Annotated in this window: 35 protein-coding genes, 1 tRNA gene and 3 pseudogenes; 18 read left to right on the top strand and 21 right to left on the bottom strand. The window is 35.6% G+C overall.

Features of this window, described 5'->3' with window-relative positions:
- The first annotated feature begins 341 nt into the window (after positions 1 to 341).
- The 4 genes and pseudogenes from HMPREF1019_RS10645 to HMPREF1019_RS04260 all read left to right on the top strand — a co-directional run bounded on the left by HMPREF1019_RS10645 (position 342) and on the right by HMPREF1019_RS04260 (position 5,186).
- Positions 342 to 2,822 (top strand): annotated as a pseudogene (locus HMPREF1019_RS10645) (AAA family ATPase).
- Between the two features lie 212 nt (positions 2,823 to 3,034).
- A complete protein-coding gene (locus tag HMPREF1019_RS04270) occupies positions 3,035 to 4,216 on the top strand; it encodes an ATP-binding protein (RefSeq protein ID WP_009294430.1) in 1,182 nt (393 codons plus the stop codon).
- A 359-nt stretch (positions 4,217 to 4,575) separates the two neighbouring features.
- On the top strand, positions 4,576 to 4,905 hold the full coding sequence (locus HMPREF1019_RS04265; protein WP_009294429.1) for a type II toxin-antitoxin system RelE/ParE family toxin: 330 nt from the start codon (positions 4,576 to 4,578) through the stop codon (positions 4,903 to 4,905).
- Positions 4,902 to 5,186 (top strand): helix-turn-helix domain-containing protein, encoded by a 285-nt coding sequence (locus tag HMPREF1019_RS04260; RefSeq protein ID WP_009294428.1) that lies wholly within the window; start codon positions 4,902 to 4,904, stop codon positions 5,184 to 5,186. Before HMPREF1019_RS04265 ends, HMPREF1019_RS04260 begins: the two co-directional genes overlap by 4 nt.
- A 192-nt stretch (positions 5,187 to 5,378) precedes the next feature.
- Here HMPREF1019_RS04260 and HMPREF1019_RS04255 read toward each other — a convergent pair whose 3' ends face one another.
- The 8 genes from HMPREF1019_RS04255 to HMPREF1019_RS04225 all read right to left on the bottom strand — a co-directional run bounded on the left by HMPREF1019_RS04255 (position 5,379) and on the right by HMPREF1019_RS04225 (position 13,062).
- Positions 5,379 to 7,397: an ATP-binding protein gene (locus tag HMPREF1019_RS04255; protein ID WP_009294427.1), complete on the bottom strand. Its 2,019-nt coding sequence runs from the start codon at positions 7,395 to 7,397 to the stop codon at positions 5,379 to 5,381.
- 131 nt (positions 7,398 to 7,528) lie between these two features.
- The gene (locus tag HMPREF1019_RS04250; RefSeq protein ID WP_009294426.1) at positions 7,529 to 8,809 is read right to left on the bottom strand and encodes a DUF2130 domain-containing protein; all 1,281 of its coding nucleotides are present in this window, start codon (positions 8,807 to 8,809) and stop codon (positions 7,529 to 7,531) included.
- Between the two features lie 42 nt (positions 8,810 to 8,851).
- Positions 8,852 to 9,748, bottom strand: a complete 897-nt coding sequence (locus HMPREF1019_RS04245) for a hypothetical protein (RefSeq protein WP_009294425.1) — start codon at positions 9,746 to 9,748, stop codon at positions 8,852 to 8,854.
- 84 nt (positions 9,749 to 9,832) lie between these two features.
- Positions 9,833 to 10,447: a hypothetical protein gene (locus tag HMPREF1019_RS04240; protein WP_009294424.1), complete on the bottom strand. Its 615-nt coding sequence runs from the start codon at positions 10,445 to 10,447 to the stop codon at positions 9,833 to 9,835.
- Between the two features lie 13 nt (positions 10,448 to 10,460).
- The gene (locus tag HMPREF1019_RS04235; protein ID WP_009294423.1) at positions 10,461 to 11,192 is read right to left on the bottom strand and encodes a hypothetical protein; all 732 of its coding nucleotides are present in this window, start codon (positions 11,190 to 11,192) and stop codon (positions 10,461 to 10,463) included.
- 15 nt (positions 11,193 to 11,207) lie between these two features.
- Positions 11,208 to 12,245 (bottom strand): hypothetical protein, encoded by a 1,038-nt coding sequence (locus HMPREF1019_RS04230; protein WP_148400975.1) that lies wholly within the window; start codon positions 12,243 to 12,245, stop codon positions 11,208 to 11,210.
- 44 nt (positions 12,246 to 12,289) lie between these two features.
- Positions 12,290 to 12,460: a hypothetical protein gene (locus HMPREF1019_RS09965; RefSeq protein WP_009294420.1), complete on the bottom strand. Its 171-nt coding sequence runs from the start codon at positions 12,458 to 12,460 to the stop codon at positions 12,290 to 12,292.
- 14 nt (positions 12,461 to 12,474) lie between these two features.
- Positions 12,475 to 13,062 (bottom strand): hypothetical protein, encoded by a 588-nt coding sequence (locus tag HMPREF1019_RS04225; RefSeq protein ID WP_009294419.1) that lies wholly within the window; start codon positions 13,060 to 13,062, stop codon positions 12,475 to 12,477.
- Between the two features lie 134 nt (positions 13,063 to 13,196).
- On the opposite strand from HMPREF1019_RS04225, the gene HMPREF1019_RS04220 reads away from it, so the two are divergent.
- A complete protein-coding gene (locus tag HMPREF1019_RS04220) occupies positions 13,197 to 13,994 on the top strand; it encodes an agmatine deiminase family protein (RefSeq protein WP_009294418.1) in 798 nt (265 codons plus the stop codon).
- 21 nt (positions 13,995 to 14,015) lie between these two features.
- Here the strand turns inward: HMPREF1019_RS04220 and HMPREF1019_RS04215 are convergent, their stop codons facing one another.
- A complete protein-coding gene (locus tag HMPREF1019_RS04215; protein WP_009294417.1) occupies positions 14,016 to 14,816 on the bottom strand; it encodes a hypothetical protein in 801 nt (266 codons plus the stop codon).
- Between the two features lie 104 nt (positions 14,817 to 14,920).
- Between HMPREF1019_RS04215 and HMPREF1019_RS04210 the strand changes: the two genes are divergently transcribed.
- From HMPREF1019_RS04210 to HMPREF1019_RS04195, 4 genes are read left to right on the top strand one after another with little or no spacing between them, the layout of a single operon-like run.
- Entirely contained in the window at positions 14,921 to 15,739 is an 819-nt protein-coding gene (locus HMPREF1019_RS04210) for an SIR2 family NAD-dependent protein deacylase (protein ID WP_009294416.1), read from the top strand.
- A gap of 53 nt (positions 15,740 to 15,792) precedes the next feature.
- The gene (locus HMPREF1019_RS04205; protein WP_009294415.1) at positions 15,793 to 16,710 is read left to right on the top strand and encodes a helix-turn-helix transcriptional regulator; all 918 of its coding nucleotides are present in this window, start codon (positions 15,793 to 15,795) and stop codon (positions 16,708 to 16,710) included.
- 12 nt (positions 16,711 to 16,722) lie between these two features.
- Positions 16,723 to 17,259, top strand: a complete 537-nt coding sequence (locus HMPREF1019_RS04200; protein ID WP_009294414.1) for a type II toxin-antitoxin system death-on-curing family toxin — start codon at positions 16,723 to 16,725, stop codon at positions 17,257 to 17,259.
- Positions 17,260 to 17,275: 16 nt separating this feature from the next.
- Entirely contained in the window at positions 17,276 to 17,851 is a 576-nt protein-coding gene (locus tag HMPREF1019_RS04195) for a metallophosphoesterase family protein (RefSeq protein WP_009294413.1), read from the top strand.
- Here HMPREF1019_RS04195 and HMPREF1019_RS04190 read toward each other — a convergent pair.
- The 3 genes from HMPREF1019_RS04190 to HMPREF1019_RS04180 all read right to left on the bottom strand — a co-directional run bounded on the left by HMPREF1019_RS04190 (position 17,833) and on the right by HMPREF1019_RS04180 (position 21,101).
- Positions 17,833 to 18,165, bottom strand: coding sequence for a hypothetical protein (locus HMPREF1019_RS04190; RefSeq protein WP_009294412.1), 333 nt, complete (start codon positions 18,163 to 18,165; stop codon positions 17,833 to 17,835). The genes HMPREF1019_RS04195 and HMPREF1019_RS04190 overlap by 19 nt on opposite strands.
- 192 nt (positions 18,166 to 18,357) lie before the next feature.
- The gene (locus HMPREF1019_RS04185) at positions 18,358 to 19,566 is read right to left on the bottom strand and encodes a PDDEXK-like family protein (RefSeq protein ID WP_009294411.1); all 1,209 of its coding nucleotides are present in this window, start codon (positions 19,564 to 19,566) and stop codon (positions 18,358 to 18,360) included.
- A gap of 56 nt (positions 19,567 to 19,622) precedes the next feature.
- A complete protein-coding gene (locus tag HMPREF1019_RS04180; RefSeq protein WP_009294410.1) occupies positions 19,623 to 21,101 on the bottom strand; it encodes a DUF2779 domain-containing protein in 1,479 nt (492 codons plus the stop codon).
- Between the two features lie 719 nt (positions 21,102 to 21,820).
- Between HMPREF1019_RS04180 and HMPREF1019_RS04170 the strand changes: the two genes are divergently transcribed.
- From HMPREF1019_RS04170 to HMPREF1019_RS10295, 3 genes and pseudogenes are all read left to right on the top strand, one after another.
- Positions 21,821 to 23,020: an ATP-binding protein gene (locus HMPREF1019_RS04170; protein WP_009294408.1), complete on the top strand. Its 1,200-nt coding sequence runs from the start codon at positions 21,821 to 21,823 to the stop codon at positions 23,018 to 23,020.
- A gap of 9 nt (positions 23,021 to 23,029) precedes the next feature.
- On the top strand, positions 23,030 to 26,824 hold the full coding sequence (locus HMPREF1019_RS04165) for an ATP-binding protein (RefSeq protein ID WP_009294407.1): 3,795 nt from the start codon (positions 23,030 to 23,032) through the stop codon (positions 26,822 to 26,824).
- A 102-nt stretch (positions 26,825 to 26,926) separates the two neighbouring features.
- Positions 26,927 to 27,093: pseudogene (locus HMPREF1019_RS10295) on the top strand (AAA family ATPase); the annotation flags it as partial.
- 208 nt (positions 27,094 to 27,301) lie between these two features.
- On the opposite strand, the gene HMPREF1019_RS04160 reads toward HMPREF1019_RS10295, so the two are convergent.
- The 7 genes from HMPREF1019_RS04160 to yedE form a co-directional block, all read right to left on the bottom strand.
- Positions 27,302 to 29,752: a hypothetical protein gene (locus HMPREF1019_RS04160; RefSeq protein WP_009294406.1), complete on the bottom strand. Its 2,451-nt coding sequence runs from the start codon at positions 29,750 to 29,752 to the stop codon at positions 27,302 to 27,304.
- Positions 29,742 to 30,104, bottom strand: a complete 363-nt coding sequence (locus HMPREF1019_RS04155; RefSeq protein WP_009294405.1) for a plasmid mobilization relaxosome protein MobC — start codon at positions 30,102 to 30,104, stop codon at positions 29,742 to 29,744. Before HMPREF1019_RS04155 ends, HMPREF1019_RS04160 begins: the two co-directional genes overlap by 11 nt.
- A 161-nt stretch (positions 30,105 to 30,265) precedes the next feature.
- Positions 30,266 to 30,811 carry a hypothetical protein gene (locus HMPREF1019_RS04150; RefSeq protein ID WP_009294404.1) on the bottom strand — a complete coding sequence of 182 codons (546 nt, stop codon included), beginning with the start codon at positions 30,809 to 30,811 and terminating at the stop codon, positions 30,266 to 30,268.
- Positions 30,789 to 31,094: a hypothetical protein gene (locus tag HMPREF1019_RS04145; RefSeq protein ID WP_009294403.1), complete on the bottom strand. Its 306-nt coding sequence runs from the start codon at positions 31,092 to 31,094 to the stop codon at positions 30,789 to 30,791. The genes HMPREF1019_RS04150 and HMPREF1019_RS04145 overlap by 23 nt, the downstream gene beginning before the upstream one ends.
- Positions 31,095 to 31,737: 643 nt before the next feature.
- The gene (locus HMPREF1019_RS04140) at positions 31,738 to 32,439 is read right to left on the bottom strand and encodes an IS1595-like element ISCamsp1 family transposase (protein WP_009294402.1); all 702 of its coding nucleotides are present in this window, start codon (positions 32,437 to 32,439) and stop codon (positions 31,738 to 31,740) included.
- A 449-nt stretch (positions 32,440 to 32,888) separates the two neighbouring features.
- A tRNA-Met gene (locus tag HMPREF1019_RS04135) sits at positions 32,889 to 32,965 on the bottom strand.
- A gap of 116 nt (positions 32,966 to 33,081) precedes the next feature.
- Entirely contained in the window at positions 33,082 to 34,140 is a 1,059-nt protein-coding gene (gene yedE, locus HMPREF1019_RS04130) for a YedE family putative selenium transporter (protein ID WP_009294401.1), read from the bottom strand.
- A gap of 136 nt (positions 34,141 to 34,276) precedes the next feature.
- Here yedE and HMPREF1019_RS04125 point away from each other — a divergent pair, with 136 nt between their 5' ends.
- On the top strand, positions 34,277 to 35,476 hold the full coding sequence (locus HMPREF1019_RS04125) for a molybdopterin molybdotransferase MoeA (protein WP_009294400.1): 1,200 nt from the start codon (positions 34,277 to 34,279) through the stop codon (positions 35,474 to 35,476).
- A 50-nt stretch (positions 35,477 to 35,526) separates the two neighbouring features.
- Here the strand turns inward: HMPREF1019_RS04125 and HMPREF1019_RS04120 are convergent.
- Positions 35,527 to 36,589 (bottom strand): annotated as a pseudogene (locus HMPREF1019_RS04120) (TRAP transporter substrate-binding protein).
- A gap of 92 nt (positions 36,590 to 36,681) precedes the next feature.
- Between HMPREF1019_RS04120 and pyk the strand changes: the two are divergent.
- From pyk to HMPREF1019_RS04105, 3 genes are read left to right on the top strand one after another with little or no spacing between them, the layout of a single operon-like run.
- Complete coding sequence (gene pyk / locus HMPREF1019_RS04115) at positions 36,682 to 38,145, top strand: pyruvate kinase (protein WP_009294398.1); 1,464 nt, start codon at positions 36,682 to 36,684, stop codon at positions 38,143 to 38,145.
- Positions 38,146 to 38,159: 14 nt separating this feature from the next.
- On the top strand, positions 38,160 to 38,408 hold the full coding sequence (locus tag HMPREF1019_RS10100) for a hypothetical protein (RefSeq protein WP_009294397.1): 249 nt from the start codon (positions 38,160 to 38,162) through the stop codon (positions 38,406 to 38,408).
- Between the two features lie 2 nt (positions 38,409 to 38,410).
- A complete protein-coding gene (locus tag HMPREF1019_RS04105; protein WP_316244679.1) occupies positions 38,411 to 39,010 on the top strand; it encodes an arginase family protein in 600 nt (199 codons plus the stop codon).
- Between the two features lie 418 nt (positions 39,011 to 39,428).
- On the opposite strand, the gene dnaJ is transcribed toward HMPREF1019_RS04105, so the two are convergent.
- The gene (gene dnaJ / locus HMPREF1019_RS04100; protein ID WP_009294395.1) at positions 39,429 to 40,571 is read right to left on the bottom strand and encodes a molecular chaperone DnaJ; all 1,143 of its coding nucleotides are present in this window, start codon (positions 40,569 to 40,571) and stop codon (positions 39,429 to 39,431) included.
- 122 nt (positions 40,572 to 40,693) lie between these two features.
- Between dnaJ and HMPREF1019_RS04095 the strand changes: the two genes are divergently transcribed.
- Both HMPREF1019_RS04095 and HMPREF1019_RS04090 read left to right on the top strand, forming a co-directional pair.
- Complete coding sequence (locus HMPREF1019_RS04095; RefSeq protein ID WP_009294394.1) at positions 40,694 to 41,365, top strand: response regulator transcription factor; 672 nt, start codon at positions 40,694 to 40,696, stop codon at positions 41,363 to 41,365.
- Positions 41,362 to 42,618, top strand: coding sequence for an ArsS family sensor histidine kinase (locus HMPREF1019_RS04090; RefSeq protein ID WP_009294393.1), 1,257 nt, complete (start codon positions 41,362 to 41,364; stop codon positions 42,616 to 42,618). Before HMPREF1019_RS04095 ends, HMPREF1019_RS04090 begins: the two co-directional genes overlap by 4 nt.
- The last annotated feature ends 28 nt before the right edge of the window (positions 42,619 to 42,646 follow it).

Genomic DNA, 42,646 nt, shown 5'->3' with positions numbered 1-42,646 from the left:
TTTTTATCAAGGAGGGGAAGGGTGAGTACTCCTAAAGTTGATGAGCCTAGTCTAAACCTTTGTGTTAGAAGTGAATTCTTCACCTATGATAATTTTAAATTTTAAGGGTTTAGAAGTAAAAACTATAAAAAGATGAAATAAAAAAATAATAAGTTCAAAATTAAATTATGATTAAAATCATACATTAAAGATTTAGAATAAAAAGCTATATTTTTTTATGCAATATCGCCAAATGTATGCCTGATGCAATTTTATACAGTAAAGTTTTCTCTTAAAATTATTATTTAAATCAAAAGATTATAAAATACACCAAAATTTAAACAAAATCTCACTTAGAGGGGATGCCTATGTCTATAAAAATCAAAAAAATAGATAAAATGTTTTCATTTTGCGGGCTAAACGAAGTATGTATAGATAGAGAATTTAAAGGCTACAACGTATTCTTTGCCGATAATGGAGTTGGAAAAACATCGGTTACAAGAGCGTTTGAGCTTTTAATTAAACAAAATTCTCAACATATTGGTCGGTATAAAACTATAGATTCACAAGACGATCCACAAATTTCTTTTCTTACAGACAGCGGTGCTATAACTATCGATTCCGCAAGTTTGGCCACAAATTTGCCTTTTAAAATCGAAATCTATAATAGTGATTTTTTAATACAAAATGCTCCACTGAGTTCGGATTTTGCATTAAAAAAGTTAGATGATGAGACGATTGTTTTAAGTGGTTCTTATCTTGGCGAAGAGACAAAAGAAGAGAAGGAATTGGAGCAAGAAAAAAATGAACTCCAAAAAAGAAAAGATGGTATCAGCGGAGACCAAGCAAATTCAGATATCAAAGATGAAATTACAAAAACCAAAGAAGCCATTAAAAATGCCGATGATGAAATAGAGAAAATTAGAAAAGGTATTACAACTAGAGAAATACAGATAGTTTCAGATGAAATTACAATTAGACCGGATGCATTAAATAGCAAAAATAATTTTAATGTTGATGAAAAAGAATTACAAGAAAAGCAAACTAAATTTACAGAACTTTATAATGCTATTAAGTCATTTGCTGATTTGTCGGATATAAATTTTCCAGATTTAAAGATAGAAAAAGAAAAACTTACAAGTTTGTTTGAATTCGATATAGAAAAAGAGGCTGGCAAAGTATCTGAAAATGTTAAAAATCACATTATAAAAGTCGGTAAGGATTTTATAGAAAGCGGTAGAAAAATCATAGATACAAATAAATTTAATATTTGTCCGTTTTGTATGCAACCGATTGAAAACGGCGTATTAAATGAATATTCTAGTTATTTTAATGATGTTGTCAGTAAATTTAATAATACAACACAAACAATAAATTCAGAGCTTACTAATAAGTTAAGACTACTGAATGAATCAAAAAATGATGTGATGAACGGCTTGGAAAATTTTAAACCTTTTATGCCATCAAATTACGAACAAACTAAAAGCGATTTCAAGAAAAATATAGAATCACTTGGTGAAAAATTGTAACAAATAATAAAACTAGTGCGGGATAAAAAAGGGATCGGCGATTTAGACAAATTCATAGAGGCGTTAGGCTTCTTTGAATCAGCTTTACAAGCATGCAATGAAGTAGTTAAGACAACACAAGATATTTTAAAAGATAAAAAAGCACAGCAAGATAAATTAGAACATATTAAAAATGAGTTGAAAAAATTAAAAATCCAAAAGGGAAAGAGAGATAGCTTTGAAGCACAAAAAAGAAGGCAAAAGGCTTTAGAACTCTTAAATAGTTTAAAAGATGAGCTTAATAAAATTGATAACAACATTAAAGTTTTAGATGACAAATTGCAAACATTAAGAGCTAATAAAAAACCAGACATTAAAGTGATAAATAGCTACTTGAGGGCTTTAAATTTAACAAAATACTCGGTTAATTCGGATTATCAACTAATTATAAATCAAAAAATAATCTCAAATGATGATGTGAGAATGGTTTTGAGCGATGGTGAAAAAACTACGCTTGCATTTGCATATTTTTTAGCTAGACTAAAATTATTTTATAACAAGGGATCTCTTAAAAATTTGGTGATTGTTATTGATGACCCTATAACTAGTCTTGACGATAGCAGAATATATACAACTTCTTATCTAGTGGCCAAAATCAATCAAGAAATCGCAGGAGAAATTTTAGAGAAAGAAGAAGATAAAGCGCAAGTTTTTGTCTTGACGCACAATCATGTATTTATGACAAATATTATTAGAATTTTAGGAAAATATGCATCTTATCAACAAATATCTAGAGACAATGATAGACTAATATTTGAATCAAAAGATAAAGTCGCTGGGTATTTTGACACTTTTTACATGCTTTTATTTAAGGATGTCATAAAATTCGCCAATGAAGAAAATTTGGTCGAGGATTACAATAGGGCTTTAAACAATGGCAACAAGATAAGAATATTATTAGAAAGCTTTATAAAAACAAATTTTATAAGCCAGTTTATTGCAAATGAATACACCCAACAGCATACATTTACCGATAAAACTTTAGAAGAAATAATTAATGCAATATCTGCAGCAAATAAGACTCATAAATTTAAAAGCGATTTGTTTTCACAATCTGATTATGATATCGTAGATGGTAATGATTTAAAAAAGAAACTTATTGGTGTAATAAAAGGCTTACATATGGATAGCCATGGAAGCATAGCTGATTTTTATTCTCAACATAAAATATCTTTGAGTGAAGTACAAAAATTTGCAAAAATCGCTATAAATGCCATGAATGCGCTTAATCCAAATCAGGTATATTTTTATATCGAAGCTTCAAAAAATGAGTAATTTAAATATGTATAGAAAAAATAAGGACAATAAACGGTTGAGCGAAATGATTTTAAAAAACTAAGAACTAAATAACATATTATTACGCTATTCCAAATTTAGATTTATTTACGAGATTATGCAAATTTAAGTTATTTATCTTGACTCACAATAAAAAATAATGTTAGAATAAGTGTAAATGTATATAGTCATATACAATTTAAGGATTTAACATGCTAGATACGATAAAGCAATATCAGGATAGGTTTCTTAAAAATTTTAATACCAACTACAAGAGATATTTGTATGAGAAGATCGACTTTGATGAAAAGCTAATAGGTATAATGGGGGCTAGAGGTGTAGGTAAAACAACTATGCTGTTTCAAAGATTGAGTGAGCTTAAAGGTCTGAGCAAAAAGGCTCTTTATATTAGTCTTGATTATCCTTTTATAAGCTCAGCAAGTCTAAGCGAGCTAGCATTTAAATTTGCAGATAGTGGTGGAGAATATCTATTATTAGATGAAGTGCATAAGTATGAAGATTTTGCATCTCATTTAAAAACAATATATGATATGAGTGAGCTAAAGGTTATATTTACTGGCTCTTCGGCCGTTAGTATATTAAACGCGAAAGCTGATTTATCTAGAAGAGTGAGCTTATTTAATCTTGAGGGATTGAGCTTTAGAGAGTTTTTAGAGCTTGATAACAAAACTAGCTTATTCAAATTTGGTCTAGAAGAAATTTTAAGTGACCATCCTAACATATCACGTCAGTTGCAAATAGACTTTAATACTTTTAAAAAATATCTACAAGTTGGTTTTTATCCATTTTATTTTAGCAAGACAAACTCGTATTATGAAAGCTTGTTAAATACCATAAATTTAAGCATAGATATAGACCTAACCTCACTTGGTTTAGTAGAGCAACGATACACCTATAAGCTTAAAAAATTGCTTGAAGTAGTCTGTCAAAGTGAGCCATTTGAGGTTAATTACACTAAAATTGCAGCACTTGCTGAGATAAGTAGAGCTAAACTTTACGACTATATCGTATATTTAAGCGATGCAAGGCTAGTAAATATGATAGATGAGCAAAGTAGGGGACTTAGTAAGCTAGTAAAACCGGCTAAAATTTATATGAATAATACAAATTTGATCTATTCCTATGGCAATAACTTTAAAATTGGCACTATAAGAGAGACTTTTTTTGCTAATCAGCTAAAGGCTACGCATAAGTTAAATATATCAAAAAAAGGTGACTTTATCGTAGATGATAAATTTACCTTTGAAATAGGTGGAGCAAAAAAGAGCTTTGAGCAGATAAAAGATATGCCAAATTCATTTATAGCATCAGATGATATTAAAGTAGGAGTCGGCAATAAGATACCATTATGGCTATTTGGGTTTTTGTATTAGGATTTATATACGAGCAAGATAAGCCAAATAGAACAAGAGTTGCCTAAAGGATAGAGGTATATCTTTGCAGAATGAGAAAAACAAAAATCGGATAGTGTCTAAAATTTCAAAATATTTGAAAAACTGGTTTAACGAAGAAAAATCGGTATTAGTTTTTTAAAATAAAAATTCTTCTATCTTGTAATTGTGATATTAAATCTAACAAGATTGCTATGAGCGCTTACGATGAGTCAATAGCTCTAAAAAATTCTAAAGGATCTAGTTGAAGAGGTAAATTTTATCAAGGAGTGGAAGAGTGAGTGTTCTTAAAAAGTTATCATATTTGACAATAAGTTATCAAAAATGATAATATAGCCGACATGAAAGAGCAATTATGGAAAATCACATTTTATGATAAGAGCGTTGAAGACGAGACTCTGTCTTTACCAGATACTATTTTGGCTAATTTACTTCGCATACTTGAAATGGCTAGGGAGGTTGGACCAAATTTAGGCAGACCTCATAGCGCACCTCTTGGCGATGGACTATTTGAGTTTAGGGCAAAAGGCAAAGAAGGTATCGCAAGAAGTGTCTTTGTAAATGTCATAAATAGAGAAATAGTGATTTTGCATACGCTCATTAAAAAATCAGACACCATTCCTAAAAAAGATATGAAGATCATCATACAAAGAGCAAAGGAGATAAGATGAGACCAACTTTTGAGGACTTTAAAGAAAAAGCTCTAAAAAGAGGCGAGGTAAAAAAAGAATACGATAAACTTGAAGTTGAATTTGATTTAAAGTTAAAGCTCATAAAGATCAGAAAAGCGGCAAATCTGACTCAAGAAGAGATAGCTAGCAGAATGAATACTAGTAAAAGCAACATCTCAAGACTAGAGAGCCTAAACTCTAAAATTTCTCCAACAATCTCTACTTTAAATGCCTATGCAAATGCTGCGGGATATAGGCTGGATGTAAATTTTGTGCAATAGTTTTTAAGATTTCACCATATATTCTTTAGCTTGTCTTAAATGGATCAATAGAGAATAAAAAGCAAAATCCATAACCAGCTCACTATTCGCATACATATGATATCATCTATCAAAAAGTCATCTTTTATTCCATCTGGGCGAGGATACTTTTTGTCTGACAGATCAGACAAAAGACCTCGTTAGGGATTATCCCTAAAACCCTATTTTCACACTCTTTTCTTCATTTTTTAGTGCGACTTCTAGCTCAAGTCTATGGCAAAAGTCGTCGCCATTTTTTATAGGTCTAAATTTAGCTTGTCTTCTCACACTAGCAAAGTCTCCAGGCGCTAGTAAGCCTAGGTTTGAGACCTTTTTGCTTGTGTTTTCGTCAAATTTTACTTTTAGCAGCGCACACTCTTTTTTAAACAAATTTCTTGCTTGCTCTGGCAGTAAATACCCAAACTCAAGCTTTAGATCAAATCTTCTAAGACAGGCTTTATCAAGATTATCTATCAAATTTGTCGTGGCGATAAATATGCCATCAAAGCTCTCCATCTGCACTAGCATCTCATTTACTTGAGTTACTTCCCAGCTTCTTGTAGCCGTGCTTCTATCTTGCAAAAAGCTATCTACTTCGTCAAAGACTAGCACAGCCTTTTTATCTTTGGCTTCTTTGAAGGCTAGGGCTATATTTTTCTCAGTTCCTCCTACAAACATAGACAAAAGATCGCTTCCTTTTTTGATGATGATCGGCTTTTTTAGGCTTTTAGCTATAAATTTAGTGTAAGCGCTTTTGCCAGTTCCAGGCACGCCATAAAGGCATATCCTTGCACTTTTGCTTTCTTTTATGCCTTGTATTAGCTCGTTTAGATCGCAGTCTGAGTTTACGAAATTTGGATCATAGCTGCTTGGCAGATCAGCGCTTGGCTTTTCATCTTTTTCTATCTCATCGTAGCCTTGTGCTTTTAGAGTGTTGCTTATCACTCGCTCAAAAGCTTTATTTTTATCTTTTGTGTTTAAATTTGAAACGACTAAGCTAGCATTACTAACGACTGCTGGGGCTACAAACTGATTTTTAGCTAGCTTTTTTACGAGCTTACTATCTATCAAATTTTCACTATATTTTTTTATGATCTTTGCTCTTACATCTTCAGTAGGTATGCCTATCTCTATGGCAAGATTAAACCTTCTAACCACAGCTTCATCCATGTCAAGAATATTGTTTGTTATCCAGATAGTTGGCACTTCGTTAGTCTCAAGAGATCTGTTGATAAAAGCTTTACCATACTGTCTTTTTTCGTCATTATTTGTGTTAAATATATCCTCTGCTTCGTCATACATCAGCAAATTTGATCCAGCGGATAATACATTTTGTGCAAGGCAATATGACCTTAGCCTTAGATCCTCAGTCGCATATCCGTATTCGTCATCATAAGCTACTTCATAAAGCTTTAAATTTAGCTCACTGGCTATCACTTTACTAAGCTCAGTTTTACCAGTTCCTGCTGAGCCGTATAGAAGCACATTTACTCCTTTTTGCTTTTTGCTAACGGCATTTTTTAGAAACGAGAGCAAAATTTTTACATCTTCTTTTATATGAGGATAGTTTTTTGTTGTCAAATTTGTCTTACTACACGGCTTTATCGCGCTTTCAAATATCTCGTCCATGCTTTCACATTTAACAAACAAATCACACATAAAGTTATTGTTTATGACATCGATTTTATATTTTAGGTTATGCACATTATTTTCTAGCTTTACAATCGAAGTCTTGGCAAAGATTCCATCTTTTCTAAAGGCTTTTTGAACATCGCCGAAACGTAAATTTAGTATCTTTGAGATAGCTTTTGTGGCTTGTATGTTGTTTAGATCTCCTAGTAAACTGCAAGCATTAGATATCACTTCGTAGTTGTACATGATCGCAACAAATCTCAAAATATCTCTCTCGGTACTATTTAGACCTAAATTTTCTTGAAGTAAATTTAGGTTGTGTTCAAGATCTTTTAGTCCGCATGAAATTTGACTTTTTTCAAGAATTTCAAATCTGTTTTTAAGATTTTGAATCTCTTCTTCTTTAGGCTCTTTTGACTCGATACCCAAAAACTCTAAAACATCGTCACATCCGCTTCTTAGCAATTCTCTTTCTCCTCCGAGATCAAAAATAGCACGAAGCGTCCAAAGTGTTGCAAGCTCATATATCTCGCTATCTACGTAAAAAATCTCTTTTTCCACGACAAGCTCCTTTTGCTTTTGTTTGAAGCTATTTTACTCGGCATAAAAGACATTTTTATGTCCATAATTATAAAAATTTGAGAAATTTTTGTGAGAAAAAATTTAAAAAGAGCGCCTTAACGCTCCTTAACTCACTCCTGCGTATCGCCACTATATGGTAGCTCAAGGGCTTTTATGTTTGCTACCGCATTTCCAGCGATGCCCTTTATAGAGCCGTACATACTTATGGTGTTATCTAGCACCTTTTCGATCTGTTTCTCTCTTTGCTTCCATATCTTTTGCATCGCGCGCTTTTCGCTATCTAGGTCACTTTGCATGGTCGAAAATGCCTCTACTATCGCTTCTATTTGCATTTTAAATTCATTGCTGGTTAAAAAGTGATAGAGCAAGCTCATCTTGTCGCTTTTGTTCTCTTGCGCGATCAAGACGTGGTGTATCCTTATGAGTTGCTCTCTTAAAACAGCGCTTAAGCCTTTAAATTCCTCAAACGTACAGATCCAAACACCTTCATATAGCCCCATCCTTTGCATATCACTTGGCATAGCATCAGTAACTATGACGCCGATATCAGCGCCTTTTTCTCTCATGTCAGCCTTAAATTTCTCTATCCAAGACCTTTGGAATTCTTTTGTTCTCTTGCTTTCATAATATATCGTTCCACAGTTTTGAGACTCCCTTGTATGCACGATCTGTACGCAGTCAGCGCCTCTCGCACCTTTTTTGATCTCATCAATAGTATCAAATGGAAATTTTTCCCTCAGCCACTCTTCTATCGCGAGCTCCTGCACCTCACCTTGAAGCTGCATGCTGCCTTGCTCGGCCTTTCTTTGGGCTATTTGAAGTTGCTCTTGAAGCTGTTTTAGCTGTTCCTCTTTTTGTCTAAATTTAAGCTCATTTTGCTCATCTGCAGCCTTTTGTATCTTCTCTTTTTCTTCTTTTAGCTTTTCATTTAATGCTAGCTCAGCCTTTGCGGTTATGGCAGACTCCATCTCCTCTTTTTCCCTTTGAAGCTGCAAAATTTGAGCCTTTGCAATATTTAGCTCTTTTACTTGATTTGACTTTTCTTCAAGCTGTTTTTGTAAAAGTGCGACCGACTCATTTTGCTCATCAAGTATCTCTTTTCTCAGCTCATCTTGAAGTCTTGCTCTTTCCATTTTTAGCTGTATTTGCGTAGCTTTTTTGATCTCTTCCTCAAATTTCTCTTTTTGTTCTTGCAGCTGTTGCTCTTTTGCTCTTAAACTCTCAAAATAAGCCTCCTGCTCCTTTCTTTTAGCCTCAAGTTTAGCTTCAAGCTGCTTCTTTTGGGCTAGGTATTCACCTTTATATTTTCCCTCTAACTGATGATATAAAGCATCATTTATATCTATCTCACTCCCACAGTTTGGGCACTTTATTGTTGTTTGACTTGTCATACTTCATCTCCTTTTATGATCTTTATCTTATGGTATCTTGTTTTAAATTTCATAGTATTCATCCCAGCAAAGCGCCATATCAACAGAGCCTATGCGCAGTATGTCTTTGATCTTATTGATATGTGTGTTGTTTTCAAAAGCTGCAAATAGATAGCAAAAATATGCCTTCTTATCAAAATAGACAGAGCTACCAAAATATTCATTACAGTTTTGCGTCCAACGGCTCTTTTTCTTGCTCATTTCGCCAGGGACGATAGGCTCGTTGATGATAGCTAAGAAATTATCGTCATTTTCGTCATAATCTGGATCGTCTTCGCGCAAGCGAAAGACCAAACGAAATTCCATAGCATAGTCTTCGATCAATCCACCCTCAACCCTTGCTTTTAGCCTGTTTTCAAGCATTTTTGCATCTCTTATTAGGATATCTTGGTAACTAGCTAGAGCTTTATTTATCTTCTCTATCTGCTCCCACTGATCCTTGCTGGCATCAGAGATATACTCTTCCCTCTCGCTACACTCTAGCTTCTCCAGACAAAGATCTATAGGCGTATAGTCATACCATGAGCGAAGCTTGCCCTCCATCCTGTCGATAGTCAAAATTTCATCCCAGCTAAGACTTGTGTGATCATATAAGCAGTGATAAAACCAGCAGTGCCACTCGCCAGACATCTCATGCGTGGGCCAGTTTCTAAATTCGTTTTGATTTTCCGTATAAAAGTAGTCATCTATGTGATTCATGAACTGCCCATATCGCATAAGAAGTTCGTCTTTTGAGTAAAAAGAGAGCAGTAGCTCACAAAAATGATCATATGCCTCTTTTATATCTTTTGCACAGAGGTCTATCTGCTTTGCACGTGGCACGACACGGCGCTCAAGGTCATAGAGCCTTTCGTTTATGCTATTTAGCTTTCGCCTTTGCTCATTTGTAAATTGTCCCATTTTTGTCCTTTAAATTTAAAGGATATTATAATGACAAAAACAGACAGGTTGTGTCGAAATTTATATATTTATATCTTAAATTTGCTATTTTGTTTTAGTGTTTTTATTGCGTATTTGATCCAGCCTTTGCTGCACTATTTCTTCTTTTTTTAAACACTCTTCGTCGTACTCGTCGTTGTCTGTCTGTAGTTTTTTAGCTTTTTTGTAAAATTTCCTGCATACCAAACTATACTTATCTATCTCGCTTAACCTATCTAGCAAATTTACAAACCTTTGCCTTTTCATGCCTGAGCTTAAAGCGCTTTTTATAGCTGTTTTGATCTGCTTTTTACTAAGTATATTTTGCTTGCAAAGCAAGAAATAATCATTTATCTTAAATCTTTTTATCTGTTTTACGATGATCTTTTTAGCAAGCTTTTTATCATTTAAATTTTCATAGGCGCTTCTAGCTATATAAAAATATCCCCAAGGGTCTTGACATGCTTGTAGCGCCCTTTTTAGGATAGTTTTTATTATCTTTTGTCTATTTTCGCCATCTTCAAGCTCAAAAGCTAGATTTGCCAAATGCAAATACTCTCTCACATCCTCACATTTTGATAAGATGTCGTTAAATTCACTAGAAAGCAGTTGCTTTGGCTTTACTGACGATATAAAATCGCTAACTTCCATATATGGCCTAAGCCCCCAGAATCTTTTCATGCTTGCTCCATCATTAGTTATTTTTTATGTTCTTTCCAAATTTTTCAACTCTGATGATAAAATTTAAAAATGGAAAAATTTGTTCATATCTCTCAAAATGCCTGCTCGTATCAAGCTTGTAACTCATGACAAAATTCGGCATTTGACTTTTTGCAAATTTTAGTTCATCAAACAATCTTTGCGCGTTTTCGCTTGCGCCAGGAAATTTATCATTTTGACATTTCTTGCTTTTATCATAAGTCAAATATGACGGAACGATCATAAAAGCTATCTTATAAAACACTGTATTTTTTCTCTCGTAAACCGATAAATTTTGAAATGTCAGGTGCGATATTTGCTCTATTGCTTTTAGCCAAATTATACGGTCGTCTTGGCTAAAATTATTACTATAAAAGTTATGCCAGCCGTGCTTAACCTCAAAAAGATACATTGCATTATTATCGCCGTACATCGTCGCAAGATCTATAAATCTTTGTGTTTCATCATTGCCTGTTTCTTGTCTAGCTCTTTTATTTACCCTCTTAAATGGCTGTTCCAGCCAAATAACTCCGGTAAGCTTATGAATAGCCGGTGCAAGAGCTGAAAAAGACTGTTTTTCATTGGTTAAAAACGGATAGTCGTTCCATACTTCATTTATTTTAAAATTCTCTTTTATAAAATTTTTAACCACCTCTTCCAAAAAATCTCTTGCCTCTGACTCATTGTTCTCATAAACATAGAAATTTCTTTCATAAAATTTTTCCATCACATCTCCTTAAATTTAATCTACCGCGTCAATTATACCGCTTTTGACTATCTCGATTGTCCATTTCTTATCTTTAAATATCCACAAAATATCGGCTGCCGCATCTAAAATTTCAACTTTAGTTTTGGCTTTTTCTACAGCTTTTACGGCGCACTCTTTTGCTAAATTTGGATCGATATTTTTTAGATAGCTAGCGATCTTCATATAGCTAGGATCAGGCAAGTTAAGTAGCTTCTCACAAGCCATAGCTAAAAGCTTCTTATCGCCAAGCTTTTTTAAGACATCAAGCACAAAAAACGTCTCTCTAGGATCTGGCAAGAGCTCGACGGCTTTAGACAAAAGCTCTCCTGCGTAAAATTTATCTTTAAAATCTATCATAACGCTACTTGCCATATAGGCATAATCAGCCGCGGTTTTAGCATAAATTTCACCGTCTTTATAAAGCTCCAATATCCACCTTTGCTTACCAAATTCTTCCGCCATATCATCTAAAACATCGTAAAATTTATATAACTCTTTCGTCTCTCTTAGCTCGCTTAGATATTCGTCTTTGCTTTTATGCTCTTTTGAAGCCACGACACTTTTTTGCTCTTTTTGTTTTGGTTTTATGCCGAGTGCTTTTAGCTCGCCCTTGTCTTTTATAAAAACGTGAGCATAACCTAGATAAAAGTCATGTTTATCTTTCTCTATACACTTTTTATAAAATTTATAGGCAAACTCATCAAAGCCACCTATTTGCTTTAGCTCTAGCGCCATATCGAGATAAAAATCCGCCTTAAAATCTGTCGCCATTAGTGCGTTTTGCAAGAAATTTTTGGCTTTTTGCCCGCACAAGACTTTGATCTCTATAAAATTTAGCATATTTATAAGGCAAAGCCCGTCTTTTATGTTGTTCTCCGCCATAGCTAAAAGCTCCTTGCACCACTTTTTAGCTCTTAAGCTTTTATGTATAGCTATCGCCAAAAAAGCGTAGTCCATGCCGCTTTTACAAAGGCTTTGTGCGATTTTATAAATTTTTACCGCAAGACCTCTCTTTTTGTTTTTAAAAAACACTGAGCGAGCTAAATCGTCATACTCAAAAAGATGATGATTTACCCTCAGGCAAAGAGCTCTGTGTGGTTTTGTAAAAGCCAGTCAAGCTCATCTTGGCTTAAGTTTTTAGCTAAATTTTCCAGCATCACATTTTCGTCTATAATATAATCCGCATAATAAATCCTACAACATCTGCAACATTTGTGAATGCGCTCGTAGCGTCCTGATAAATTCATAACCTCTCCTTTATCTAAAATTTAATCGTCGCAACTTGTTCGGCGATCTCTTTATCCGTAAAACTTCCGTTTGTATCAAGTGAATAATCTTCGCCTAGAAAATAGAGCTTAAAACCAGTTATAGCTCCAAAAATAGGCAAAGTTTTCGTTTTTTGATAGTAGTTTTTAGTGATATTTGAGATAACTTTTAGCTGCTCATCTAATGCTTTAAAACAAAGCTCATCTAAAAATGGCGTTAGGCTGATATATCTTAAATGCTGCGCCATAGCAAGGGCAAATATAGGCTCACTCTTGCGCCTAAAATCCGTATCTACATAGATATATGAGCCTCTAAATTTTACTCGCTCGTTGTAGAGTTTTTGCACCTCGCCAAGCTCTGCGTCTATGTTAAGAGCAAAGTGCTTGCTAAGGGCTAGGATGAGCGTTTCTGAGCTATGTGCCCAGTCAAAGTGCCCCTTTGTGATAAACTCATCAAGGCTCTTTGCTGCCTCTAAATTTGCAAGTGCTCTTGTGAAATTTTGCTCTCTAACGTAGCCAAGTGCTTTTGAGAGAGCCTTTTTGTCGCTGTTTTGTGTGAGAATTTTAAGTTGCTCGTAGATCATTGATTATCCTTTTTTGATTTTTATCGCCGATACATTTTTTGCGATATGTGAAATTATAGCGACTAGAATGGACAAAAAATGTCTAGAAATTTATTAGTACAATTTCACAAAAACTATCAAATTTAGGAGTAAATATGCAGCCAACCATCCTACTCTCCGCGCTTTTAGCAAAGCACCACACAAAAACAGCCAAAAGCTTGTGCCAGATATTTGACAGACACGGAGTCAAATACGAGTTTTTAGAGACTAAAGACATTTGGATGAGGGACTTTATGCCGATTTTGCTTGATGATGGACGCCTCATCTCTTACGACTACGATCCAGACTATCTAAAAGATGAAAAATATAGCCACCTAAAAACAAAGATCCAGCCATTAAAAGAGCATATAAATTTAGCCATTGATGGCGGAAATTTCGTAAGGTTTGGAGGTAGAGCCATCATGACTGATAAAATTTTTAGAGAAAATCCGTCAAAAACAAAAGCTGAGATCGTGGAAACTATAAAGCAAAAATGCGCGCTAAGTGAGCTCATCATCATACCAAGACAGCCATACGATATGTTAGGGCACAGCGACGCCATGGTGAGGTGGATAGATGAAAATAGTGTGCTAGTAAATGACTTTTCAAACGAGAGCAAAAGTTTTAACGATAGGCTCATAAAAACGCTTAAAAAGAGCGGCTTGGATATGAAATTTATGAAGTATCGCGAGGGATTTTTCACTAAAAAGAGAGACTGGGGCGCTTACTTAAATTTTATTAAAATTAAGGATATTTTAATAGTTCCAATATACGGCATAGATGATGACGATGTTGCGCTGCAACAGATCAAGAAATTTTATAGTGATTATAAAGTAGAGACGATAAATTTAAGCGAAATCATAGAGCTTGGCGGAGCTCTACACTGCATAACGGCGGAGAAATTTGGGCGGTAGAGCTACCCGCCATTTATAAAGCTATTTTTTATTTTTGCTCCAATATTCAAAATCTTCTGGAAATTCTACTTTTTTGTTTAGATAGTTATTCCAAAATTTGTTTATACCTCTGGCAATAGGTTCAAAACTCTCAGCCGATAAAAAATCGCTTTTTGCATTATTGCAAATATAACAAGCCAAACGACAATTCTCTTTTGAATATTTATTTTCACTTTTTGGCGCTGTTATCACTCGTTCAACTTCTAAAAATTTTCCTCTTTGCCTAGCTTTTTTATATTGCGTATTTTCGCTTTTAAAGTATTCTTTTAAATCAGCTTCTTTAACTCCACAATAGCAACATTTTTTCTCTTGACTGTTGTACCAATTTAAGAATTCATCTCTTCCACCAAACCCTTCTATTCTATCCGCAGTAGCTAGACTATTTATTCTTCTATCGTTATCGGCATAATCATCGATATTTAAATCAATCATATCTTTTTGTATTACTTTTACAATATCTCCATTTTTACAAATTTCAAATTTATCATTAAAAAGCACCTCTATATCAGCATCAAAATTTTTTATCTCAAGCTCAAGCCTATAAAATTTATCATCATCAATGCATCCAATAATTACATTGACATTATTTTTAACTTTTTCCAATATTTCTTTTTTTAATAATAGCCTATATTTTTTATCAGCTCTTTTTAAAATACTTTTTACAATGACTTTCTCGCTATCTTTTTCAGCGTAAAACCAGTCATCAGGATTAGATATAAAATTCTCAAATCTCTTGTCTGTTAAGATATATGCTCTTGTTCTAAGCATTAATTTCTCTATCATATCTTACTCTCCTATAAGATTTTCACTATTTTACCAAAATAGAGCGGACATAAAAGTGTCTGATCGACTCACTACAATTACCCAAATTTCTTTAAAGGATCAAAATGCAAGAGAAGATAGATAAGATCAAAAAGATCATCGCAGAGGCTGATGCGGTCATCATCACAGCAGGTGCTGGCATGGGCGTGGATAGTGGATTGCCTGATTTTAGGGGAGATCTAGGATTTTGGAGGGCGTATCCACTTTTAAGAGATAAAAATTTAAGCTTTGAAGATATGGCAAATCCGCAGTGGTTTTTAGATGATCCAAAGCTAGCATGGGCATTTTACGGGCACAGACTAAATTTATACAAAAACACAGAGCCTCACGAGGGATTTGGACTGCTTTTAAATCTTGTAAAAAGTAAAAACGAAAACTACTTTGTCTATACCTCAAACGTCGATGGACACTTTGCTAAGGCTGGCTTTAGCGAGGAGAAAATTTACGAGTGCCACGGCTCGATCCACTACTCTCAGTGCATCCACAAGCGTGATGGTACTATATGGCAGACTTGTAGCGATATCAAAGTAGATGAAGAGAAATTTGTCGCTTTAGATATGCCAGTTTGCCCAGAGTGTGGCTGTGTAAGCCGCCCAAATATCGTGATGTTTTACGACTGGATGGTAAATACAAGGCGCATAAACGAGCAGTATAAAAGATATGAAGCGTGGCTAGAGCAAAACAAAGATAGCCGCTTTGTGATCATAGAGCTAGGCGCTGGGCTTGCGGTGCCAACAATTAGAAATTTTGGTGAGAAATTTGTTAAACGCTCAAAAAAAGCAACGCTTATCCGCATAAACCCACGAGATAACTATATATCGCAATACATCGGCATAAGTCTAAAATGTGGCGCACTAGATGGCCTTAGGCAGATATTATGCTAGAAAAGACACCCTCTAGTCCTAATTTGGATATAATCGCCAAACTAGGAGGCCAAATGAAACCTATCATAACCAAACAAGAAAACAGCAAATTTGAACGTATAAATACGATAGCCCTAAAGCTAAGAGAGAGACCGCACACGATAAAAGAGCTAACAGCTATGCTTGGAGTGACCTCAAAGACCATCCAGCGCGACCTTTACGACACGCTAAGAGAGTATGGCGCCGTCAAAAAGGGGCACTACTGGAGCCTAAACGACGAGGACGCGAGCGACGGACTAGACGGCGATGATAGAGTGGTGCTAAACATCCTTGATAACGTGGCAAAAAACATGGGCTCAAATTTTTACAGCAAGGCTCACGTGCTTTTAGAGCAAATTTCTCAGCAGCTAAACCACCCGATACTTACAAATATAAACAACGAAAAGCTAAGCGAGGAGGATCTTGTAAATTTTCAAGCGCTTGAGGATGCTATAAGAGAAAAAGCGGAGATAACATGCACATATAATGGCTTTGAGTTTCTTGTAAAGCCTCTAAAGCTGGCACTTTTTGAGGGATTTTGGTATCTGTTATTACTTGATAGCAAAAAGGGCGATAAATTTAAGAAATTTCACCTAAAAAGCATAAAAGATATAAAGCATAGTGGGGAGAAATTTGAACTAAGTAGCGAGCTAGATGAGCGTGTAAAGGCGATGAACTCGGCATGGGCAAATTTAGAAGCGCCAAAAACAGCAAGGCTACTGCTAGCGCCAGAAGTGGCAAAATACTTCGAGCGAAAACCACACGCAAAACAGCGCATAACCGGGCAAGATAGCGACGGCTCGGTCGAGATCGAGATAGAATTTACACACATAATGGAGATAAAACCGCTCATATACTACTACCTGCCATTTATCAAGGTGCTTGAGCCAAAAGAGCTGGCCGACGAGGTCAAAAAAGATGTGAGCGAGTATCTAAAAGAAATAAATTTCTGACAAAGAGACGCTATGAGCAGCAAAGATAAAGAGATTATAGAGCTTATTAGATACTACAAAAAGAGCTGGTCGCTACTGCAAAAATTTGATGATGGCTCGCTTGGTCTTTGCAAAAGCGATCAAGGCGAAAATTTTATCCTTGGATATAGTGAAGCGCTAATGGCAGTAGATGAACTAAAAAGAGAGCTAGCAAAAAAGGGCGAGGCGTCAAATATCTTTGGCGTTCAAAAGGCAAGCGAATTTGAAGGGATAATAAAAAATATATATCAGACCTTTGGCGGACGTGATCTTTTAGCAAGCCCGCAAGAAAAAGCGGCAAATTTGATCTACTACATCATCAAAGACCACCCATTTAGCGACGGCAACAAACGTATCGGATCATTTATATTTATCTTGTTTTTATCAAATTGCAAACTGCTTTTTAAAAGTAACGGCGAGCGCAGGATGAGCGATAATGCCCTTGTTGCACTTGCATTGTTCGTTGCTCAAAGCGAGCCAAAACAAAAAGATATGGTGGTAAATTTGATCACAAATTTACTTGTGGATTAAAGGCTGATAGATACAAATGAGCGGCTTAAAACTTTTTCACGCTAGCGATCTGCACTTTAATGCTGGCTATTTTGACTATATTTTGGCCTTTCAAGACAAATTTGACATTTTTTGTTTTAGCGGTGATTTTTTATACAAAGAGAGCGCACAAGAAAAAGAGCAAACTACTTTGTGGCTAAAAAGCTTTAAAAAGCCGGTATTTGTATGTTCTGGCAACCACGATATGCCACCATCTTGGCTAAATTCTATAAGTGGCATATACTCTGATGGCGCTATAAAGACTATAAACGGCGTTAAATTTGGCTGCGTGCCTTACTTGTGTGATGATCTGCTTGAATTTGCAGAGTGTGATATCTTGCTGACTCACGTTCCGCCAGCAAAGACAAAAACAAGCATCAGCAAAAATGACAAAGATCACGGAGATATAGAGCTTGCAAGGCTTATAAAAAATAATCTTTTAAAGCCAAAGATCATCCTTTGTGGGCATATCCACGAGCCAAAATCTCGCACGGACGTTTTAAACGGAGTTAAAATTTATAACTCTGCAAGTAGCGGTGCAAAAGAGCCATTTTATCAAGCGATAGAGCTATAGCTCTCTATCATTTTAGCCACCTCTTGATGCTCGTATGGCGTCATTTCTGTATCTAAAATTTGTGAGCATATCTCTTTTATAAATTCGCTCTCACCGCCGAAGTCGTTTTTTAGATTTTGCAGTATAAATTTAGCTTCAATAACGACATCATGTGGGTTGCTTAATGCCTTGACGGCTTGCCTGTAAAAATCTTTTGACATCTCAGTGTTGCTATATTTAGTAAAATTTGCGTTATTTACGTAGTCATAGCTTGACTTGGCCTGCGCCAAAAAAGAAAACTCATCATACTCTTGCCAAATTTCTTGCTCGCTCATTTTTGCTCCTATATTTTTATTATAAATAAAAATATGGACAAAATTTGTCTATAAATATCTATATAACAGCCTTTGCCATAGTTTAGAAATAGATAAAGTTAAGATCGGTCAACCAATCACCAACTCTTTAAATTCACATTAGCGATTGAGGTGACCCATCTATCCAAAAATAACTGTTTGACCTATACTATACTAATATACTAACTTAATGATTTTATCAGCCAATGACTCTAGCTTATCTTTCATATTTACGAACTCTTCAGCTAATTCAGCTTCGGTATACTTGTTTATAATTATCTCTCTCAAAAACTGAGCTTTGTTAAGCATTTTATATCTAGCAAATCTTTCGCCTACTTTCCACTCATTGGATAGAGATTCAACTTGTATGTTATCCACATATTCTTTTTTTATTCTCTTTGTATCATAAGCAAGTCCAATGTATGGATTTAAAAAGTTTCTATTGTCAAATTCTAGAGCAAAAGTTAGCACACGGCCATTACCCCAACTATGTTTATAAAAAAATATAGGCGCAAAACACTTACTAGCATCAGCCTCTTTTGTTTCTACACACCACTCTTGTGACAATCTTTTTTCGAGCTCAGTTTTTACATTTGACATAAATTTATTAAGCCTATTTGCATTGGCCATGTCAAAGTATCTATTTCTTATTTCATCGACTAGATCATAGTTTTCTAGTATTATCTTACTTATTTCCTCGGTATCCATCTCTACTCCTTTATAGTTTCCATAAATTTTTTCAATTACGTTTTTGTATTGCGATATCACGGCAACTAAATTTGCCAAATTTCCAGCCTCGTCAAGACACGAGCCAAGCCACTTCATTATTTCTTTCTTATATGAAATCGCCTTGAATTTAGCTACTTCATCGCCGTTTTTGTCTAAAATTTTTCCGTCTTCGATTTTTAGCCCACTTAAACTATAATCGCTAGGCTCGTGCCCTTTCTTAGACAAAAACAGCACGTAAATATCAGCCTCACCGTTATTTTCTTTTTGGATGGTTTCTATATATCTTTTTATCTGAGCCTCTTGATCACCGGCATTTATTTTATTTTCTAAAATAATATGCTTCGCGCCGTCAGTTATATAGATATCTATGTTTTCGTATTCTTTATAGACTTTTGCGATTTGCGGATCTAGTCCAAAATTCTCTAGCCCACACGCCTTTATAAAAAGTTCCAAAAATAACTCTTTTTGGTAGTGCAATGAATTTGGATCAAGCAATGAGTAGATAAATCGTGAGTGCAAACGCACTTCGTCGTTTATATCCAGAAGTGATAAAAACAAGTTATAGTCGTTATTGCCGCGTAGTTTTTTGATCTCTAGCTTGTCGTTTAGGACTTTGATTTGTTTTAACATAGATTCAAATTTTTCTATATCCATACTTTCTCCTTTAAATTTTTAAAGCATTATAACCAGCAAAGCGGACGCTTTTTTGTCTATTTTGCCACTTCGCGCAGTTTTTCTAAAACCTTAACCATCGCTAGAGTATCTAGCTTGCAGTATGCTAAAAGTGCCTTTTTATAGGCCTCACGCTCCTTGACTGGCATATACGCCATAGCCTCATAGGCCTGCATCGCTTCGCCGCCATGGTGTATCAAATTTAGATCCTTATACGCTGACTCAAACTCGGGCACTAGCGCTGGTAAGACGTACTTTATAGAGTAGCTGCCTTGCATCTTTGGGTGGTAGTAGCTTTTGCTAGCAAATGGCGCCATCAGGTCTTTTATATTGTCATGGATGGCAATAAGCTCATTTGAAATTTGCGGATAAATTTCAGCAAGACGTCTTATCACCTTTTTTTCAAAGCTCATATTATAGGCTAGCACGCAAGCATCTTGTGGGATAAATTTGATCAAATTTAGCGCTAGCTCATATCTAGGATCAGCCCCGACCTCAGCCAAAAACTCAAAATGCTCTAAATTTCCCTTGCTATCATCTTTGTGGATAGAAAACTGAAAAGGTATCTGCTCATACGGACTAAGGTCTATAAACTGCGGCACTGCTTGCTGAAATGTCTCAAAGTCAAGGTGGTAGAGTGGATAGCTAAGTGTCTCTAGAAATTCTTTGATAGCCTCTTTGTCTATGACCTGCTCCCCAGAGAGCTCAGAGCGTATTTGGATTTGCTGAGAGACATTAAATTTATCCAGCTCTTTGATATCTTCAAATTTAACTACGCCGCTTTTATAAAGCTCAAATTTCTTTTTATTTCTTAAGCTGCTAATATCAAAAATACTATACTCTGGTATGCCTCGTTGCTCGCGCCAGCAGTACTCCCAAGCGTCGCAAGTATAAGGATCTGAACACTGAGGACCGATATCAACCTCTGGCTCAGTGTCTTTGCTAAGAATTTCATCAAATTTACTTAAAATTTGAGGGATATCTGCTTGTTTTTGCTTTACTTGCTCGGTCACGTCTTCGGTATGAAAAAACTTATCAAGCTCGAGCTTCTCGCCTCTTACGTAGCTGCTATCTATGTGGATGACATTTACGGCACTCACCTTGTAGCCAAGCGAGCTAATGACGTAGTACTGGATGCTTGCATCATCGATATAGACCTCTTTTACTGAGGTGCTACTTTTTACCTCATTAATGATAAGCCCGTCCTTGCCGATGCGAAGGATATCAACCATAACAAGGATACCATCAAAGCAAAAAGTGGCCTCGTAGATCACCTTTGTGCTGTGCCCCATAAGCTCTTTTGTCCTTGCTATCTGCGAGCCAAAGTCGCCAGTATACTCTATCCTCTCGCCGCCGCTAAATAGCTCACAGGCTAGCTCGCCTACTGATGTGCCAGTGTCAAACACAGCCTGTGCGCCATCATCTGGAGCTTGCAAAACCTCTGGCCTTTTCTTTTTAAGCCACAAGCTCTTTTCGCATTGAAGACCGCGGATGTATAGGGATTTAGAAAGTGCCATTGGTTATGCCTTGAAAATTTATTTTTATATATCGTCAAAAAGATCTTTATTTTAATGTCCTTTTGTGAGATCATAGCAGCATAATAGGAATAAATTTTGTCCATTTTTTACTTTAAAATTCATCTCAAAAAGGAGTGGCGATGAAAAAGATCAGACAGATAAAAGAGTTATTTGAGGCCGGTAAAGAGAAACAAGCAAAGGATATGCTAGGTTACTTGCTAAATGACTCGACAAATCAATGCTTTGTATGCACAAGATAAATATACCGCACGATGTGTGGTAGACCTGAAAACGACATAGCTGGCGCAGCTGCTATATTTAAGCTCATTAAAAAGAGCAAAAGTGCCGAGTTATTTGGGCGAGTGTATGAACTAGAGGATGATCTTTTTTCACATATAGGCTTTCACAAATGGGCTCGCGAAGGTTTCAAAAACCTACAAAAACTGGTAACTCCCTAAATTCTAAAGGATCTAGTTAAAGAGATAAATTTTTATCAATGAGAAAAAGGTGAGGTGTGAAAAGTAATGCTTTAATATTAAGGAAATTAAATTTCAAAAAGAACCCAATAGCACTATTAGTAAGGTTGCTTTCTTCCATAAAAATGTATATAGTCATTTGCAATAAAATGTGCTTTTACTTAAAAAATAATCTTATATGTATTTTATTACACATATTTTTGTGATATAATTGTATTGTATTACATAATTTAGGAATAAGTCATGTTAGATCAACTTTTTTTAAAGAGCAATGACCTTATAAGGTTAAACAACCATAAATTTAAAAGATACTTTATAGACTCCAAGGATTTATCTCATAGACTTATCGTTATCCTTGGGCAAAGAGGAATAGGTAAAACAACTACACTAGCTCAGCTAGCTAGTAAAAACAAAGATAGTCTTTACCTAAGCCTAGATGACATAGAGATATCAAATGATATAACCTCGATCATAAGAGAGTTTGTGCTAAACGGCGGTAAATATCTATACCTAGACGAGATTCATAAAAGTAAAGATATATCGGCCGTATTAAAATTTGCCTATGATAACTTTAAAGAGTTAAACATAGTAGCCACAGGCTCATCTGCTCTTGAAGTGCTAAAAAGCTCTCATGATCTAAGCAGAAGAGCGATAGTATATAAGATGAGTGGAATGAGTTTTAGGGAGTATATAGGGCTAAGTTATGGTATAAATTTAGAAGCAGTTGAGCTTGAAAATTTACTTGCAAACCATCAGGAAATAGCTGTTAATATCAATAATGTCTTAAAGCAAAAAGATCTAGCAGTTATTAAACTTTTTAGAGAGTATCTAAAGGTGGGTTACTACCCATACTATAATGATATGCCAAATGATACTGCCTTTTATCAGACTCTAAGGCAAAGCATAGAAGCTACGATAGATAGCGATCTTTTAAGCATATATCCAAATTTAAACGGCAACACAGCAAGAAAACTAAAGATCTTAACTCATGCCATAAGCACAAACGTCCCATATCAACCAAACTACTCAAGCCTAAAATCGCTTGTTGATATAAGGGATGATAGGACGCTAAAAGAGTATCTTGCTATGCTTGATAGTGCTGGGCTAATAAGGCTTTTAATGAAAAACGAGCTAGCTATAAAAAATATGGATAAGGCAGATAAGATTTACCTTGAAAATACAAATTTAATGTATATAAACAGCCCTGATATAGGAAATGTGAGAGAGACGTTTTTTGCCAATCAGCTTGGAAATATCACTGAAATTTACTCAGGCAAAAATGGTGACTTTATGGTTGGTAATAAATTTATCTTTGAAATAGGTGGAGCCAAAAAGAGCTTTGAGCAGATAAAGGATATGCCAAATTCATATATAGCAGCAGATGATATTGAAGTAGGGGTTGGAAATAAAATTCCACTTTGGCTGTTTGGGTTTTTGTATTAGGATTTATATATGAGTAAGATAAACCAAATAGAACAAGAGTTATCTCAGATAGATGCTTCAAAATTTCATAAATTGATAAACACATATTTATCCAAGAAGTTTTCTTTTATGATTCATTCAAGTGGTACAAAAATAGGCGAAGATAAACCTATTTCAGGGACCCCAGATAGTTTTGTAGCTCTAGAAGATGGGAATTATATCTTTGTGGAATGTACAACACAAAAATCAGATATAGTGTCTAAATTTTTAAAAGATTTGGGAAAATGTTTTAATGAAGCAAAAACCGGTATTAGTATCTCTAAAATAAAGAAAATTATTCTAGCGTGTAATTGCGATATTAAGCCTAGTGAATTAGAAATTTTACAAAAGTATTGTAATTCAAAAGATAAATTATTTTTTATAGGAATTTCAAGTCTAGCAAATGACTTGTATGCAAACTATTCTAAAATAGCATATGATTTTCTTGGCGTCAGCATAGATACTATGCAAATATTAGACGAGAGCGATTTTGTTGTGGAGTATGAAAGCGGTGGCTATGCTACACCACTAAATACGGTGCTGTGTTGTAGAGATAAAGAAGTGGCTGATATAGAATTTGCTTTAAAGGATAGCCAAATAACATTTATAACAGGAAAGGCTGGAGTTGGAAAAACAAGATTAACAATAGAGGTTGCACCTAAATTTGCCAAGGAAAATGGGTATAAATTTAAGGCCATTTTTAATAGAGGTGTCAATATTTACGATGATTTGATGGCGTATTTTAAAGTCGAAGATGAGAAATTCTTAATTTTTATTGATGATGTCAACAGAATTCATCAAGCACTTGGATATTTGCTTAACTCTTTTAACAAAAAAATTACAAATTCTCAAATTAAGATAGTTGCTACAGTTAGAGACTATGCTAAGGATATTATAGAAAAAGTTCCAAGCAATATTAGTTGCTCAGTTATTGAAATACAATCTATGGACAATATCTCAGTAAGTGAAATCATTTCTAAAAATTTTAAAAATATAGATCCTATACATAACGAAAAAATTTTAGAGATTTCACAAAATAATCCAAGAATGGCTTTTATGGCTTGTAAAATAGCTCAAAATGGATCTTTTGATGCTGTAAATAATACGTATGATTTATACAAAGAGTATTTTAAAAGTGCCGACAATGATATAAATATTTTTGGTGATATTGAGATTGGAAAAATAGTTGCGATAGTAGCATTTTTTAGAGTGATTGACAGGCAAAGCGATAAACAAGTGGAAGTTATAAAACAAGCCTTTGGGGTTGATATTGTTGCTATTTGGGATAAAATAGAAAAGCTTCATAGATATGAGATATTTGATATGTATGAAAATAGTGTCACTAAAGTATCAGATCAGATACTAGCATCCTATCTTTTTTATAAGACCGTATTTGTGGATAAAAGCCTAAAAATAAGTAGTTTTATAATAAATTTTTTCCAAAACCATTCAGGCAAAATAAGAGATGTTTTAAATCAAATAGTGCCGGTTTTTGATATCAATTTAATCTTAAAAGAGCTAAAAGATCCTGTAGATAGGTTATGGATAAAATACTCAGATAAATCGTTGTTGTCGGGGCATGATAATAATCCAATAATAGAGTTTGTAGAAATTTTTTGGCATCTAAAAGAATCAGAAATACTAGAAAAGCTACATGAAGAGATACAAGACTTAGAACAAGAGCATATAGATGTAAATAGTATTGATGTTTTTAAAGATAACGATAATAGATCAGATTTAGTACTAAATATACTTTCTTTACTATCTAGACGTAATGATGAAAGCAACCTAAAGATCACAATAGAGTTAATAGTGGTCTATCTAAATAAAAAGCCAAATAAAATACATGAAGTTATTTATACTTTGGTAAAAGATTTTGGATATGAGCTTAATAGCTATAGATATGGATACAAAAAAGAAAAGATAGTTATGGATAGGCTTTGGGAACTATCAAAAAATAGCGATACTTTGCTCTTAAAAAGACTATTTATTAGGATTGCCAGTGAGATGTTAGGCACTGACTTTCAAGATGCTAGATATCATGGTAGAACATTAAACTTATATAACCATACTCTTGTTCCAACACAAGCTTTGATTAATTTTAGAAAAACTATATTTGAAAGGCTTGATGAGATTTTTAAAAATAATTGTTTTTTGGCTGACTTGGAAAAATTTATAAATACATACTATCGAAAACCTAATATTTCAAATAGCATAGAAATAATAGAGCAAGATAAAAAATATATAGTAGATTTAGTTGTAAAATACTTTAACCCAAAAATTTATAAACATTGTAGAATAGTAAGAAAATTTTTATCTTTTTTGGATAAAAATAACATTACATATGATAAAAGTATACAAACTCTATTTAAGCATAGTTGTTTTGATACAGATGATTTGTTGTGCGCAAGTCCTTATAAAAATTTTAAAGGCAACAATGTTGAACAAAACAAGGCATATATAAAAAATGAACTAGAAAAAATTTCGAATAATAATAAAACAAAAGACAGGTGGCTAAAGCTACTTAATATATGTGTAGAAATTTATAATGTGATTGATGATAGCGATACATATAGTTTTAAAAACAACTTTAGTATGTTGCTTGAAATTTTATCAAGTGATGACTCAGGGCTATTTATAGAGGTTTTAGGCGAGTATTTTAAGCTAGGCGATCCATTTTTATTATATTTAGATCGTCGTGTTCTTATAAAGATTTTGGGCAAAAATGGTGCTTTTGAGTTTATAGAAAAACAGAATTTTAAAGCAAAAGACTTTTGGAGATTTGGGATATTTGCAGCCATAGACGAAAACGATATCACTCAAACAGATGCCAAGAATTTGCTTGATTTGTATAAAAGTGCCGATATTACAAATATTCCACGATATTTTAACCATTTACAAAAGTATGAAAATATCAAAAAAGACATTACGCTAAAAATATTAAAAGTACTTTGCAATAGGGCTATCAGCAATAACAAATTTTTAATAACTATTGAGATGTTTTTCTACCAGTCTACCAGCATGTTAGATAAATATATCAAAACAGATAAAAAACTGATAGAAACAGCATATTTTATGAGACTAAAAGATAATATAAATTTTGATCATGATGCCAACATCTTAAATAAATTTCTAAACTATGATTCTGATTTCATACACAGATATATAATTAATATATTAAACGCTCTTGGCAATGGTGTTTCTAGCGCTGATATGCATACAGATTTTTCCATCCTATTTAATAGAAAAGACCATGAAGAAATATTTTTAAAAATTATAGAAACTATACATAAAATCCCTGATAAGAAATTCGTTTTTGGAAAAGGGGAATTTCTGAAATCATTTTTTATGGGATTTCATTCGCCATTATTAGATGCGCAAAAAACAATAAATGTTATAGAACAATTTATAGATAAATATTTTACGGATAAAGAAAGGATGGTGTTTATATCTAGACTTATCTGCGAGTTTAATAGCGATGAATCTGAAAATGCCGAGATTGATACCAGAGCACATCTATACGCCTATACGGTTTCAAAAAATAGTGATTACGAGTTATTTAAAAGCCTAAAATTTGAGAAAAATTTAAGAACATCCCATGGAAGCTGGGTGCCCGTAATACAAAGAGATATTGATTTTTATGAAAAACTAATGTCTGTGATGAATACGGCAAACTTATTAAAACACAGGACTTTTATTAATGAGATGATTGATGATTTAAAACGTCGTATTGATAGAGAAAAGAAATCCGATTTTATGGAAGATGAGCGATTTGATAGATATTAAATGTTAGTTTAATAATACATAATTATAAAATAAATTGATATAAATCTTTACAAATAAAGCTTCAAATCATGCCGTGCACTTACTAATTTAAATAGTAAGCATAAACAAGGCGACTTTATTGTGGATGATAAATTTACTTTTGAAATAGGCGGATCTAAAAAGAGATTCGAACAGAAAAAGATATGCCAAACTCCTATATGACTGCCGATGATATAGAAGTCGGAGTTGGAAATAAAACCCAACTATGGTTGTTTGGGCTTTTATATTAATACATACCTGATCAGATTAATTTTATTTATTTGTGCATATTAGTATTATGTTCCTAAATATTTAAGGATTAGAGACTAAAGACTAGTATGATTGACAAGAAAAGAAGAAATATATTGCCGCAAGGCTAGCAATCAAAAAGATATAGACTTTTAGCTGATACGTTTAGTTTTATAAGAGACTTTCATACCTCGCTGATGTTTGTTTTGCCTACCTCTCCAAACCATCATATCCTAACTTTACATTTTGCTCTATAGTTTTTATCTCACTTGATTGTTGTTTTGATTGCTCCACCTCAAAGTTCTTATCAAGTCCTTGACCATATAGCTCTTGCTTTGTTATTTTTATTGAGCCAAACGATATATGATCATTTGCTAGAGATATCTTATCTGTTTTATAACGCTCCTTTAGTTCATTAAAACCTTGCATATCTTGCCAATCTTTCATATAGGTTTTTATATTATAAATTAAGCATTTATAGTTAATTCTAACTATGTTTGGCAGGTATTTTTTAAAGCTTTCAGTTCTATTTATAAAAGCTAAGTAGTATCTATCTATATCTAAATGGCCATCGATAGCTTTTACGAAGCCTTCATATTCATTTTGTGTAATACCTAACTTTTTAATGAGATCATCATTTAAAAACCCAGTTTTTATCTTTCTAGCTGCTTCATCAAATTTATCTCTAATGTAGATATATGGAGTATAGTGTCTATTTTGGCTAAAAGAATAGGCTGTGTTTTCTTCTGGTAGGTATAGGTATCTGCCGCTCTTGCTAGAAAGTATTTGATGATTTTTATATTTTTTAAACACAGTGCTCTCGTCAAAGTATTCTATTAACTCTTTTATTGGAATCTTTGATGAAATAGCTTGGTAGCTTACTCTTTTAATATGCAAGTTGCTATCTTTTGGTTCATGGCTAAGCTCATATCTTCTTAGTTTTTGTAAATTTTCCTCTATGGCTTTAACATCCATATTGTTCAAATCTGTTTTTAAGCCAGCATCTTCAATAGCTCTTGTATTATCCAAAGTTTTTCCTCTAATGCTTACAAGTTCAGATCCTGGTACCGGAGTGTAGTGAAATTTACTAGGATATAGGCTTGAGTTATTTACTACCTTATATAACCCAAGCTCTCTTGTTATCTCTTTTATGTATTCATTATATTCATTTAGGCTTGGAGCCTTTGTTGTGGGTATGATGAGTTTAAATTTCTCTACTTTTGCATCTGGTGCTTGATAGGTGGTTGGGTATATGAAGCCTTTTATTCCTTTACTTTGTAGTAAATTTTGAGCATCATTTGCAGTAAATTTAGAGTTATCTATATCATATATAAGCGTAGGAGTTATGCAATCAATACCGCTAGCCTCTTCACTTTTATCTTTAAAACCTGCCACTGATATAGCTGAATAGTTTTTAAGTATTGATTTTAGATTGTATGGCTCTATTTGTATCGTTTCCCAGCTATTTAACACTTGAGTTTTTGGGTCCTTATTTGGCGCGCTAAAGTCACTACTTACACTTAATGTTATTTTTGGCTCATTTTTATTAGCTTGAAGCTCTATAAGCATTTGCTCTAGTTCATTAACTACGTGAAATAATGCTCCTTTTCTGCCATTATAGACTATCTTGCACATTAGATCAGTTAGATTATAAGTTCCTTTAAACCCATCCACTCTTACTTTATATTTGTCATTTACCATTTCAGGTTTTGCGGTGATGTTAAATTTTGCATTGATCATAGGCAAAAATTCTCTTATATCCACTGCATTAAGTCTCTTTGCCCTATCATAGTAGTCTTTTTTAAAACTCTCGTCTTCTTCTATCATTCTTAATAGATAATCAGCTGTAGAATTTTTAGCATCAGCTAGTAGCTCTTCAACACTTATGTTTTGTTCCTTTGTATTAGCTTTTGGCTCGATCACAACATCCGTTTCTATCTTCATCTGTGTATCTTTTTCTTTGCCTTTCTTAACCTTTTGTGCTGCACTTTTAAAGCTTTCATATTGCTTTTCTAGTTGATCTTCATCCATACCTAAAGGCTCTATATTATTTAGACCATACTTGTTAGATAAGATGTCATTAACCACTCTTTTAAATTTCTCTGCTGATTTAGCCATGATAGCTTTTGTTTGTTGCTTGGATGCACCTTTTGTATATATGGCTCCACCAGTTTTGACACTATGAGTAAATTTCATATTTTCAAAAGAGACTATTATATGGATGTGAGGCTCTCTTTTTAGCGGTTCGCCATTTTTATGTTTCTTGTTTAATGTTCTATTTTCTAGTGCCCCTTCTGGACGAGGAATATATGGCTCTTCTTTTATTATAGGCAGATGAGCTTCAGCATAAAAAAGTAGCTCATCTATGTCGTGATTTGGGAAAGTTAGCCTTAAAAAGTCCATTATAAACTCATCTATATTGCCACTTTCATATAGCCTGCTCCACTCCTCTGAAGTAAATGACAAGGATATATGATAGTAGTTATATTTCTTATTCTTTTTCTTGCTCTGGTGCCTTTCAGACATCTCGATAAGATCTAAATTTCCAGCCAGTGGCAATCTATCATCTTTTTCATCTCTAGTTAGCTTTGAATCTCTTTTCTTACCAGTTTTTAAATAATCAGCTACGCCTTTTTCTCCCTTTGAGATCTTAACTATCATAGTTACTCCTTATTAAGCTTAAAATTTCAGTTAGGACTGATTGAACTTTGTACAACTCTTCTTGTGTTTGCAGTATCGTTTTTAAATCTATATTGCCACTAGTCTTATAAGCTATATTTAGTCTCTTTGCTATTTGATTGATGTTGCTAAAAGGTCTAGCAAAATATGTAATGATTGTTGGATATAGCTCTTTCTTTTTTATGGATTCAGAATTTACAGTGCCATTATCAATAAGATAGGAAATAATTTCTGATCTTGACATATCTAACTCTAGAGCTATTTTAGATAGCTTATCGTATTGCTGAGAAGTGATCCTTGTGGAGAGTACCTTATCCTTGATATTTTTTGGCATATGATATCCTTTCATAAAATACGTTAAATATGTTAGCAGATGAAGCGCTTTTAACGCTTCTTATATCTCGCATTGTAGCCCTCGGCAGAGCAAGATTATACAAGGTATGAAAACGAAGTGTCATACATTGTATGTGTCTTGCTATTAGAAAATTTTGCTTACTACCAAACATTGCTGTCACCATTTTTGTTTAGCCATTTAGTAAAATCTTCACTAGCTTTTTGACTATCTTGGTTGTAGATATGGATGATAAAGCCTTTAAGGTTAGACATATCATAAAGTGCCTTATCTAGACTGCTTTGTAGTGCAGATCTGGCTTCATTTGTCTTATGGCTATCATAAAACATGTAGCCAAAAAAGAAGAGTGCTTCTATAAATACAAAGGCAATTAATGCAGATACTATCTTCTTCATCAAAGAGCTAAAAGATGAGTTGATCTTCGATATAGTTTTGTCTGCACCTTTTAGAGTATTTTTAAAGTTGTTTTGAATCTCTTCTGTCGCGTTCATAAGTTCAGCACCTCCTTGCTCTATAAGCTCTATTTTTTCTTTAAAGCTTTTATTAAAGCTATCTGCGGTTTGATTAAAAAGTTCAATATTATTTCTAATATTTTCACTAGCCTTATTGCCCATTTCGATATATTCTTGTAGAGCAATTACGGCATTTGCCGCAACTGCTGTATCGCTACTCTTGGTTATTAGTGCCATTGCTTAGCTCCTCATCTTCTTTTTTGTCTTCTTTGGGTACGAGAATATGATATGCATCAGAGGATGATTGATTGGCATTTGCTGCCTCATACTCTTTCCTCCATTTGGAAAACTCCTTATTTGATAGCTTTACGCTATAACGATTTTCGATTACTAATCTGCACTCTTTGATCGTAGCTTGTTGTGGAAACAAGGCTTCAAAGCATGCTTGTTTAATCTCTTCTTTTGTTTTATTTTTTCTAATAGCCTTTAAATCATTTAAAATTATTTTTTTATTTGGCATTTTTTCTCCTTTTTGCCATTTAAAAAATCAAGAGACAGTAATAGCTATCTCACCGAATAGACATACCTATAGTGTGCCCAATAAACTCAATATGGTTGGTACTAATGAAGTTTTTTATTTAAGTATTTTAAAAGTAGAGAACGATTACAATAAGAGTGTCACCAACTTAATGTGGGGGTTCTCTTTTAATTACTTAAATAGAACCTCTGCTTTTAACTAATTTTAATCATCTTAATCTCCTTTGGTTAAAAATATTTTATTTTTAAAAATTGTGAGCATTATAATCTTTTTTTATAGTCGAGTCAATGAATTTGATAGTAAGTAGAATAAAAAAATGATTTTATGTTTTAAAAAGCACGATATATCAAGGGGTTTTTACTTATAATTGATTGTATAGCATAAAAATACTTATAAATTACTTAATGCTCGTATTTATACGAGGAATCGAAACAAATATCTTAAAATTACAGACCAAAAGTGACTTTTTTTGAGTATAAAAATAAAAATATTATTAATAACACATACATTTTTAAATTACCAAATAAAAAATTATTACATAATCATCAATTGCGTACCAAATACTCTCCAAGCAAATTCTCAAATTTTACCCTTAGATATTTTGGATCTTTTATTTTTATAAGGCTCAAGATAAGTTAAGCGGATTCTCTCTTATCAATTTCAACAGTTTCTGATATAAGTTTTCCTGTGTAGTTTTAGTATTATATCTAAATTCACACTCCTTTAGATGAAGTAAAAAATTCTCTTTCTTGATGCCTTTAAATTTAGCTAGTCTATGTTTAGCGTATCCCCAGAAATTTTCTATGCCATTTATATGGTTTTTACCATTAGCAAATTCATTCTTAGAATGCTTTACTCTATAATGAGCTAAAGCTGCATAATCTACTAATCCATCATAAGCTTTCCAACAATCAGAGTATATAGTAGAGCTATCAAGCTCGCTATATTGCGATAGTATTGGTATTAGTTCACTAGCAGAGCAGTTCTTAACTATTTGGGTATAGACTTTGCCATCTCTTTTAAGCATACCGAACACCGGAGTTTTATTTGCTGCTCCTCTACCTCTCTTACCTCTTACTCTTTTAGCTCCGAAGTAGCTTTCGTCAATCTCTATCTCACCTGAAAACTTACTTATTTTTTCACACTCACTAGCCATTAAAATTCTGATGTTTTTTAGAATTTTGTTGATGGAAATTCTAGAAATCCCGGTTAAATTTGCTATTTTAGTAGCCTCTATATCCTCTGCAAAATACTTGAGAATTTCTCTAAATTTCTTCTGCGAAATTCGGGAACGGACTATATACTTATTTTTCATCGGCAGGATCATAGTTAAAACTCCTTTGAAAGTTTTTAACTTATCTTGAGCCTTTAATAAATGTGAGCCGGTATTTGACCACGCGCAGGATCTCGTGATGCTTATGCAGCCTATCTCTATTTTGTGTTTTATTGCTAGGAAATATGAATAAATCATAATCATCAAAAATATTTTTTAGCCCATATTCAATAGCTATAAACGCCATTTTTACTACACATCTATACTCATTTTATTTAAGTTATGGTAAAAATTTAACCCAGTAGAGTGACAGATTATATCATAGTAGATGATTCGTTAAAAAATTTTACTTGTTTTTTAAAATTTTACAAAAAACGTGTTAAAATTACTGCAAGCTTAAAAATTTGCTACATAAAATTTTGTTTTGCTACAAACATTAAGCTATATTTAATGAAAGGTAACTGCAATATAATATTGTAGAAACATCGTAGTTTAGGTATTTATGGTGTCACGGGGGAGACTTGAACTCCCGACCTCCGGCTTATGAGACCAGCGCTCTAACCAGCTGAGCTACCGTGACAACTTAAAATAAGTTTTGGATTATACAACCTAAGAACTTATTTTTAGCTAAAATTTATCTCACACAAATTTTATAGATAAAAAAGTAAATTTGACTGCAAGAGCAGTCAAATTTAGTTAAGCTTTTTTAGTGAAAAATCCAACGTAGATAGCGTAGATAAAGCCGATCACTACGGCATACGGGGCAAAAGGTGTGATGCCGGCTCCTGAGCTTGCAAGCACGAAGTTATGACTTATTGCAGCTCCAGCTCCCATGCCTAAAACAAATACAGCTGAGCTTAAATTTCCAGCTCCTATCTGCACTAGGTGTTTGCCAGGGCAGCCGTAGCTTAGGCTAAAGCAAAGACCAGCGAGCGTCATGCCTAAGAAATTCCAAAGCATATCATTGTGAGCAATAGGTTGTCCTTCAAAGCCAAATTTGTATTGATTTAGCACTAAATTTGTGATGCTTGCAAAAAGGACGATAGAGATGACGCCATAAAACATCGAGAAGTCACGCTCAAAAATTTTACTGATAGCTCCCACTGAGCAAAATTTACTTCTTTGCATAAATGCACCGATGATGATGGCACAAATAAGCGAGATAAATAAATTTGCATGCTGTGAGCCTGGACCTTTTTCTGAGCTAAATAATGCGCCATTTTCGCCAAGTTTTAGACCAAAGATAAGTGCTATCAAGAGTAAAATAGCGATGATCAGTGGCAAAAACCCGATAGCTTTTGCAGTGGTTTCATTTTCAGGTAAAATGTAGCCATTTTTCTTAAAAGCTCGTCCCACAAAGACGCCAGCAAACAAGCCAACAACGCCAGCTATAGCGGTCATATCTCCGCCTCCAAGACGCAAAAACGCCCTCCAAGGGCAGCCTAAAAATATGAGGCAGCCTATCATCGCAAACACGCCTAAGAAAAACCTAGAAAATGCCGCGCTACCAGATACTGGAGTGAAATTTCTACTCCAAAGCATGCTGGCTAGAAAGCCTCCGATGATAAGCCCTAAAATTTCAGGCCTTAGATACTGCACGACTTTGGCCTGGTGAAAGCCAAGCGCACCCATGCTATCTCGTAAAAAGCAAGCCGCGCAAACGCCCATATTTGCTGGGTTGCCAAAATGAACGAGCACTGGGCCAAGTATGCCAAGGCTCGCACCTGCGATGATGTAAAGTAGTGTTTTGTTCATGTAAATTCCTGTGTAAGGGTAAAACCAGACTGGTTTCTTAAACGACATTTTAATAATCATTAAATAAAACAAAGATTAATTTTTTGTAAAACAGAAGTGGCTAAAATATGCAAAAATTTCATAAAAAGGACAAATGATGAAAGATTTTATGAGCTATGCAGATAGCCTGAAAATTCTAAAAGATACGATAAGTGCGTGGGAGAAGGTCGAAAAAGTAGCCATCACAGATGCGCTTGATAGAAATATCGCCTACGATGTGAAAGCTGCTGAAAACTACCCAGCAAAGCCAGTTTCGGCGATGGATGGCTACGCTTTTGCCTTTAAAGATGGCCTAAACGAGCTTGAGCTCATCACCGATCTGCCAGCAGGTAGTGACAAAGGGCTACATGTGGAGGGCAGCAAATGCGTCAAAACCTTCACTGGCTCGCTAATGAGCGAAGGCACCGACACTCTTGTGCCGGTTGAAAATGTCGAGGTTAGCGGCTCAAAAATAATCATCAAAAAGAGCGTGCCAAAGGGCTTTGCCGTGCGTGAAGTAGGTGAGAGCTACAAAAAAGGCGAAATTTTAATAAAAAAAGGCACACGTCTAACTTACGCTGAGATCGCGCTTCTTGCCGAGCTTGGCGTCTTTCACGTAAGTGTCTTCATCCGTCCAAGGGTGGCGATACTAGCAACTGGTAGCGAGATAAAAGACCTTGGCGAGCCTCTTGATAGTCCAGCGCAAATTCACAGCTCAAATCACGTAGGTATCGCTATGCAGATATGCAAAATGGGCGCGGAGCCGATCCTTTGTGAGATCGTAAGAGATAAGGCCGAGCTTGTCGAAAAAGCGATCATAAATGCACTAAAATCAGCCGATATCTTGGTGACGACTGGTGGCATCAGTATGGGAGACTATGACTTTGTAAAGGGCGCTTTAAATGAAAACTTTAGCCTCATCATCGAAGGCGCTGCGATAAAACCAGGCCGCCACATCAGAGTGGCAAAATCAGGCGATAAATATATCTTTGCGCTGCCTGGATTTCCGTATTCGGCGATGGTTATGTGCGTGCTTTATGTAAGAGTGCTTATAAATACTTGGTTTAGCCAAGAAGAGCCAAAGATCACGGCGATAATGGACGAAGACTACAAAAAACGCTCGCCATTTTTGGAATTTACAGCGGTAAATTTAGAAAACAGAGATGGCAAGATCTTTGTAAATTTAAATGGCAAAAAGCTTGGTAGTTCAGCGATCGTAAATAACCTAACAAATGAAGCTGCACTGCTTATCATCCCTAAAGAGACAGAATTTATCGCAAAAGGTGAAGTGGTAGAAGTTTTAAAGATGCCTTGCTAAGGGTAAAATTAAAATTTAGAGTAAAAAGCAGGGAGAGCTCCCTGCTGTGGTTATTTCTCTTCGTTTGTTTTGATGTAAGCGTAGTCAGAAATTTTAGTCCACTCTCTTGCTTTTTTTGAGGAAAGCTCTTTGAGACTCGACGATCTCTTTAAATAGTGGATCTTTTGCGCTCTCTTCATCTAGTAGCTCGTTTGTAGCCTTTTTAAGAGCTGCTATGACCTCTGGTGGGAAAGATTTTACTTGGATGTCTGGATACTCAGCCTTCATCTTGTCCCAGTACTCTACGTTTGCGTAAAATACCTTAGTATTTACATCTCTTGCCACTTCAGCAGCAGCCGCTTCAAAGATAGCCTTTAGATCATCTGGAAGTTTTTCATACGCATTTTTGTTGAAGAAAAACTGAGTTTCGCCGTTTGGCTCTTGCCAGCCTGTGTAGTAGTATTTTGCCACTTTGTGGAAGCCAAGCGCCATATCGTAAGCTGGGCTGACCCACTCGACTGAGTCGATCGTACCCATCTCAAGTGCCATGTAAAGCTCGCCAGTTGGGATAGTGTTGATATTTGCGCCAAGTTTAGCGTAAATTTCACCGCCAAAGCCTGGAATTCTGATCTTTAAGCCTTTGATATCATCAACTGACTTGATCTCTTTTTTAAACCAGCCGCCCATTTGCATGCCAGTGTTGCCAGCTCTAAAAATTTTGATGTTATATGGGTCAAAAACTTTCGCCTCTAGCTCTTTGCCGCCGCCAAATTCATACCAAGCTGTTTGCTCGTCGGTATTCATCATAAATGGTGTTGCTGTAAAGAACATTGTCTTAGGGTCTTTGCCCTTGTAGTAGTAGCTAGCTGTGTAGCCGATGTCGTACTGACCGCTCTTTGCAAAGTCAAGCATCGCAAAAGGTGACTTGTGCTTTGACGGGTAGTCGATCCTGATCTCGATGCGGCCGTTACTCATCTTTTCGACCTTATCTTTTAGCTCTTTTGGCACGTCACCAAGCACTGGCATAGTGCTCTCCCATGAGCTTGCAAGCTTGAGCTTATAGACTTTGTCATCTCCCATGGCAGCGCAAGCAAGAGCTGCTAGGCCAAGAGATGCTAATAAAAATTTATTCATACTCTCTCCTTTAAAAATTTTGCATATTATACAAAAAATTTACATTATTAAATTGTGTTATAATCGCAAAAATCAAATTACAGGGCATAAAAATGATAAAAAAGACGAAAATTGTAGCGACTTTAGGGCCAGCAAGTGACAACGAAGAGACTATGGAGGCGATGGTTAAAGCAGGTGTTAATGTTTTTCGTTTAAATTTTAGCCACGGAACACACGAATACCACAAATCAAACATCGACAAGATAAGAAACATCGAAAAAAGACTAAACAAACGTATAGGCATCTTGCAAGATATCTGCGGTCCAAAGATCAGAGTTGGCAAGCTTAGCGAGCCATTTTACTTGCAAGCTGGCGACGAGCTTAGCATCTACGCAGAGGATATCGTGGGCGAAAAGATCGAAAAGGGCGTTTATAGAGTGAGCCTAAATCAGCCTCAAATTTTACCTATGCTAAAGGCTGGCGAGTACGTCTATCTCTACGATGGCTCGATCAGAGCAAGAGTTACAGGCGAGGGCAAAGATGTGGTAAAAACCATCATCGAAAATGACGGGATTTTAAACTCAAACAAAGGGGTAAATTTCCCAAATACCACCCTTGGTATCGAGATCATCACGCCAAAAGATAAAGAAGATATGGAATTTGGCGCAAAGCAGGGCGTAAATTTCGTTGCCATTAGCTTCGTGCAAGACGCAAATGACGTGATAAAAGCAAGAAATATCTTAAAAGAATTTGGCTCCAAAGCGGCTATCTTATCTAAGATCGAGAAATTTGACGCGGTCGAAAACATAGACGACATCATCGCAAAGAGTGATGGTATCATGGTAGCTCGTGGCGATCTTGGCATAGAAGTGCCATTTTACAGGGTGCCAACGATACAAAAGCTCATCATCAAAAAGGCAAATGCAGCCAGCAAGCCAGTCATAACAGCGACTCAGATGATGCTAAGCATGGCTGAGCATGAAACTGCCACAAGAGCGGAGATCAGCGACGTGGCAAACGCCGTGCTAGACGGCACTGATGCGGTTATGCTAAGCGAGGAGAGCGCGATCGGCAAAAACCCAGTCGCAGTCGTAGAGGCGATGAGCCAGACGATCATCCAGACGCAAAGCATCTATCCATACAATAAATTTGACGAATTTGACTTTTTTGACGAGACAGACATGGTCGCAAATAGCGCAGCTTCGCTAGCTGTTCGCATTAAAGCAAATGCAATACTCTCTATCACAGGCTCTGGCAAATCAGCCATAAAGCTAGCTAGAAACCGCACAAATATCGATATCATCGCTATCGCTCACGACGAGCAGACAGCTCACATGCTGACTCTTGCTTGGGGCGTGACGCCAGCGCTTGTGCTTGAAAAGACAAAGCTAAATGTCCTACTTGCAAATGTCATCAAAAAGGCTTATGATGCTGGATATGTCGAGCATGACAAGACCTATCTCGTCACAGCTGGCCACCCAACAGGTGTAGAGGGCAGCACAAACCTCATACGTATCATCAGACGCGATCAGCTTGATTATTACTTAGACCTTGCGAAAAACGGCGAGCAAAAGTAGATCGGAGTAAATTTATGAAAATCATAAGGCTACTCTACCCAGACTACCTAAGTGGCGGTCTGCCGATCTATCACTTCGGCGCAAATTTGCTTCAGCATATCTTGCCACAAAATGCAAATCAACCCTTGATAAAGGTAGATATAGCTCCGCCTGATGGCAAAGAAAAAGAGGTCGTGGACGGAATTTATGCTAGAGCCGATGTTATAGCTGGCGTAAAAGATGCCACCGACAAGATCTGCCAAGAAAATCCCGATAAGATCTAACGATCGGCGGCATATGTTTTGTTTCACTTGCCCCATTTGACTATCTAAAAGGCGGGTATGAAAATGCAGGTGTCATTTGGATAGACGCACATCCAGATGTCTCAATGTCAAAAGATGGCTATCCTATGACCCATGCCATGGTGTTTGGAGCGCTTTTGGGAAATGGTGACGCTGAGTTTTTGTCTATTGTGAAAAATAAGAAATTTAGAGCAGATGAGGTGCTTTACGTAGGACTGCAGGGGCTACATGACTGCCAAAAAGCCTTTTTAGACGAGGTGGGCGTGGATTATGAGGTGCAAAGTGATAAATTTATCTCAAACGAAAAAATAGAAAATTTCATAGCTAAATTTGATCAAATTCTCGTTCATTTTGATATAGATGTGCTCGATGAAAAGTTTTTTCACTCGACATATTTTGCAGACCCAGATGCTGGCGGGGACGGCTCTGGAGGCGGAAAGATGAAATTTGATCAGCTAAGTGAAATTTTATCTCTCATCTCACAAAAAGCTGACGTGGTTGGTTTTAGCATCGCCGAATATATGCCCTTTGACGCGTATAAAATGCATCAAATGTTTAACAAAGTGAAAATTTTTACTGAGTGAAGAGCAAATTTATATCTCAAGGTAAATTTAAAAATTCACTAGAGTTGCTAACTGTATGCAGTGCGAAAGCACCATTGCACGCCCTTTGAACGTGCGAGGGGTTTGGGGGATTTAAAAGGGGGATAAGGGGACGGACTTCGTGTCTGCCCTGCAGTTGCGAGCCTGCGAAGCAAAATTCAAGTCCCCTTGTCTCCATTTTGAATAAAAGAGTTTTTAAATTTAAGATCTGTATTGTTAAAAATAGAAAATTATTATTTTGCAAATTTTAAAATTCCACTCACCCCTAAGAATTGACTACTAAAATTACTCACATATAAAATTTTAAAATTTGTGTGAAATTTACTTGTAAAAATTAAGATATATAAAAATTTATTTTTAAAGAATTTGTGACGCCAAACTAAGCACCACAAATCTAAATTTATTTTTTCTTTTTGCCTTTTGGCTCGTCGCCTTTAAACCAGCTTTTTATCTTATCAAAGACGCTCTCATCGGTGCTTGACTTGCCTGAAACTATGCCAAAGCTAGCTTGAAGCTTATTTAAAAGCTCTTTTTGCTCGTCGCTTAGTTTGTCAGGCGTTTGGATAGAAATTTGAGCTACAAGTCTGCCTTTTTTGCGTGAATTTACGCCCTTGATACCCTCATTTTCGAAGATAAATTGCTGTTTATCTTTCGCACCAACTGGCAGTTTTAGCTCGGCTTCACCGCGAAGTGTTGGGATTTTTATGCTCTCGCCAAGAACAGCTTGGGTGAAAAAGACTGGAATTTCTATATAAACGTCGTCATTGTGGCGGATGAAGTGCTTGTCCTCTTTTACGTTTATACTCACGTAAAGATCGCCTTGAACGCCGTTTGCACCGATGTTGCCTTTGCCAGCGACCCTCATCCTCATGCCACTATCAACGCCCTCTGGGATCGTGATCTTGACACTTTGTTGCTGGATTTTATAAGCTTTTGCGTTGCAATCAGGACATGGTTCGCTTATCACTTCGCCAGATCCGTGGCAGTATGGGCACTCTTGAACGATATTCATAAAGCCATTTCCACGTGTGATCCTGCCGCTTCCCCCACAGTGCTGGCAAGTTTTGTTTTTGCCATCTTTACTGCCTGTTGCGTTGCATGTTGGGCAAGGTACTTTTTGATCAAATTTGATCTCTTTTTCGCAGCCAAAAACAGCTTCGTTAAACTCTAAATTTATAGGAATTTCAAGGTCGGCTGAGTATTTTTCGCTTCGTCTTTTTCTCTGTCTAGAGCCACCGCCAAAACCGCCTCCAAAAAACGAGTCAAAAATATCTGAAAGGTCAAAATCAGCGCTAAATCCACCGCTACTGCCAAATCTACCCTCAAGCCCTTCTTTGCCGTATCTGTCGTATATTGAGCGCTTTTGCTCATCGCTTAAGACCTGATAGGCTTCGTTTATCTGTTTAAATTTCTGCTCAGCCTCTTTGTCGCCAGCGTTTCTGTCTGGATGGTATTTTAAAGCGAGCTTTCTAAAGGCTTTTTTTATCTCGTCGCCACTTGCATTTCTTGAAATTTCAAGGATCTCGTAATAATCAAACTCCACATTTTTCCTTGTTTATTAAGCTTATTTTAAATGTGAGATTTTATCCAAAAAAGTTTAAATTTAAAAAAAATTTACATTTTTGCCGTATAATCTCTACTATTTTTCAATGAAAAGGATGATTTATGATTAACGTTTTAATGATAGAAGACGATCCAGAATTTGCACAAATTTTATCTGAATATCTTGATAGTTTTAATATAAAAGTGACTAACTTTGAAGACCCATATCTAGGGCTAAGCGCAGGGATAAAAAACTACGACCTGCTCATACTTGACCTTACATTACCTGGTATTGATGGTCTTGAGGTTTGCAAAGAAATTCGCCAAAAATACGACATCCCTATCATCATAAGCTCAGCTCGCAGTGACATCAGTGACAAGGTCGTTGGACTTCAGCTTGGAGCGGATGATTATTTGCCAAAACCATACGATCCAAAAGAGATGTATGCTCGTATCACAAGTCTTATAAGAAGATATAAAAAGACAAACGAAGTGCAAGAAGAGGTCGTTGATAGCGCATTTAGGATAGACGACAAGCGCCATGAAATTTACTTTAATAATGAAGCCCTTGCTCTTACACCAGCTGAGTATGAAATTTTAACCTATCTCATCAAACAGCACAGCTTTTCAGTATCAAGAGAGCAGCTAGTTTATAACTGCAAGAGCCTAAAAGATAAGGACTCAAAGAGCTTAGATGTCATCATCGGACGCCTTAGAACAAAGATCGGTGACAGCTCAAAAGCGCCAAAACATATATTTTCAGTTAGAGGCATAGGATATAAGCTTATCGGATGAAATACTCCATAACCACCAAGATAACTATCATCTTTGCCATCGCTTTCTCGCTGATGTGCTTGCTTTTTGTGACATTTGCAAACATTCAGCAAGAAAGTGCGCTTGAGAAGCTAAAAGATAAACAAATAAGCGCTATGAACTATCTTGTGGCGCTTTACGAGCGTGGCAATCCTCCAAGAGATTTAGAGCACTACTTTAAAAATTTTAACCTAGAATATGTCGGTAACAAAAATTTAGCCACCTCTGTTACTACAAGCGGAAACGCCATTTTTACGCAGCACACACCTCTTGGCATGATGCAGTCGGTTAATTACAAAGGCGATTTATATTTGCTTATCAAAAATCCATCTTTTCAGCTCTTGCTTGAGAGCAACGACGCAAGACACGTAAATGACCCGCTTTGGGTGGCATTTTTGATCATCTCGGCTCTACTCATCTCGCTTTATGTCTCGGTGCTTAGAAGCCTTTTGCCGCTTAGAAGACTTAGCAAAGATATCAGAAAATTTGCCAGCGGAAACATGGAGATGGCGATGACTGCTAGGTTAAATGAAAACGAGCAAGATGAGATCGGGCAGGTGGCGGTCGAGTTTGACAACGCCGTTTGCAAGATCAGAGAGTTAATTCGCTCAAGGCAGCTATTTTTACGTGCGATCATGCATGAGCTAAAGACGCCTATAGGCAAGGGCAGGATCGTCTCTGAGATGGTGGCAAACGACACTCAAAAGATGAGACTCATAAATGTTTTTGAGCGTCTTGAGATGCTGATAAATGAATTTAGCAAGGTCGAGCAGCTCCTTTCAAAAAGCTACGCGCTAAACTATCAAGAGTGCCATTTCTCGCTCATTTTAGAGCAGGTGCAAGATATGCTTATGCTTGATAAATTTGAGGAGCGTGTGAGCTGTGATATCAGAGATGACGTCATATTAAGAGTGGATTTTCAGCTTTTTAGCTTAGCGATTAAAAATTTGATAGACAATGCCCTAAAATACGCGGAGGATAAGAAAGCCATCTTGATCTGCGATAGCGAATTTATAGCGGTTAAAAATTTAGGCAAAAAGCTAAATCACCCGATTGATTACTACAAACAAGCCTTTGTGCGTGGTGACAAGGTGAGTGCTGGGAGTGGCATGGGGCTTGGACTTTACATCATCGAGCAAATTTGCCAGATGCAAAAATTTGAGCTTACTTACGACTACGAAGACGGCTATCACGTCTTTAAAATTTTACTTCGAGCAAAGGCAAAACGCGCATGAAAAGGGGCTTATTAAGAGTGGATTTTCA

Origin of the sequence: Campylobacter sp. 10_1_50 (assembly GCF_000238755.1) — a bacterium.
GTDB classification, from domain to species: Bacteria; Campylobacterota; Campylobacteria; order Campylobacterales; family Campylobacteraceae; genus Campylobacter_A; species Campylobacter_A concisus_R.
This window is presented reverse-complemented; position numbering and strand designations above follow the sequence as displayed.

Bases quoted from the DNA above. Each gene is read 5' to 3' on its own strand.
- HMPREF1019_RS04270 (WP_009294430.1), top strand. From the start codon at position 3,035: ATGCTAGATACGATAAAGCAATATCAGGATAGGTTTCTTAAAAATTTT.
- HMPREF1019_RS04265 (WP_009294429.1), top strand. From the start codon at position 4,576: ATGAAAGAGCAATTATGGAAAATCACATTTTATGATAAGAGCGTTGAA.
- HMPREF1019_RS04260 (WP_009294428.1), top strand. From the start codon at position 4,902: ATGAGACCAACTTTTGAGGACTTTAAAGAAAAAGCTCTAAAAAGAGGC.
- HMPREF1019_RS04250 (WP_009294426.1), bottom strand. From the start codon at position 8,809: ATGACAAGTCAAACAACAATAAAGTGCCCAAACTGTGGGAGTGAGATA.
- HMPREF1019_RS04245 (WP_009294425.1), bottom strand. From the start codon at position 9,748: ATGGGACAATTTACAAATGAGCAAAGGCGAAAGCTAAATAGCATAAAC.
- HMPREF1019_RS04240 (WP_009294424.1), bottom strand. From the start codon at position 10,447: ATGAAAAGATTCTGGGGGCTTAGGCCATATATGGAAGTTAGCGATTTT.
- HMPREF1019_RS04235 (WP_009294423.1), bottom strand. From the start codon at position 11,192: ATGGAAAAATTTTATGAAAGAAATTTCTATGTTTATGAGAACAATGAG.
- HMPREF1019_RS09965 (WP_009294420.1), bottom strand. From the start codon at position 12,460: ATGAATTTATCAGGACGCTACGAGCGCATTCACAAATGTTGCAGATGT.
- HMPREF1019_RS04225 (WP_009294419.1), bottom strand. From the start codon at position 13,062: ATGATCTACGAGCAACTTAAAATTCTCACACAAAACAGCGACAAAAAG.
- HMPREF1019_RS04220 (WP_009294418.1), top strand. From the start codon at position 13,197: ATGCAGCCAACCATCCTACTCTCCGCGCTTTTAGCAAAGCACCACACA.
- HMPREF1019_RS04215 (WP_009294417.1), bottom strand. From the start codon at position 14,816: ATGATAGAGAAATTAATGCTTAGAACAAGAGCATATATCTTAACAGAC.
- HMPREF1019_RS04210 (WP_009294416.1), top strand. From the start codon at position 14,921: ATGCAAGAGAAGATAGATAAGATCAAAAAGATCATCGCAGAGGCTGAT.
- HMPREF1019_RS04205 (WP_009294415.1), top strand. From the start codon at position 15,793: ATGAAACCTATCATAACCAAACAAGAAAACAGCAAATTTGAACGTATA.
- HMPREF1019_RS04200 (WP_009294414.1), top strand. From the start codon at position 16,723: ATGAGCAGCAAAGATAAAGAGATTATAGAGCTTATTAGATACTACAAA.
- HMPREF1019_RS04195 (WP_009294413.1), top strand. From the start codon at position 17,276: ATGAGCGGCTTAAAACTTTTTCACGCTAGCGATCTGCACTTTAATGCT.
- HMPREF1019_RS04190 (WP_009294412.1), bottom strand. From the start codon at position 18,165: ATGAGCGAGCAAGAAATTTGGCAAGAGTATGATGAGTTTTCTTTTTTG.
- HMPREF1019_RS04185 (WP_009294411.1), bottom strand. From the start codon at position 19,566: ATGGATATAGAAAAATTTGAATCTATGTTAAAACAAATCAAAGTCCTA.
- HMPREF1019_RS04180 (WP_009294410.1), bottom strand. From the start codon at position 21,101: ATGGCACTTTCTAAATCCCTATACATCCGCGGTCTTCAATGCGAAAAG.
- HMPREF1019_RS04170 (WP_009294408.1), top strand. From the start codon at position 21,821: ATGTTAGATCAACTTTTTTTAAAGAGCAATGACCTTATAAGGTTAAAC.
- HMPREF1019_RS04165 (WP_009294407.1), top strand. From the start codon at position 23,030: ATGAGTAAGATAAACCAAATAGAACAAGAGTTATCTCAGATAGATGCT.
- HMPREF1019_RS04160 (WP_009294406.1), bottom strand. From the start codon at position 29,752: ATGATAGTTAAGATCTCAAAGGGAGAAAAAGGCGTAGCTGATTATTTA.
- HMPREF1019_RS04155 (WP_009294405.1), bottom strand. From the start codon at position 30,104: ATGCCAAAAAATATCAAGGATAAGGTACTCTCCACAAGGATCACTTCT.
- HMPREF1019_RS04150 (WP_009294404.1), bottom strand. From the start codon at position 30,811: ATGGCACTAATAACCAAGAGTAGCGATACAGCAGTTGCGGCAAATGCC.
- HMPREF1019_RS04145 (WP_009294403.1), bottom strand. From the start codon at position 31,094: ATGCCAAATAAAAAAATAATTTTAAATGATTTAAAGGCTATTAGAAAA.
- HMPREF1019_RS04140 (WP_009294402.1), bottom strand. From the start codon at position 32,439: ATGATCCTGCCGATGAAAAATAAGTATATAGTCCGTTCCCGAATTTCG.
- yedE (WP_009294401.1), bottom strand. From the start codon at position 34,140: ATGAACAAAACACTACTTTACATCATCGCAGGTGCGAGCCTTGGCATA.
- HMPREF1019_RS04125 (WP_009294400.1), top strand. From the start codon at position 34,277: ATGAAAGATTTTATGAGCTATGCAGATAGCCTGAAAATTCTAAAAGAT.
- pyk (WP_009294398.1), top strand. From the start codon at position 36,682: ATGATAAAAAAGACGAAAATTGTAGCGACTTTAGGGCCAGCAAGTGAC.
- HMPREF1019_RS10100 (WP_009294397.1), top strand. From the start codon at position 38,160: ATGAAAATCATAAGGCTACTCTACCCAGACTACCTAAGTGGCGGTCTG.
- HMPREF1019_RS04095 (WP_009294394.1), top strand. From the start codon at position 40,694: ATGATTAACGTTTTAATGATAGAAGACGATCCAGAATTTGCACAAATT.
- HMPREF1019_RS04090 (WP_009294393.1), top strand. From the start codon at position 41,362: ATGAAATACTCCATAACCACCAAGATAACTATCATCTTTGCCATCGCT.